At 57.6% G+C, this 57671-nt stretch carries 46 protein-coding genes and 3 pseudogenes (2 of these 49 cut by a window edge); 24 read left to right on the top strand and 25 right to left on the bottom strand.

The genetic code is table 11. The features are described from left to right. From cas8c to ACSQ8V_RS00480, 3 genes are all read left to right on the top strand, one after another. Nucleotides 1–486, top strand: the 3' end of a protein-coding gene (gene cas8c / locus ACSQ8V_RS00490) for a type I-C CRISPR-associated protein Cas8c/Csd1 (RefSeq protein ID WP_436204584.1). 1332 nt of this gene lie to the left of the window's left edge; the window shows 486 of its 1818 coding nt (coding positions 1333–1818); its start codon lies off the left edge, out of view; its stop codon occupies nt 484–486. Continuing rightward, complete coding sequence (cas7c, locus tag ACSQ8V_RS00485) at nt 483–1355, top strand: type I-C CRISPR-associated protein Cas7/Csd2 (RefSeq protein ID WP_436180551.1); 873 nt, start codon at nt 483–485, stop codon at nt 1353–1355. The genes cas8c and cas7c overlap by 4 nt, the downstream gene beginning before the upstream one ends. Nucleotides 1356–1961: 606 nt before the next feature. Next, entirely contained in the window at nt 1962–2717 is a 756-nt protein-coding gene (locus tag ACSQ8V_RS00480) for a glycosyltransferase family 2 protein (protein WP_436180550.1), read from the top strand. Between the two features lie 53 nt (nt 2718–2770). Here the strand turns inward: ACSQ8V_RS00480 and ACSQ8V_RS00475 are convergent, their stop codons facing one another. The 4 genes and pseudogenes from ACSQ8V_RS00475 to ACSQ8V_RS00460 all read right to left on the bottom strand — a co-directional run bounded on the left by ACSQ8V_RS00475 (nt 2771) and on the right by ACSQ8V_RS00460 (nt 6112). Next, nucleotides 2771–3808 carry an XdhC family protein gene (locus tag ACSQ8V_RS00475; protein ID WP_436204583.1) on the bottom strand — a complete coding sequence of 346 codons (1038 nt, stop codon included), beginning with the start codon at nt 3806–3808 and terminating at the stop codon, nt 2771–2773. Further along, a pseudogene (locus ACSQ8V_RS00470) lies at nt 3781–4324 on the bottom strand (CoxG family protein). Before ACSQ8V_RS00470 ends, ACSQ8V_RS00475 begins: the two are co-directional and overlap by 28 nt. Continuing rightward, nucleotides 4315–5504 (bottom strand): annotated as a pseudogene (locus ACSQ8V_RS00465) (vWA domain-containing protein). Before ACSQ8V_RS00465 ends, ACSQ8V_RS00470 begins: the two co-directional pseudogenes overlap by 10 nt. A gap of 6 nt (nt 5505–5510) precedes the next feature. Continuing rightward, nucleotides 5511–6112 (bottom strand): annotated as a pseudogene (locus ACSQ8V_RS00460) (AAA family ATPase). A gap of 314 nt (nt 6113–6426) precedes the next feature. Between ACSQ8V_RS00460 and ACSQ8V_RS00455 the strand changes: the two are divergent. Both ACSQ8V_RS00455 and ACSQ8V_RS00450 read left to right on the top strand, forming a co-directional pair. Continuing rightward, a protein-coding gene (locus ACSQ8V_RS00455) for an IS3 family transposase (protein WP_436204582.1) occupies nt 6427–7607 on the top strand; the annotation gives its coding sequence in 2 pieces (ribosomal slippage) (nt 6427–6679 and nt 6679–7607; 1182 coding nt in all). 301 nt (nt 7608–7908) lie between these two features. Continuing rightward, complete coding sequence (locus tag ACSQ8V_RS00450; protein WP_436204581.1) at nt 7909–9111, top strand: glycosyltransferase family 4 protein; 1203 nt, start codon at nt 7909–7911, stop codon at nt 9109–9111. 41 nt (nt 9112–9152) lie between these two features. Here ACSQ8V_RS00450 and ACSQ8V_RS00445 read toward each other — a convergent pair whose 3' ends face one another. The 10 genes from ACSQ8V_RS00445 to mgrA all read right to left on the bottom strand — a co-directional run bounded on the left by ACSQ8V_RS00445 (nt 9153) and on the right by mgrA (nt 24298). Next, entirely contained in the window at nt 9153–11996 is a 2844-nt protein-coding gene (locus ACSQ8V_RS00445; RefSeq protein ID WP_436204580.1) for a DUF4838 domain-containing protein, read from the bottom strand. 7 nt (nt 11997–12003) lie between these two features. Further along, nucleotides 12004–12834, bottom strand: a complete 831-nt coding sequence (locus ACSQ8V_RS00440) for a glycosyltransferase family 2 protein (RefSeq protein ID WP_436204579.1) — start codon at nt 12832–12834, stop codon at nt 12004–12006. A gap of 48 nt (nt 12835–12882) precedes the next feature. Continuing rightward, nucleotides 12883–13935, bottom strand: a complete 1053-nt coding sequence (locus ACSQ8V_RS00435; protein ID WP_436204578.1) for a glycosyltransferase family 4 protein — start codon at nt 13933–13935, stop codon at nt 12883–12885. Between the two features lie 122 nt (nt 13936–14057). Next, complete coding sequence (locus ACSQ8V_RS00430; protein ID WP_436204577.1) at nt 14058–15284, bottom strand: hypothetical protein; 1227 nt, start codon at nt 15282–15284, stop codon at nt 14058–14060. A 35-nt stretch (nt 15285–15319) separates the two neighbouring features. Next, the gene (locus tag ACSQ8V_RS00425; RefSeq protein ID WP_436204576.1) at nt 15320–17515 is read right to left on the bottom strand and encodes a polysaccharide biosynthesis tyrosine autokinase; all 2196 of its coding nucleotides are present in this window, start codon (nt 17513–17515) and stop codon (nt 15320–15322) included. A gap of 246 nt (nt 17516–17761) precedes the next feature. Beyond that, nucleotides 17762–19039: a flippase gene (locus ACSQ8V_RS00420; protein ID WP_436204575.1), complete on the bottom strand. Its 1278-nt coding sequence runs from the start codon at nt 19037–19039 to the stop codon at nt 17762–17764. Between the two features lie 352 nt (nt 19040–19391). Next, nucleotides 19392–19883, bottom strand: coding sequence for a (2Fe-2S)-binding protein (locus tag ACSQ8V_RS00415; RefSeq protein WP_436204574.1), 492 nt, complete (start codon nt 19881–19883; stop codon nt 19392–19394). 231 nt (nt 19884–20114) lie between these two features. Next, on the bottom strand, nt 20115–21512 hold the full coding sequence (locus ACSQ8V_RS00410; protein WP_436204573.1) for an amino acid permease: 1398 nt from the start codon (nt 21510–21512) through the stop codon (nt 20115–20117). Nucleotides 21513–21861: 349 nt separating this feature from the next. Continuing rightward, the gene (locus ACSQ8V_RS00405; protein ID WP_213768937.1) at nt 21862–22632 is read right to left on the bottom strand and encodes a ferredoxin--NADP reductase; all 771 of its coding nucleotides are present in this window, start codon (nt 22630–22632) and stop codon (nt 21862–21864) included. Between the two features lie 622 nt (nt 22633–23254). After that, nucleotides 23255–24298, bottom strand: coding sequence for an L-glyceraldehyde 3-phosphate reductase (gene mgrA, locus ACSQ8V_RS00400; RefSeq protein WP_436204572.1), 1044 nt, complete (start codon nt 24296–24298; stop codon nt 23255–23257). Between the two features lie 248 nt (nt 24299–24546). Between mgrA and ACSQ8V_RS00395 the strand changes: the two genes are divergently transcribed. Together ACSQ8V_RS00395 and ACSQ8V_RS00390 are read left to right on the top strand one after the other, a co-directional pair. Beyond that, the gene (locus ACSQ8V_RS00395) at nt 24547–25377 is read left to right on the top strand and encodes a mechanosensitive ion channel family protein (protein WP_436204571.1); all 831 of its coding nucleotides are present in this window, start codon (nt 24547–24549) and stop codon (nt 25375–25377) included. 33 nt (nt 25378–25410) lie between these two features. Beyond that, nucleotides 25411–25614, top strand: a complete 204-nt coding sequence (locus ACSQ8V_RS00390; protein WP_213768934.1) for a DUF3185 family protein — start codon at nt 25411–25413, stop codon at nt 25612–25614. Between the two features lie 19 nt (nt 25615–25633). Here the strand turns inward: ACSQ8V_RS00390 and ACSQ8V_RS00385 are convergent, their stop codons facing one another. Next, nucleotides 25634–26398 carry a phytanoyl-CoA dioxygenase family protein gene (locus ACSQ8V_RS00385; RefSeq protein ID WP_213768933.1) on the bottom strand — a complete coding sequence of 255 codons (765 nt, stop codon included), beginning with the start codon at nt 26396–26398 and terminating at the stop codon, nt 25634–25636. 926 nt (nt 26399–27324) lie between these two features. Continuing rightward, the gene (gene metK / locus ACSQ8V_RS00380) at nt 27325–28512 is read right to left on the bottom strand and encodes a methionine adenosyltransferase (protein WP_213768932.1); all 1188 of its coding nucleotides are present in this window, start codon (nt 28510–28512) and stop codon (nt 27325–27327) included. A gap of 293 nt (nt 28513–28805) precedes the next feature. Here metK and ACSQ8V_RS00375 point away from each other — a divergent pair, with 293 nt between their 5' ends. From ACSQ8V_RS00375 to hslU, 9 genes are all read left to right on the top strand, one after another. After that, nucleotides 28806–29690 carry a lipid A biosynthesis lauroyl acyltransferase gene (locus ACSQ8V_RS00375; protein ID WP_436180540.1) on the top strand — a complete coding sequence of 295 codons (885 nt, stop codon included), beginning with the start codon at nt 28806–28808 and terminating at the stop codon, nt 29688–29690. Nucleotides 29691–29800: 110 nt separating this feature from the next. Next, a complete protein-coding gene (gene dapF / locus ACSQ8V_RS00370) occupies nt 29801–30685 on the top strand; it encodes a diaminopimelate epimerase (protein ID WP_436204570.1) in 885 nt (294 codons plus the stop codon). A 29-nt stretch (nt 30686–30714) separates the two neighbouring features. After that, nucleotides 30715–31434: a DUF484 family protein gene (locus tag ACSQ8V_RS00365; RefSeq protein WP_436206565.1), complete on the top strand. Its 720-nt coding sequence runs from the start codon at nt 30715–30717 to the stop codon at nt 31432–31434. 1 nt (nt 31435) lies between these two features. Further along, on the top strand, nt 31436–32356 hold the full coding sequence (gene xerC, locus ACSQ8V_RS00360) for a tyrosine recombinase XerC (protein ID WP_213768929.1): 921 nt from the start codon (nt 31436–31438) through the stop codon (nt 32354–32356). Nucleotides 32357–32555: 199 nt separating this feature from the next. Beyond that, a complete protein-coding gene (locus ACSQ8V_RS00355; RefSeq protein ID WP_436204569.1) occupies nt 32556–33758 on the top strand; it encodes a class I SAM-dependent rRNA methyltransferase in 1203 nt (400 codons plus the stop codon). 185 nt (nt 33759–33943) lie between these two features. Then, complete coding sequence (locus ACSQ8V_RS00350; protein ID WP_436180536.1) at nt 33944–35023, top strand: CobW family GTP-binding protein; 1080 nt, start codon at nt 33944–33946, stop codon at nt 35021–35023. Nucleotides 35024–35791: 768 nt separating this feature from the next. After that, nucleotides 35792–36211 carry an RNA polymerase-binding protein DksA gene (gene dksA, locus ACSQ8V_RS00345; protein WP_089166517.1) on the top strand — a complete coding sequence of 140 codons (420 nt, stop codon included), beginning with the start codon at nt 35792–35794 and terminating at the stop codon, nt 36209–36211. Between the two features lie 407 nt (nt 36212–36618). After that, the gene (gene hslV, locus ACSQ8V_RS00340; protein WP_089166516.1) at nt 36619–37155 is read left to right on the top strand and encodes an ATP-dependent protease subunit HslV; all 537 of its coding nucleotides are present in this window, start codon (nt 36619–36621) and stop codon (nt 37153–37155) included. A 42-nt stretch (nt 37156–37197) separates the two neighbouring features. Beyond that, nucleotides 37198–38541, top strand: a complete 1344-nt coding sequence (gene hslU, locus ACSQ8V_RS00335) for an ATP-dependent protease ATPase subunit HslU (protein WP_436180535.1) — start codon at nt 37198–37200, stop codon at nt 38539–38541. Between the two features lie 95 nt (nt 38542–38636). On the opposite strand, the gene ACSQ8V_RS00330 is transcribed toward hslU, so the two are convergent. Together ACSQ8V_RS00330 and ACSQ8V_RS00325 are read right to left on the bottom strand one after the other, a co-directional pair. After that, on the bottom strand, nt 38637–39179 hold the full coding sequence (locus ACSQ8V_RS00330; protein ID WP_089166514.1) for a response regulator transcription factor: 543 nt from the start codon (nt 39177–39179) through the stop codon (nt 38637–38639). Further along, nucleotides 39176–40522 (bottom strand): ATP-binding protein, encoded by a 1347-nt coding sequence (locus ACSQ8V_RS00325; RefSeq protein WP_436204568.1) that lies wholly within the window; start codon nt 40520–40522, stop codon nt 39176–39178. Before ACSQ8V_RS00325 ends, ACSQ8V_RS00330 begins: the two co-directional genes overlap by 4 nt. Nucleotides 40523–40630: 108 nt before the next feature. Here ACSQ8V_RS00325 and ACSQ8V_RS00320 point away from each other — a divergent pair, with 108 nt between their 5' ends. Then, nucleotides 40631–42340, top strand: a complete 1710-nt coding sequence (locus ACSQ8V_RS00320; protein ID WP_436204567.1) for a tetratricopeptide repeat protein — start codon at nt 40631–40633, stop codon at nt 42338–42340. Nucleotides 42341–42443: 103 nt separating this feature from the next. Here ACSQ8V_RS00320 and ACSQ8V_RS00315 read toward each other — a convergent pair whose 3' ends face one another. After that, nucleotides 42444–42638 carry a cysteine-rich CWC family protein gene (locus ACSQ8V_RS00315; protein WP_436204566.1) on the bottom strand — a complete coding sequence of 65 codons (195 nt, stop codon included), beginning with the start codon at nt 42636–42638 and terminating at the stop codon, nt 42444–42446. A gap of 257 nt (nt 42639–42895) precedes the next feature. Between ACSQ8V_RS00315 and argB the strand changes: the two genes are divergently transcribed. The 6 genes from argB (at nt 42896) to ACSQ8V_RS00285 (ending at nt 48890) form a co-directional block, all read left to right on the top strand. Then, the gene (argB, locus tag ACSQ8V_RS00310) at nt 42896–43795 is read left to right on the top strand and encodes an acetylglutamate kinase (RefSeq protein WP_213768922.1); all 900 of its coding nucleotides are present in this window, start codon (nt 42896–42898) and stop codon (nt 43793–43795) included. 67 nt (nt 43796–43862) lie between these two features. After that, a complete protein-coding gene (locus tag ACSQ8V_RS00305; RefSeq protein ID WP_213768921.1) occupies nt 43863–44567 on the top strand; it encodes a pyrimidine 5'-nucleotidase in 705 nt (234 codons plus the stop codon). Nucleotides 44568–44860: 293 nt separating this feature from the next. Then, a complete protein-coding gene (gene metX, locus ACSQ8V_RS00300; RefSeq protein ID WP_436180532.1) occupies nt 44861–46006 on the top strand; it encodes a homoserine O-succinyltransferase MetX in 1146 nt (381 codons plus the stop codon). After that, complete coding sequence (gene metW / locus ACSQ8V_RS00295; protein WP_213768919.1) at nt 46003–46611, top strand: methionine biosynthesis protein MetW; 609 nt, start codon at nt 46003–46005, stop codon at nt 46609–46611. Before metX ends, metW begins: the two co-directional genes overlap by 4 nt. 54 nt (nt 46612–46665) lie before the next feature. Continuing rightward, on the top strand, nt 46666–47952 hold the full coding sequence (locus ACSQ8V_RS00290) for an AmpG family muropeptide MFS transporter (RefSeq protein ID WP_213768918.1): 1287 nt from the start codon (nt 46666–46668) through the stop codon (nt 47950–47952). Then, nucleotides 47949–48890, top strand: a complete 942-nt coding sequence (locus tag ACSQ8V_RS00285) for a M48 family metallopeptidase (RefSeq protein WP_213768917.1) — start codon at nt 47949–47951, stop codon at nt 48888–48890. The genes ACSQ8V_RS00290 and ACSQ8V_RS00285 overlap by 4 nt, the downstream gene beginning before the upstream one ends. A gap of 223 nt (nt 48891–49113) precedes the next feature. On the opposite strand, the gene ACSQ8V_RS00280 is transcribed toward ACSQ8V_RS00285, so the two are convergent. The 6 genes from ACSQ8V_RS00280 to gatC all read right to left on the bottom strand — a co-directional run bounded on the left by ACSQ8V_RS00280 (nt 49114) and on the right by gatC (nt 56463). Further along, nucleotides 49114–50364 (bottom strand): IS256 family transposase, encoded by a 1251-nt coding sequence (locus ACSQ8V_RS00280; protein WP_436204565.1) that lies wholly within the window; start codon nt 50362–50364, stop codon nt 49114–49116. Nucleotides 50365–51347: 983 nt separating this feature from the next. After that, complete coding sequence (locus ACSQ8V_RS00275; RefSeq protein ID WP_213765125.1) at nt 51348–52121, bottom strand: exodeoxyribonuclease III; 774 nt, start codon at nt 52119–52121, stop codon at nt 51348–51350. Nucleotides 52122–52145: 24 nt separating this feature from the next. Continuing rightward, a complete protein-coding gene (locus ACSQ8V_RS00270) occupies nt 52146–52982 on the bottom strand; it encodes a polyphosphate kinase 2 family protein (RefSeq protein WP_436204564.1) in 837 nt (278 codons plus the stop codon). Between the two features lie 92 nt (nt 52983–53074). Then, nucleotides 53075–54553: an Asp-tRNA(Asn)/Glu-tRNA(Gln) amidotransferase subunit GatB gene (gene gatB / locus ACSQ8V_RS00265; RefSeq protein WP_436180528.1), complete on the bottom strand. Its 1479-nt coding sequence runs from the start codon at nt 54551–54553 to the stop codon at nt 53075–53077. Nucleotides 54554–54555: 2 nt separating this feature from the next. After that, nucleotides 54556–56049, bottom strand: coding sequence for an Asp-tRNA(Asn)/Glu-tRNA(Gln) amidotransferase subunit GatA (gene gatA, locus ACSQ8V_RS00260; protein ID WP_436204563.1), 1494 nt, complete (start codon nt 56047–56049; stop codon nt 54556–54558). Nucleotides 56050–56163: 114 nt separating this feature from the next. Then, nucleotides 56164–56463, bottom strand: a complete 300-nt coding sequence (gatC, locus tag ACSQ8V_RS00255) for an Asp-tRNA(Asn)/Glu-tRNA(Gln) amidotransferase subunit GatC (protein ID WP_213765121.1) — start codon at nt 56461–56463, stop codon at nt 56164–56166. Between the two features lie 378 nt (nt 56464–56841). On the opposite strand from gatC, the gene ACSQ8V_RS00250 reads away from it, so the two are divergent. Beyond that, nucleotides 56842–57671, top strand: the 5' portion of a protein-coding gene (locus ACSQ8V_RS00250; RefSeq protein ID WP_017772379.1) for a rod shape-determining protein. 214 nt of this gene lie beyond the right edge of the window; the window shows 830 of its 1044 coding nt (coding positions 1–830); the start codon lies at nt 56842–56844; the stop codon falls past the right edge of the window.

Here is a 57671-nt window from a genome sequence, read left to right as displayed (position 1 = left end):
TGCAAAGCCGTTCTGGCGCGCGACCGGCGTCTCGGCAATGGCGATATTCAAGAGGAGGTACCTGTGAGTCTCGATAGAAGCAATACCATGCCGGGTTATTTACTCGGGCGGTTGTTCTCCGTGCTGGAAGGCATTCAGGAAGCCGCGCTGCACTCTGCCAGCGCGAGCATCAAGGATCGTTATTACGGGTCCGCTTCTGCCATGCCCGCAGCCGTATTTCCGATCCTCATGCGTGGCGCGCAAAACCACTTATCCAAGGCGATGAAAGATCCGAAGGGAAAAGGACTCGCGATATCGCTAGAAAAAGAAGTGCAACAAATTATCGATGGTCTTGGCTGTGAATTTCCAAAGACGCTTCGACTAGAAGACCAGGGCCGCTTTGCTATCGGCTACTACCACCAGCGCAACGAACGTTTCCGTTCGAAGGCTGGCAAAGGCGACGCTGCAGAAATCATCACCGACGATATCCTGGAGACAAGCGTATGACCATCCTCGCCAACCGCTACGAATTCGTTTATCTGTTCGATGTCACCAACGGCAATCCGAATGGCGACCCCGATGCGGGAAACCTGCCGCGTCTCGATCCCGAAACCAATCTCGGCCTTGTCACCGATGTCTGCCTGAAACGGAAGATTCGCAATTACGTGACGCTGGAGAAGGATAACGAGGCCGGTCACGCCATCTATATGCAGGAAAAGGCCGTGCTCAATCTTCAGCACAAACTAGGTTATGCGGCGCTCAATCTCGTCCCGGTGGACAAGAAACTGCCCAAGGATGTCAAGGACGCGGAAGCGCTCACCAAATGGATGTGCACGAACTTCTTCGATATCAGGGCTTTCGGCGCAGTCATGAGCACGGGCGTCAACTGCGGGCAAGTGCGCGGCCCCATTCAACTGGCGTTCGCCAAGTCGATCGAACCCATTGTGCCGATGGAAGTCTCCATCACCCGCATGGCCGTCACAACCGAAAAGGACGCGGAGAACGCTGACCGCACGATGGGTCGCAAGCACATCGTGCCCTACGGTTTATATCGGGTACATGGCTTCATATCGGCGAAGCTCGCGGAACGCACCGGGTTCACTGAAGACGATCTCGAACTGGTATGGCGCTCGCTGATCAACATGTTCGAACACGATCGCTCCGCAGCCCGTGGCGAAATGGCTGCGCGCAAGCTGATCGTGTTCAAACACGAAAATTCGGTGGGCAACGCGCCGGCGCATACCCTTTTCGATGCGGTAAAGGTCGAGCGCATAAAAGAAGGCGCTGATCTGCCGGCCCGGTATTTTTCCGATTATGTCGTGTCGATTGACAAAGCGAAGATTGCGAGCGGTGTTGAAGTCATCGAGCGAATCTGAGTCGATGACTCGCATGCTCGAGTACGTCGGGACCAAGGAGTCGACTTTAATGCGCCGATGCAAACGGCGAATTTATACTGCGAAAACGGCAGGTTATAAGCGATAGCGTCGCGCTCTTCACGGGCGCGTGGGTTGAAACGACTTGGGATTGTGTCCGGCGAGATGTTGTGCCACCGGTCACGCTCTTCACGAGCGCGCGGGTTGAAACATGGTTGCCTCTCAAGTCGATCGGTATGCAACAAGTCGCGCTCTTCATGGGCGTGTGGGTTGAAACGCTCCATGAGATCGTATCAACGAAGCGGGACCGGAGGTCGCGCGCTCCACGGTCGCATAATTTGAAACATCCGAAGGGTTTGCTCCAGTCGATCAGCCGCGTCCCACCCGCGCATAGCTTGAACAACTAACCAGCTACAAATCACGGCGAGTGATTCCCGCAACCTCGCCGCGAGTATAAAGTCTAAAAATTCACCACCCTCCTCCCGCCCTGTAACATCACGACATTCAATCCACATAGATCTCTCAGATCGAAAATTTGTTTTAACATTCCTAACGATATCGCTCCCTCAGCCTTGAGCGCGAACTCAATCATCCTCATACGGACACCCCATGCCCTCTCACCATGTACTGATCTGCCTGCCTACCTACAGCGAAGAGGTCCATGTCAATTTCGCCTTCTCGCTGCTCGATCTGACGCGCGCATTAACGGATTCCGGTTCGAGCTACGAAACGTTGCACGTTGCGTCCTCGCAGATCATTCGAGCGCGTAACTTCTTCGCCAATTATTTCCTGAATCATCCTGAATTCACGCATCTCCTTTTCCTCGATACCGACATGAAGTTCCCAGCCACCGCAGTCATGAGACTTCTGGCCGCGAACAAAATCGTTTCAGGCGTCGCGTATCCGTTCAGGAGAATGGGGCTGGACGGCGCTATATCAGCTGCTGACGTGGGCTTGACCGTACGTCAGTATCTAGAGAAATACGCCGACTACACCGTCAGCCCACTGACGAAGGCAGATGGAAGTGTGAGTTTCACGAATGGATTCATTGAAGCCGAGCACGTTGGAACGGGCGTTTTTCTAGCGCAACGTGAAGCGTTTGAGGCAACAAAACCATTCACGGAATGCTACGCACCGCCGCAACAATATGCGTCGATGGTAACCAACGGTGAGTTCTACGGATTTTTTGAAACGGTCGAAGAGAACGGGGTCTATCAGGGAGAAGACATCTCGTTTTGCCGACGAGTCCGTCAGGCCGGCTTATCGGTCTGGGCGCTCATCGACGAGACAGTCGTGCATTACGGAATGTCGGAAGTATCGGGACAATGGCTCCAGGCCATGAAGTTTCGCGGCAATATACTCTGATCGTTTCGAACGCCGCGCTTCAATGCCTTGAGCTGTTTCAAGCGCGGCGTCGTCTACGAGTATTCAATCCCGGAAATGCCGCAAATCTCACCCGTCCCTTCAAGTTCCCGCGCCGCCTTCGCGCCCTCCACCTGCAAAATAGTCGGCAACGAAACGCCGTTTTTCGCCGCCGTCACCTCGGCAAGAATAGACACGGCAATCTCCGGCGGCGTCCGGCTGCCGATATAAATCCCCACCGGCCCATGCAGGCGCGACAACTCGACATCGGAGAGATCGAACTCCTTCAGCCGTTCCCTGCGCGCCGCGTTGTTCTTCCGCGATCCCAACGCGCCGACATAAAACGCCGGCGTCTTCAACGCTTCCATCAACGCCAGATCGTCCAGCTTCGGATCATGCGTGAGCGCAATCACCGCGCAACGCTCATCGAGTTTCATTTCCATCACGGTATCGTCGGGCATGGTCCGCACGATCTTCGTCCCCGGCACATCCCACTCGTCGGTGTACTCCTCGCGCGGATCGCAGACAGTCACGTGATAATCCAGCCCGACCGCGATACTGCACAAATACCGCGACAACTGTCCCGCGCCGATCACGAGCATCCGGTACCGCGGCCCGTGAATGGTCGCGAGCGTAGTTTCATCGAACGTGAGCCCGTCCGTTGTGTGCGATGGCTCCAATTTCACCGCGCCATTTGTCATGTCGAGCGTGCGCGTCACCAGCCGCCCGGCGAGAACGGCCTCGCACAATTCAGCAATACCACTCGCCATCGACAACGGTTCAAGCACCAGTTGAATCGTCCCGCCGCAAGGCAGTCCGAACCGATGCGCTTCTTCCGCCGAAATTCCGTATTTCACGCTCTCGGGCTTCGTCTGCTCAATGCCGCGCTGCCTGACGCGATCGATCAAATCGTCTTCAATGCACCCGCCCGACACCGATCCCATCACCGCGCCGTCATCGCGCACGGCGAGCATCGCGCCTTCGGGCCGGGGCGACGAGCCCCACGTTTTAACCACCGTCACCAGCAACACGCGATGCCCACGTTCGAGCCATCGCGCGCTGTTTCTCAGGACTTCGAGATCCACGCTGTCCATGATCTTTTCCCCTCCTTCCCTTCACCTGCGCCGTCGGCCGCCGCCGCATGGACTCCCCCTCAGGCTCGTCACTCTGCGTCAACTGCGCGCTGAAGCGCTTGAAAAATTCCCCGGCGATCTTTCTGGCCGCGCCATCCATCAGCCGCGAGCCGATCTGCGCGAGCTTGGCGCCCACTTGCGCATGCGCCGTGTAAGACAACATCGTTGAATCGACATTGTCACCCAGTTCCGGATCGACGTTCGCCCGTCCCTTGCCGAAACCGGCCGTTCCGCCTTGCCTCTCGAACACGATGGTGTACGTGTACGGCGCGTCGATGTCCACCAAATTCACGCGCCCTTTGAATTTCGCTTTCACGGGTCCGGCCGACGCCGTCATTGCGACCGCAAACGTGTTTTCGCCATCGGCTTCCATGCGTTCGCCACCGGAATGCACGCGCGCAAGATTTCGGTATCGTTCAGCGCTTTCCACGAAACATTGTGCGCCACAGGCAGATTATGCGTTTCGGTCAGTTCCATGATATGTCTCCGGTCGATTTCCGGTCCGCACGACGCGTCGTCGTCGCCAGCTCCCGGCCGACAGCGTTCAGGCTGTCGAGGTTGTGAGCCGCAAGCGTCGCATCGACATGCGGCAGGATCGCCCGCACGCCCCGCGCGCGTGGGGTGAAACCCGTGGATTGAGCCACACCAGCCGGTGCGCAAAACGCTGCAGACGTTGCATTTCGGTTTCGAGGACATCGATTGCTTCGTGATCGAGCCCGTCCGTGACGAACAACACCGTCGCGCGACCGTTGAGCACTCGCCGCGCCCAGCGCCGGTTGAATTCGGCCAGCGCCGCGCCGATCCGCGTGCCGCCCGGCCAGTCGACCACCTGATCGGAGATCGCGACGATCGCGACGTCGGGATCGCATTAGCGTAACGTCCGCGTGGCGTTGGTCAGACGCGTGCCGAACAGGAAAGCCTGCGCGCGCTCGCGCGATTGCAGCAAGGCATGACAGAAGTAAAGCACAGCCCGGGAATACGCGCTCATCGATCCGGAAATGTCGAGCAGCAGGACAAGCGGCGGGCGGCACTCGAGCGCTTTTTTGTATTTCCACGTGGTCCAGTCGCCGCCCGAGCGCACAGCGCTTCGGGCGCTGGCGTGCAGATCTGCATGTGTGCCGTGCAATGCCGTTTTTAAGCGCAGGGGCGGCTCCATGGCAAGCGGCATTCTATGCGAACGAATTTGATGTCGGAGCGCGCGCCATTCATCGGGCGTAAGGGTGTCGAAATCACGATGGCTCAGGCGCTCCTGTGCGCTGAACGTAGAACGTGCGTGGAAATGTTCAACGTTTTCGGACCGTCTATTGGCCGAGGTCAATGCAGCCGCGCGTGCCGCGAGGGCATCGGCGAGGAGACTGTTGCGCTTGGGCGGCGGCACGCCGTTCGTTACCTTCGGTAGCAATAACACCCGCAGTTTCCCTTCCCAATCGGGATCGCGCCAGAAAAGATCGAAGGCCTGATGGAAAAGTTCGCGTTCGTCGGGCGCATGAACAAGCAGTGCGGCGAAGGCGGTGCGGACATCGTTGCGACGGGTGATATCGATCCAGCGCAACGCTTCGGGCGCATCGTCGCTGTGCGCCGGCGACATCGCGAGGCTCGCGCTGCGCAGCAATCGCACGAAATGCGCAACGTTATGGGCGAGCGTTGGCGTCGACATGATGGCTCAGGCCGGTGCTGCGAGGCACTGCGCGATCTCGGCGGCGTCCAGGCGTGCGAGATCGTCCTGGTACTTCAGCAGCATGCCGAGCGTGTCCTGCACCGATTGTGGATCGAGTTCACTGACAGAAAGTGCCGCCTGAAATCCGATAGCAACTCGAGCAGGAAAGCTTCGAACGGTTCATCGGCGCGATCGATTTCATCGATGAGCAAAACGCGTTGAGCGGCCGGATTCAACGGGTCTGGCATAAGTGCTTGCAGCAGCGGGCGCTTGAGGGGGAATTCGCTTTTATAGAGCGAATCGTTCGATGGTTGTTCGCCTGCCGCCTCGGCAAGCCGCAGCGCCATGATCTGGCGCGGGTAGTCCCATTCGTAGAGCGCGCTGGCGGTGTCGAGGCCTTCATAGCACTGCAAACGCAACATTTGCGTGCCGAGCATGCCCGCGGCCGCTTTTGCCAGTTCGGTCTTGCCGACGCCGGGTTCCCCTTCCGGGAATAGCGGGCGCTGCATTTTCAACGCGAGAAAAAGCCCCGTCGCGAGTTCGCGGCTGGCGAAGTATTGCTGCCCACTCAGGCCGGCGAGGGTTTCGTCGATCGAGGCTGGGGTCATGGATTTGCTCGCGCCGGTGGATGGGTTTTGGGGTGCTTTGGTTAGTCCGGGGTTTGGGTCAATGCTCGGTTGGTGCTTTCGGCCGTGGTGGTCTGCGAGAGTCGGATTTTCTCTTTATCACTGTTAGCCACTGTGCGTGGCGGGACGTCATTTCCTGGTCCTTAGCGACCAAGAAACGAAGCAAAGAAAGCGCTTTCCAACCGCGCTACCCTAAAGTGTCCACAGCGTGCGGTTTCTATTCATAGGTGAGCTTCCCCCGAAATTTAGCCTTCCACAGGTGACGTAAAATTGACGTTACTTTGGAAAGACTAGAAATGAAGAAGATACCGAAAAAGGCGTACACGGCAGAGTTCAAGGAACTTGCTGTCAAACGCGTGAGCGATGGACAGACGATCACGGAAGCGGCGAAGGAGCTCGGCTTGAGCAGCCAGAGTCTGCGCAACTGGATTAAGGCCGCTGTGGCGGGCAAGCTGACGGGGGCTGGCAGCAAGGTCGTCACGCCGGAAGCAATGGAGCTGTCCCACCTGCGCTCCGAGGTCGCTCGCTTGAAGCGGGAGAACGAGATCATAAAAAAAGCAGCGGCGTACTTCGCGCGGGATGTTCTGTGAAGTACGCCTGGATTGGCACGCATATCAAGGCGTTCGCGCTGCTTGAAATGTGCGTGGTGCTCGACGTTAGCATCAGTGGCTACAGAGCGTGGAAGCGCGGCGGCACGCCTGATCGCAAGCGGTTGACCGATGATCAAATGCTGGCCTTGATTGGCGCCATTCATGCCGAACTCAAGGGCGCTTACGGCAGTCCGCGCATGATGCGTGAATTGCGCCTGCGAGGCTTCAGCGCCGGCAAGCAGCGAGTCGAAAGGCTCATGCGTGAGAATGGCATCCACGCTCGTCACAAGCGGCGCTACAAGGTCACCACGGACTCAAAGCACGGCTTGCCGGTGGCTGAGAACCTGCTCGATCGCAACTTCACTCCGGCAGCGCCGAACCAGGTCTGGACATCGGACATCACGTACCTTTGGACCGACGAGGGCTGGCTGTATTTGGCTGTCGTTTTGGACCTGTTCAACCGCGAGGTAATTGGCTGGTCGCTCAAGCCGCGCATGACGGCAGACATTGCGACGGACGCGTTGGCGATGGCCTGGTTTCGCCGCCGGCCGGCCGCGGGCGTCATGCATCACTCGGATCGGGGCAGCCAATATGCCAGCCACGCGTTCCAAGACAAGCTCAAAGAATATGGCATGACCTGCTCGATGAGTCGCAAGGGCAACTGCTGGGACAACGCCCCCACTGAAAGCTGGTTTAACAGCTTTAAAAACGAGCGGTATCATGGCGTGCGTTACGCCACACACGCCGAAATGAAGGCGGCGAGCTTCGACTATATTGAAGTCTTTTATAACCGCAAACGGCAGCATTCAACGCTCGGCTACAGGTCACCAATCCAGTATCTCGACCGCTGGATCAGTGAACAAAATCAGGGCGAGCAAGCTGCATAAGTTCCACCTACTGGAAGACGAAATATCGAGGGAACCTCATTTTGCCGATTTATGTCGTTTTATTATCCTAATTGCGTTTTTTCAGTTAAAGGTTGTCGACGCGCTTACGGGTTATCTGCGCGAACGTCTGGAAAGGAATGTCCAGAGCGTTGGATCAAATTCGTCGGACGTAATAGCTTCGGGACCACCAAATAATCCGGTTCTGCGAAAGTAAGCATAGATCCGCGCGTCTCGTAACAACAAGCCTAAGTTCGTATCTATAAATTGCTGCGCCCGTGCCTAGTCGAGAGCTCCAAAAATTATGAAAATACTAATTGCAAACACCTTATATTATCCGGATATGGTTGGCGGAGCAGAGGTGTCGACGCAGATCCTGGCAGAAAAGCTTGTCAAGTACGGCGTTGATGTAACTGTAGTCTGCGCGACCGGCACGGGGTCAGATAGGGTGTCTGAGGTCAATGGCGTCAAGGTGTACTATTTGCGACTGGCGAATCTGTATTGGCCATACCAGCGGAAAAAGCACTCGCGAGTCGCGCGTTTGATATGGCACTCGATCGACACGCGTAACTTTCTGATGGCGATCAAATTAAAACGGATTTTGGCCGACGAAAAACCAGAGGTTGTTAGCACGAGCAACCTGACTTGTCTATCAGTTGATCTCTGGCGAATTGCGAAGCAGGCTAGCATACCCACGGTTCATACGCTGCGCGACTATTACTTGATTTGTCCCACATCGAAAATGGTGAAGGAGGATCGTTCATGTGCTCGACAGTGTGGCTTGTGCGCAAGATACTCGAATCCGAAAAAAAAAGTTTCTGAAAGCGTCGATGTAGTCGTTGGTGTGAGCCAGTTCATCCTTGCAGCGCATCTGGACAATGGGTTCTTTGCCAAACGGTCTGCTTCTACAGTGATCGGAGATTGCTATCTTCCGCTTAGTCAACAGGATTTACCGGTCCGGGCAACGCGCGAGGCGCCGATGGCGGCGACGCTTGGAATACTTGGACGTGTTGCGCCGGAGAAAGGAATTGAGTCACTGATCGAGACGCTTCTAACTGATCAAACGCTCGCTTGGAGGCTTGTAATTGGTGGGAGTGGTGATATCTCTTACATGGCAAGTCTCAAGGCTTCTTTCCCGGATCCAAGAATTGAATTTTTAGGACATGTCGATCCTTGCGTTTTCTTGCAAAGTATCGACGTCCTGATCGTGCCATCGAAATGGAATGAACCGTTCGGTCGGGTTACCGTCGAGGCATATTCTTATGGCGTGCCGGTCGTAGGAGCGAACACTGGGGGTATTCCGGAGGTCATTGATCCGGCTACCGGATTGATCTTCGACGTCGATCGGCCGGAGACAGTGATCGAGAAGGTACGAGCGGCGATTGACTTGAGTAGCGGCAAGGGTACTGCTTCCCATCTGCGCGAATATGCGCAGAAGTTCTCGCCGGAAAAAATGGTTACGTCTTATATCGAATTGTATGAACACCTGCTTGGAAAAGAAGAGTAATCCCGGAGGACGCATTCCAATCTGACTGTCTGAGGGCGATGCTATTTTCGACGGACGGCAATGAAGCGATCTATCAAGATGAACTGATTGGATGACATGCCGGTAGCCTGGACATAAACTCCCTTGCTGTGGTCAAAGGAGTACCCGAACGGGCCGCCGGGTACTTGCAGTCGCTGGAAGCGACTGCCCTCCAGCGCGGCCGCGTTGTAGTCCTCGAAACGATTCATCGGCGGATACGATCCGATCCTGATGTCTCCGGCACTACCGCCGGTCACTTTGGCGTCGACGTAGAGGTCCCATTGTCCGTCTCGCGGGAGCTTGTCGAATTTCAACTGAACCGCCCATACCGGGGAATCACCACGCATACTGATTGCGGCACCATCCGAGCTACTGCTGTCGCCGACAATATGCGCCGTGCTATACATGTTCAAACTTAAGTCTTGAATTGCGTAGATATCTGATCCAGATGCCGAATGCTGGACTCCTGACTTGTTTGGCACACGGTTAATGGCGAGTAGTTCAAACAGTTGTACTAAATCTCCGTCCTGCCGGTAGGTCGTCAAGTGTGTGGCGTTAACTGTTTCTTTAAATCGCTGCAAGCGCTGCTTGTAGTCGAGATTCCAGCGGGGGGCGGTGCCTTGTGCGTTTTCGTAGTCCGAGCGACGTACTAATATGACAAAGTCAAGTGGCATGCGTGCTTCCCGCACGCGAGCGAGCAAAACGGCGTTACCCGAGACCGCCTTTTCGGCGGCGTCGAGAATCATATCCGCGTGCGATACAAAGCCCGGAGTAAACATCGCCATGTCGACCGGCGTCTTCTCAGACAACACGTCACCGCTGGATGCGAGAGCTTTATGCATCAAGTCGATATATGCAAAAACGAACTGTCCGGCGACGCCAAAATAGTCCCGGCAATATTCGTGTACGAGCGTGCGAGGATCCTGCGACGGCTGCCATAGCAAGCGGGAAATCACCCATGTCCTGAGTGATGCGAACTCAGCGCCGGGTGTCATCCAGCTTCCTTCAGCCAAGTACCCTGAAACGTTCGGTAGTTTCGCAAGCCATTGAATGGTTGCAGCAATTGGATAGATGTTTGGTGTCGGCTGAATCAGACCGGCGAAATTAGTGATGTGATCCCAGATATAAATATGCTTTGCGAGGTCATTCCAACGGAGTATGTCTTTGCTTAACCCTATGTTTCGTCCGGAGAAAAGCGGTGTGCTGTAGTCGAGGTGGATCGTCATCGGATAGACGAGCAGGTAGTCCGGAACCGTCATCCCATCAGGTGGAGTAAATCCCCAGTGATACGCGTTGAACGCAAAACGAGCCCCGGGAAGTACCACCCGCACTCTTGCAGCCAAGTCGCTAATCAAATCAAGCAGCGGTGCTGACGCCTTGCCGCCGTGGCTTGATGCAAATCGCACACTACTGGGATCCATGTCCCAACCCCAGTCCATGATGTGAATGCCAAACCACACATTCCGATAATCGGGAAGGGCGCGCAGCCGCGTGATCAACTGTGCGGCCATAGTGCGACGAACATCTGGATTCATCATGGCGAGCTGACCACCGTAATACCAGTTCGGATGGGCAGACCCGTACCGGTCTCGCGGCAACAGATCCCAGAGAGACACGTCTCCGTCTTTAGCGAGCCAACTCCGATCCCAATCATCCACGGTCGGAGGCGAAGCGAAATAGGACGGTCCGTGCGACTCGCCGTTCAACAAGTTGTGAGCGCGGTAAAACGGATCCTCGCCTTCTTCATTCAAGATCTCCCGATAGCGAAAACGAGGGACTTGACGCTCGCTGAGAGGATCGATAACAAGAGATTCGCGATTTGGAATGTACGTCGCGTTAGGCGCAAGCCACTTCACACCGACGATGTGATCAAGAAACCAGTTGACGCCATACATGGTTCCACGCGGAGTGGCACCAGCTATCACAATGTTCTTCCCCGATGTGCAAATATTGAACCCGTCGTCGTGAAGCAATTCGAACGACATAGAAGGACACAGCGGGTGGGCGAGTCGATTTTGTCGGCCTACGACGATGAGTGGGCCACGCTGCGGATTAACATCGGTTGACAGAATTCGAAAATCTGCGTCCGTTACCTTTGCGAGATAGTCGGCGAGTTCCTTTGCGGCGCCAAGCGATATGACATCTTCTGAGTCGCTGACATGGACGTGATAGCTGGTTATGCGATTTTCCGCGAGCGTTAGCCTTGCTGGGAAGAAGCCACCGGACTTGATGTCTTGAAGGAGAATCGCGTCTCGCTCGGTGGCCGGTACTGTTTCGACAGGGAGTGTCATGCGCAGGTTCGCGGCCGTGATGCTCGCAACACTGGTCAGCGGATCTCGGGTGACCTCAACCGCGACGTTTGCAAACTCCGCTGCCGTACCTTGATTTTCCCGCCTGCGAAGGTAGAGAGAGAGATACGTAGCGCCGCTAGGCGGCTGTATCACCACCTTGACCTTTTGCCATGCTCCGCTCGTACTCCGATCCACTGCAAGAGCGGCTTCGCTGCCCCAAGGCTGCTGGATTGTTTGTAATCCCTGCCATTGCGGTGCGGCGTTATCGGAGCTATACATCATCTGCACGAAAGCAGACGGTTGCCCGATTGAGCGCATTGAGAGCGTTACGCTGTATCGGCTGTGTCCATCGACGGCAATCTTGTCTTGAAGCGCAAAACCAGAGATTACGCGGAGCTTTGCACCGAAGGTGTTATCAGGGACCACATTGAAATGGTCGCCTTGCCAACCGATCTTGCCTTGAGAAAAATCGCCGTTAGTGAGTGCGACTGCGGTTGAGACAAATAATGACCACGTGCTCAGGATCAGTGAAAAAATGCATAGCGCGCGAATAAGCCGGAATGCGTTCTTGGGCACCGGTCGCCTACCGATGCACGCCATCAATTCCGGGCGGCAATGCTAGAGGAATGCGGAACTTATTCCGGAAGCGAAGGAAGCTTTGCAAGTGGTAACGCCCAGCGCGTGAGAGCGGCCCACTCTTCGCCGAATTCCGTTGGTAATCGTGCATCAATCTTGCGCCGGGTACACAGACGATCCGATGGCCCGTTGCCCAGATGCGAGCGCATAAATCCACGTCTTCCATATAGAGAAAATAGCCTTCATCCATTCCCCCAAGCTCTTCATAGATTGTTCTTTTTACTATAAAGCCCGTGCCCATCACCCAGTCAGCATCGAAAACGATACCGGGCGTCCAAGCCTCAACCATCATGTGTCGCTCCATCCGTCCATGCAAGGACCTGAGGCTGCCTAAGCGTGTACGCCGGCCAACGATGTCAAGGACGCTGTAGAACCGGCGCGCGGAATATTGCCGGCGACCATCGGGGAAGGTCAAGTCAAGGCCCACCATTCCTACCTCGGGCGACTCTTCAAAAACAGTCATTGCCATTCCGATACTCTGATCGACAAAGTACGTATCAGGATTCAAGACCAGTACATGATCACGTTTGCCAGCCACCATGCCCATATTCACCCCGGCACCAAAGCCGCGGTTCATTGAGGCGCGCACGAGACGAACTCCTTCTGGTAGTTCGTTTCTCAATCGAGAATATGAATCGTCCGGCGATGCATTCTCAACGACCACCATATCGGCGGATGCTGCAAGATTGAGCGCCAGCAATGATTCGATGCACCGGACCGTCAAATCAGGTGTGCGAAAATTTACGACAATTACATTAAACAGACCTTTGGTATTCATTATTTCCTCGTACGGTATCAGACCGGGATCGGAACTTGATTACTAAAGTCAGGCGCGTCTTCTATCATTTGTCGACGCTTGATCGATGATCGCCCACAAGGCGCTCGCAGCGATATTCCATCTGAAGTGAGTTGCTCGCTCGACCCCTCGCCCGATTAACTCCTCACGCAAAACGCTATCTTGCGCGAGGCGATCAAGCGCGGTGGTGATTTCGGCAACGGAAAATGGATCAACTATCAGCGCCGCGCCGCCGGCGACTTCGGGCATGGCTGTAACATTCGATGTCATAACGGGCGTACGCGATGCCATTGCCTCAACAATTGGCATCCCAAAGCCTTCATACAAAGAGACGAAAGCGACGAGCATGGCCCCACGGTAAAGCTTGGGCATCTCGTCGTCAGACACCCTTCCGGAGAAGCGTAGACGCCATGAAATACCCAGCGAATGGGCGCGCTCTTTGATCGCCGGGTCGGGGTCTCCTGTCAACATGAGGAAGATGCCCTTTGCCGGTAGTGATGAGCGAGCATACGCGGTCATCAACCGATCGAGGTTCTTATACTTGCGCCTATTTCCAGGGTAGAGGATGTAGGGTGCATCGGCCACAAAAGGGATATTATTTTCGGCGAAAGCTTCGTCGATACCGTGCGGAATTACGTGGACGCGGTCCCGCGCCATGCCTGACCATTCGAGGAATTCTGTACGCGAAAAGTCAGACCCGCAAATGATCGAAGTGCAGTTTCGGTACATTCGCCGAAACACAAGATCATAGTAAGTGCGATGCACCGGCGAGTAATAGTGCCGATGCGTCAAATCGTGAACGGTAACGACTGAAGAGTACTTGGAAGACGACGGAGGCACAAATCCAGCACTCCAGAACACGCCGTCCTCAGTTTGATTTTTTAGGGATCTTGCTACGGAAAAAGGCGACCAAACACTGCCGATTCCCGATCCGATCTTCAACGCCACAAGGTTGACGTTTGCCGGAGCGCGCTCGATGCATGCCGCCATCACGTTGCCGATGCCGGTTTTTGCGGGCCAACGGAGATCCGCGTAAACGTTGTAGCGTCGCGACGAAGTCGCCGACGGTAGCGGCTTCTTCATGCTCAATCCGGACGCCGATGAGCCCGGAGCACTTGTGCCTTGGTGATCAAGTGAAATACGCCTGCCACCGACTGTGTCTAGTTCAAGGTCGTGGGAAGTGGCATTGTCGATCTGCGAGTCCATCATGACGAAATACCGGTTGTCAGCAATCGATTTTGACGGCGCGTCGTGGAATTTCCCATTCTTTCAACAGGCGCAGATGCATCCAGACCTGTTCCGCGGCTGTAAGAGATGAGATAGCCCAACAGCAGATAGGTTAGCTCGCTCTGATGCATCGGATTCGTAAAGGACCACGCGGCAATAGGAATGACGCTGGCCGTCGCGACCCATCCAAACCCGAAGCCACAAAAAAAGATTAGCCATACCAGAATGCCCGGTATCCCTGCGATCAAGAAAAAATCGAGCGGCGTCAGGAATATAGAGTTCACTCCTTTGCCGAGTCCCATCACATAAATGCCGGTTCCCGAGAAATACGCCTCGACAAAACCAAATCCATGACCTAGCCAATCGCGGGCGGCTATTCCTGTGCTAATTACGAAGGCGAGGCCGCGTTCATCCTTGATACGCTCGTCAAGCATGTGTCCGGACAACTCCGGCGCAAAGCGCCAAACATAAAAAGCGCTGCCTGCTGCAACAAGCAGCATCTTGATTCCGGTATGCCCCCTTACTTGGAGCAGAACCACGATGCCGCAGGGAATGAGTACGGACTTAGACTCGCTCACCAGAGCGTTAGCAACGTTTATCGCAAGAAACAGGACAGCATCAACTGGCTTGCGTTTGGATTGCAGGAATACCATGTAACTCACGGCAAAGAAAAATAGTGCAAACCAATTTCGCTCCAGGAACGAGCCGTGTATTGCGTCTATCGAGAAGTAAACGTATTTGTAGATTACGGGTGCTTCAAACTTTTGCACCGCGATTTCGAAGACAAAGAAAAGCACGATCATCGGGTAGCCGATGGGTAGCTTGTGCTTCAGATAATAACGCCCGAGATGTCGGCCGACTAAAAAAAACGCCGGATACACAACGGCGAATTTCATAACCTGCTGAGGAGCTTTTACGTGCGCGTACCCGCTGTACAGGGTTAGCCATACTGCAGTCGAAAGAAACAAGCCGTAGACAAGGATCTCCCGGCCAAGAACAGGAATGGAATTCTTCGCGAAAAACAATGTAAGCGCGGCCAGTGCCCATAACTGCCCAGGTTGAGCCCCTCCAATGCTGACAAATTGGAGAGACAGGCAAAGCAGCCCGACGAGAAAGAACAGATTAGCGAAGGGGCTATCGCCATTTTCGGATCGGATGCTTTCTCGTACGGTTGTCCCGAACGGCAACTCGTCCTCTCTACGCATGGGTCCAACAGGTCGTTGGAAGAGTTGCATCGTCATTACCCCGAGTAATAGGCACTATATTTGATGCTGCGCTGGGGCACATCGTTGACCAGGACGCCGCTTACCGTCACGTTCGCATTTGACAACCTGCGTTCAGCCTCGGCGATTTCCGCAGACGTATGGCGTCCATAACGAACAGCAAAAAGTGTGATGCCCGCGTACCTGGCAATAATGGCCGCGTCAGTGACAGCAAGCAGCGGGGGAGCGTCAACGAGAATGACGTCATATTTCCGCGAGAGCACATCTAACAAGGTCTTGAACTGGTTGCTCATCAGGGCGCCGGCAGGGGCCGATGAACCTGAGCCGTTTGCCAGAAAATCGAGATTTCCTCCAGCGACGCCCTTATGAATAAGTCCCGCTATCGCGTGGCCGGCGATCGCGTCGGAGAGGCCCGGTGAAGCCGCTCTATTGAAGTACTGGTTGATATCACCGCCACGCATGTCGGCGTCTATCAAAAGTACTCGCTTCCCACCACTCGCAAGGACAGTCGCCAGGTTCGCCGCCAAAAATGATTTGCCAACGTCGGGCCGCGGCCCCGTCAGAAGAATGATGTTATTTGTCGTAGCAAACGATCCAAAATGGAGTGCCGTTTGCAAACTTCGGATTGCCTCAACTGCAATGTCGTCAGGCGCCTTGATCGCTAACAAGTGCTGCCCCTTTACGCCACGACGAATGAGCCCTTCGATTTTTGCCTGCTGCGCGCTATGAGGGACGATCGAATAAATCGGCGCGCTAAGCACATCTTCGAAGTGATCGGAACATTCAATACCCGGCTTAATCCACCGCCGTACAAACGGCATACCCAGACCAACCGCCAGTCCTATAATTAATGCAAGGCCGCTAACCACCATCTTCTTCGGTTTTACAGGCTTACCGGACGCCATCGCCCAGTCCACAACCCGAACATTTCCCATCTGCCCGGCCCTGACAATATCCATCTGCTGGGCACTATTGAGCATGTTTGTGTAGAGCTCGGTATCGACTCTTACGTCTCTTAGCAGGCGAAGCGCATTTTGCTCGGTGTTCGGTAAACCCGAGACGCGTCCTGCGAATTGCAGTTGTTGTTCTTTCAATTCCTCAATGCTTTGCGTCAACGCTGCGACTGCTGGAAATTGCAGAGAAAATCGATGAGAAAGGTCGTTGCGTTGCTGCTCAAGATCGCGTTGGCGCGCCTGCGAGTCGACCATTTGACCAAGCAGAAGACGGCTTTCCTCTGACAGATCCACCGTACCGTGTTGATTTCGGAAGACGTTATACGCGTTCTCAGAGTCTTCGAGCTGCGTCTTCATGCGAGGAAGTTGCGCGTCCAGGAATGCGAGCGTGGTCTGCGCTTCTTCACGCTTGTGTTCGATATTCTGCTGAACATATTTGCGCGCTATTTCGTTCACGGCCGCTGATATCCGCTGGTCGTCGGTCCCTTGCAGCGCAATCGAAAGAATACCCGCGTCTTTGCCTTTTTCCTGAATATCCAAAGATTCTTGAAGACGTCGAATTGCGTCGAATTCGGTTCGCTTGGTGACGTTGAATCGAGTTCCGGGAAACGCCACCAACTTATCAACCAAAATCGAAACAGGCCGCCCTTCGTCGCTGCCCGTGGTTAAGGCGCCAACTGTTCCTTGCGCTACCGGTATTCCATGCTTGTTGTTCAATATATAAGTATTATTATCACCGGATCTAAGCGAATAATCCGCGTCATACTGCGCATCAAAATTACTGATTGAGATCTTTTCTCCGCCCCAAGCAAACGAGGACAGCCCATAGATTGGACTTTGCAACTGTCCATCCTCTCTATATCTCGCGACAATTTTTCCGATTATCGGGAAATATTCTGGCTCCGTGACAATATCGAGATGCAGGGTACGTACGGCCTGTTGAATCACTAGGCGTGACCTGACCAGCTCGACTTCTGCTGCAGTCGTTGATCCCGCATCGAATGGAACCGTTGCCTCGCGTGTCCGCCACGGCGTAGGCGTGCTAATTGTGTTGTTGTTGGGGTCTTCGATTTGGATTAACGCATCCGCTTGGAAAATCGGAGGTGCAATAAGCACATACGCAACGCCTATGGCGAAGAAGACCGTCGCGGTACCGACGGCCAACTTCCAATTCTCAAAAATCAAATCGATATTCTCAACGAGGGATAGCTCCGCTCTCTGAGGAATATCGCCATAACGTGTAGCAACGCGTTTTATCATATCAAAGGATGAGAATATTTCGCTGTTGGAAGCGAACCTGCAATGAGAATACAGGAACAGTAATATTACGGGGTGTCTAAAATATTTAAACCATCGACGAACTCGAACGTGTCTGTACTTTCCTTAACCTTGGCTGAAAAATACTAGACTTTCAATCTACATACGTATGACCCACTGTATTGTTGGCTACCAGCTTAAGATCGCTGGACAGACAATCGGGGTCGATGGGTTCATGGAAATGTAAAATTAATGTGAGCTCCGCTCTGTTTTTTGGCTTATTTCAGGAGCTTGATGCCGGTAAACCATGGCGCTGGAAATACATATGAGAAATCCGATCATCAGTAGCTCAGTGGCAATTGCTGAACACGCGGCGCCAACCCCTCCCCAGTAGTAAATTAAAAAGGGGGCCTGTAGAAAATGAAAAATGGCGCCGGTCATATACACTTTTTTTAGTTCTGATTGATTACCAGAAGCAATTACCCGCAGTTGGACAAAGGCTGCGGCGGCCGCGCTAATCACTGGAGCGAGAATCAGTATCTGCAAGATTTGGTAGGTCGGGAAAAATTCTTTCCCGAACAGATTCAACACAAACCATTTCCCGATAAAAGAAAACCCTATAAATAAAATTAAACCGCAGAAAATGAAGACGTAAATCATTTTATTTACTAATTTAACTACTGCTTCACTTTCGCCATCAGCGTACATCCTACAAATCTTCGGGAAAAATGCTTGCAGCGGTGGCTGAGCGAGTTGGCGTAGTGGCATAATCAATTTGTCGGCTGCGACGTAGAAACCGAGAGAGATATTTCCATTTATTGACTTTACCAATAGTACGTTCGCGTACATATATATGATAGTGAACGCGTTTCCAACAAACACGTGATAGGATTCCTTTCCTTCGTTCACAATGTCTTTAAACGACACATCGAATCGCCATTGAATCAAGCCTTGCTGGAACGCCAGAGCAGTCAAAATTATTGCTGCGATAAGCAAAGGAGAAAATTGCAATGCGGCGGCGAGGGCAACGTGGTTAGCGTTTTTGACCAAGAGAAAAAGAGGAATCAGCAAAAAAACCCGGGTAATCACGATCAGGGTGGCGAACACCGTCATGCGCTGAAGGCCTTGATAGACGCAAGTTGGCGTGAGGGCGCCACCCCAGAGATAAAGATTTGCCAGGAGAATTGATTGCTGGTCCAGGGGGGCGGTCAACACTGTCTCTGCCAAGACGACAAGGATCCCGGAGCCGATCATTGCAAGGATCACCTTTGCGCTCAACATCGTCCAGTAGATCTTGTTGACAAGATATTTATCTGCTTTATTGACTGCGATTCGTCGAGTGCTCGTTAGATCAAATCCGAACTCCACAAAGATCAGCAAGATAGTGGCGACCGTCTGGGCGTAGCCAATAGCACCAATGCCAATTGGCCCAAGTGCATGTGCCAGATATGGAATAGTCACAAGCGGCAGGGCATAGCTCACAAGTTGCACTGCATAGAGGGAAACGACATTCTTCTTCGTTGACATCCCTCGTTTTCCTTTTCTCGGGTGGATCTCATTGCGCCAGACACACAACGCGGCGCTATAGACCATAAGTGTTGTCGTTTGCTGAACGGGTGCCGGCAACATGCGCCTGACGGCAAATACATTTCAGTGAGCGGACCGTCGCGACTTGGCCGAGTCCGTGCTGTCAGTCGATTCGGTGATTACTGAGAACGTATGCGACGGGATGCCCATTCTTGACCGGGAGAAGTACATCATAGTTATGTTCGTAATTAATTGATGCTGTCGGTACTTGCTTGAGCTTGTCCGATTGCGGCTATACGCATCGCGTTATACACAACTGTCGTAGCCGTCGTCGCGTAACAAGCGCAATGTTTTAGCTGCGATATGAACTTCTCTGGTTTTGATAATCATATAGCCGGCCTCGCCTCCGTTCGGGTCGAACGGCTGGCGTAGAGTCTGAGGTGAGATCGGTTTTGTGCGTGGCGAGTGCGGTCGCACTCATTACCATGCCGAGCGTGCAGAAACCACATTGCAGACCGTGGCAATCCTTGAACGCAGCCTGCATGGGATGGAGTTCGCCGTCCCTCGCCATCCCTTCGACAGTCGTCACCGACGACTCGTCTGCCTGCACAGCCAGGATGTTGCACGACTTGATCGCGCTGCCATCCAGGTGAACTGTGCACGCGCCGCGCTGGGCAGCATCGCAGGCGATGTGCGTGCCCGTGAGACTCAACTCCTCACGGAGAAACTGGACCAGGAGGATGTGGGGTTCGACGGTGTCGGTGACAGCTTTGCCGTTGACCGTCAGACTGATGCTGAGCGCCGTGCTTCTGTCTCCTTCGGGGGATAAACAACCGAAGCTCACTCACTGCTTTTGTTTCACTGGCCTTGCCGACTTCACAAGTGTGAGTGTCTGGCTGGGTTCGTGTTTACTTGTCGTAACAACGAGCAAAGCACAAAATGAAGGCGGTCGCTATTGGGCTAAATGCAGATGGGGTGTCGCTACGCCGGTGTTTTATATCGCGGAAAGACGGTCGTAAAAACGCCGCCTCGATGGGCGGCGTAAGGCTAAGCGACTGGGTTCACCCCCGGTGCGTCACTCCACTCCGCGCCCCAGTTTCGAATGCGAGCGCGAATAGCCGAAATAGATTGCCAGCCCGATTGCCAGCCACACCACGAAAGCAATCCACGTCACGGCCTTCAGGTTCAGCATCAGGAACAGGCAAGCCGCGACCGCCAGCACCGGCACGACCGGCACGCCCGGGCAACGGAACGCACGCGGCAGATCAGGATGCGTGCGACGCAGGATCAGCACCGCGATAGACACCATCGAAAACGCCGCCAGCGTACCGATATTGATCAGTTCCGCCAGCACGTTGAGCGGCACGAGCGCACCGATCAGCCCGAAGAACAGACCCACGAGCCACGTCGTAAAGAACGGCGTGCCGAATTTCGGATGCACCGTCGACAGACGCGCGGGCAGCAAGCCATCGCGGGACATCGCGTAGATGATGCGTGTCTGGCCGTAGCTCATCACCAGAATAACGGTCAGCATGCCGAGCACCGCGCCCAGATCGATGAAACCCGCCACCCACGTCTGCCCCACGACCTGCAGCGCGTACGACACCGGATGCGAGACATTGGCGAACTGCGCCGCCGGGACGATGCCGGTCACCACGGCCGCCACCGCCACATAAAGCACGGCACACACGGCCAGCGACGAAATAATGCCGATCGGCAAATCGCGTTTCGGATTCTTCACCTCTTCTGCCGCCGACGACACCGAGTCGAAGCCGATAAACGCAAAGAACATCACGGCCGCTGCGCCGAACACGCCGTTCCAGCCGTTGGGCATGAACGGATGCCAGTTCGCCGGCGTGACGTGGAACACGCCAACGCCAATCACCATCACCACGACCGCGACCTTGATCGCGACCATCACGTTGTTCACGCGCGCCGACTCCTTGATACCGATCGACAGCAACGCCGTGATCACCATCATGACGAGAAACGCGGGCAAGTTGAACAGGGTGAGATGCCCGGGCACGGCGCCCGGCGCGGCTGTGAGCACGGTCGGCAACCCAATGCCGAAGCCCGACAGCAGCGACTGCAGATAACCCGACCAGCCGACCGACACGGCGGAGGTCGCCAGCCCGTATTCCAGCATCAGGTCCCAGCCGATGACCCACGCGGCCAATTCGCCGAGCGTGGCATACGAATAGGTATAGATGGACCCGGCAACGGGAATTGTCGATGCAAACTCCGCGTACGCGAGCGCCGCGAGAGCGCACGCAATGGCCGCGAGAATAAACGACACCATCAGCGCCGGACCGGCTTGCACCGCGCCGGTCCCGGTGAGCACGAAAATCCCCGTGCCAATAATTGCGCCGACACCCAGAAACGTCAGATCGAGCGCCCCCAGCGTTTTTTTGAGTCCGGCGCGTTGCGCGCCGGCGAGCATGTGCTCGATGCTTTTCTTACGGAACAGGGACATGAACGATGACTCCTCAAACCTCGAGCGCGGCGCGCCAAATCGATTGGAAAACCCGCGATTTTATCGGATTGAGGAAGTTAAGCGTCGCAAAACGTTGCACACAAGTGAATTTTGACTTCCCAGCATCAGCGCAGTTTTTCTAAAAACGTTTGAAAATTGCGTATCAGTGCCGATTTGAGCTGAAGTTAGCTTTTGTAAGCTGAATCAATAGTAAAAGCCACTTTTTAGGACATCTTGTCGCAACGCGGAATTGCATACCGCGATTGGTTGATCGACCGCCCAAATGAAAAAACCGAAGCACAAGGAAGGGCTTCGGTTTTTGTTTTCCAGCACGCCAGCAACGCCGGGTTCAGCCGACGAAGGCCTTCTCCACGACGTAATGTCCCGGATGATTGTTGCTGCCTTCCTGGAAGCCCATTTCATCGAGAATCTGACGCGTGTCGCGCAGCATGTGCGGGCTGCCGCAAAGCATGACGCGATCGTTTTCCACGGAGAAGGGCGCCACGTCCAGATCGGCGAACAGCTTCTTCGTTTCGATCAGGTCAGTGATCCGGCCGCGATTGGCAAACTCTTCGCGAGTCACCGTCGGGTAATACACCAGCTTTTCCTGGATCAGCTCGCCCAGATGCTCGTGCGCCGGAAGGTGATCGGTGATGAAATCCTTGTACGCGAGTTCATCGACGAAACGGCAGGTGTGCGTGAGCACGATCTTGTCGAAACGATCGTAGACGTCCGGGTCCTTGATGATCGACATGAACGGCGCCAGGCCCGTGCCCGTCGACAACAGCCACAGCGTCTTGCCGGGCAGCAGATTGTCGGCGATGAGCGTACCCACCGGCTTCTTGCCGATCAACACCGGATCGCCGACCTTCAAATGCTGAAGACGCGATGTCAGCGGACCGTCCTGCACCTTGATGCTGAGAAATTCGAGGTGCTCTTCGTAATTCGCGCTCGCCAGGCTATAAGCGCGGAGCAGCGGCTTGCCATCGACTTCCAGGCCGACCATGGTGAACTGGCCGTTTTCGAAACGGAACGCGGAATCGCGCGTGCAAGTGAAGCTGAACAGCGTGTCGGTCCAGTGATGGACGCTTAGAACGGTTTGAGGATTAAGGTTGCTCATGGCTTCATGGATAGTGCGGAATCAGGGCGGCGCAGCAGTGCGTTCCGGCGGCCGTTGTTGGCTAACTCGGGCTCGATTCCGGCGACAACACCTCGAAGGCGCGACGAAAGCAATGCGTGATGCTAAAGCGGAATTTCCGGCGACATGCGAGAACCAGGCCGATAACGGCGAAGACCCGCGCGTTCGGAGCGAATGTTCCGCATTCCCGCTTGCCTCATGCGTAATCGGTTATTTTACCGCACACGCGATTTCTGGGTTTGAAGCGCGCTCTTTCGACACGCGGCGCAGGAATGACCAGCCGCCGCCGGCTCGTCCGGACGCCACGCTTAGGGCATAAAAGTCGGACAACGAACTTGATCGCAAACGAAGACGAAGCAAGCGTTCCGGAGTCCGCATGATAACAACCCGTGCGGGCAGCAAGGCAAAGGCCCTGCTGCCGTCAAGCTGGTTTTTTGCGCGGCGAAAAGACAGTCGGCGCCGGCACCGGCATTGCCAGCCGGTGTTCGCCTTGACGTTGCAGACAACGCCGCGCCGGCCGTCGATATCGAAGGAACGTTGCGGCTTCGATCAAGCGTCAGGGAACGCAGCGATAACCGCGCCCCTTATGCTCATCGGTGCGGATTCAGACCCGCTGATCCGTCGATGGCTTTTCCCACAGGTTGATCCCGCCTTCGGTCGCGTGCTGATCGATTTCGGCGAGTTCTTCCGTCGAAAACTCCAGGTTCTTCAATGCGCCGACGTTCTCCGTCACTTGTTCCGGACGGCTCGCGCCGATCAGCACCGACGTCACGCGCCCGCCGCGCAACGCCCACGCCAGCGCCATTTGCGCGAGGCTTTGACCGCGCCGCTGGGCGAGTTCGTTGAGCTTGCGCACGTGCTCGATATTCTTCCCGCTCAAATGCTCCTGCTTCAGCGACCCGCCGCCCGGCTTGTTGACGCGCGCATCGGCGGGAATGCCGTTCAGGTATTTGCCCGTCAGCAGCCCTTGCGCCAGCGGTGTGAACGCGATACTGCCCGCCCCCACGTCGTCGAGCGTATCGAGCAGATCTTCCTCGATCCAGCGGTTCAGCATGTTGTACGACGGCTGATGAATCAGCAGCGGCACTTTATGCTCGGCCAGCAGCTTCGCCATCTCGCGCGTTTTAGCCGACGAATACGACGAAATGCCCACGTACAGCGCCTTGCCCGAATGCACGGCGGTCGCGAGCGCACCGGCGGTTTCTTCGAGCGGCGTGTCGGCATCGAAACGATGCGAGTAGAAGATATCGACGTAATCCAGGCCCATGCGCTGCAAGCTCTGATCAAGCGACGCCAGCACGTATTTCCGCGATCCGCCGCCCTGGCCGTACGGCCCCGGCCACATGTCCCACCCCGCCTTCGACGAAATCAGCAATTCGTCGCGGTAGGGCTTGAAATCATCTTTGAACAGACGTCCGAAATTCGTCTCTGCGCTGCCATACGGCGGGCCGTAGTTGTTCGCGAGATCGAAGTGCGTAATGCCGAGATCGAACGCGGTGCGCAGGATCTCGCGCTGCGTGGAGATCGGCGTGGTGTCGCCGAAGTTGTGCCAAAGACCCAGCGACAACGCCGGCAACTTCAGGCCGCTCTTGCCACAGGTGCGGTAAGCCATCTGCGAATAGCGTTCGGAAGCTGCTTCGTAAGCCATGACGGAATCCTCGAAATTGGTGAAGGGACAATGGGGGTAAGCACAGGGCAAGCAACAATCGCGCGGGACATGTCGTCTGACGTGCACTGAGTCCGTCATGTTAGCGAATCGCGCGGATTCGCGTCAGGCTTGACCTGAAAGACTTCAAGGCTATCCCGATATTCGGGACCTGACCAAATGGCCAGCATGGGGAACGATTAGGGGGCGGACCCAGCCCAACCCTGTTCATTCGAATGAGGAGAAGTTTCATGGACCCGCTGGACAAACTACGCCCTGCCTACGATTTCTTATTGACGGCAGGCGTAACGTACGGATTCAACGTACTGATGGCTGTACTGATTTTGCTGGTTGGCTGGTGGGTATCGAACCGTGTGGCGAGTGCGGTGAAACGTGCGCTCGGCCGCACGAACGCGGACGCCACGTTCACGCCCGTCATGGCAAGCCTGGTGCAATGGGCGATCCGGGTGGTCGCCATTGTTGCGGCGCTGGGCAAATTCGGCGTCGCGGCGGCCAGCATCCTGACGGTGCTTGGCGCGGCCGGACTGGCTATCGGCCTCGCATTGCAAGGCACGTTGCAGAACATTGCAGCCGGTTTGATGCTGTTGCTACTACGGCCGTTCAAGGTCGGCGACTACATTGAAGGCGCCGGCACGACCGCCGGGACCGTGAACGAAATCGGCCTGTTCACCACCCGTCTGACCAAAAGCGACGGCATCATCATGTTCGTGCCGAACAGCTCGATCTGGGCGAACCCGGTCACCAATTTCACCGCGAACGACCGCCGCCGAGTGGTGCTGAACGTGATCATTCCGGAAGATCAAAATATCGAGGAATCGCTGGCGTCGATACATAGGATTGTGGAAACCGATCCGCGCATCATCAACGACGACACGACCAAACCGTGGATCGCCGTCTCCGACTACACCGATACCGGCGTGAAACTGAACGTCGCCGTCTGGACGAACCGGACCGATTACGCGAACGTGCAGGCCGACTTGCTGCGTCAGATCAAGCCGGGCATCAAGCCGCCTGAGCCTCAACAAGCTGCCGCGGCGCTGGACGATCCGGCCAAGGCCTAATAAGCTTGCCGCCCGCACATTGAAGAGATTTTCATGACCAAGGCGATTTCCATTGCACTGATCGTAGGCGGCGTCGTGCTGCTGTATTTCGGCGGCCAGTCGTTCCATTCGCTAAGCAACGACGTCTCGCGCTTCTTCACCGGCTCGCCGACAAACAAGACGATCTGGTTGATCGCGGGCGGCGCGGTTGCCATGCTGGCCGGGTTGATCGGCCTGGCAATCCCGTCCAGGCGCTGACGCGTTCAGGCGTCAAGCGTCAAATAAGCGGCACGTCTTCCATCGACGCCGACCGTGTTCCCGGCAACGGCAAGTTGCTGGCGCCACGATAGGTGTAGACCAGCGAGAATTTCACCTGATCGGTGAGATTCTTGCCGGCCGAATGCAGCGTGTTGCAGTGGAAGAACACGACGTCGCCAGCATTCAGTTTCGGCGATACCGCGCTGCGAATCAGCACTTCGTTCTCAGGCAGGTCGGAACGGAAGAACTTGGCTTGATCGAAACGTTCGGACGTGAACGGCAACTTGTGCGACATCGGCACGAACCACAACCCGCCGTTTTCGACCGTCTCGTTACCCAGCGCAACCCACGCGGACACCAGGTCATCACGCTCGAAATTCCAGTAACGCACGTCGCGATGCCAGCCGGTCAGGCTGCCGTAAGCCGGATGTTTCGTCATCACGCAGTTGTGATGCGCGCGGGAAAGCGTCGGCGTCTCGCCAAAATACACCTCCATCCAGCCGCGCACGTCGGGCGACGTGGCCCAGGCGGCGAATCGTGGATCGCGACCGTATGCGTCGAGCAAGCGTCGCACGGTATGGCCGCCGGGCGCGTCTTTCGAATTCGGCGCGCCGGGATATTGCAGGTCGGCTTCGAACTCCACCGGCGCCGCCGCTTCCACCAACTGCTGCCGCGCTACGTTACGCATGGCCTCGCAGCGCTCCGGCGTGACAAGGCCGGGCACCACCACGTAGCCGTTCTCACGCAACGCGCGGACTTGTTCCAACTTTGATTGATTCGGCATATCGACTCACAGGGAAAGCATCTGGCCGGCTGGCTTCATCAGACTGTAAGAAAACCGGCTAATTAGGGCGAATACATCGATTGTAAATCGCCGGGGCCGTCCAGCGTTCCATCCTGCGGCTTTCCGACCGTCGAACACCCGTGCGGGAAAATGCCGACTTCCGGCAGTAACATTTCTTCTATAACCTGCCGACGTGCATTGAGAGAGCCCATCGAAAATCCCTTTCGATGAAAATCTATTAAATAAGTGCGCGCTTCAAGCTCGCAACTTTTATTGTGTTCAATCGTTCAAACTGTTGAACGCTTTTTTTGATCCGACTAATGTCGGGTTGCAGCCATTGCGAACCCGAGCCTGTGAAATCCATGAATATCCGTTTCACGAATCGTCTTACCCGTGCCGCCGTCCGCGCTGCACGTCCTGCCGGACGCAGCGTTGTCCGGGCCTTACGCCATCATTCCGCGCGCACTCAATTGCTCGCAGGACAATTCAGGAATACCCATCCTGTCGATGGCATTCGCTCCTGGTTTCACGGATTTTTTTCGAATCTGCGATTAAGGGCAGCATCGCGGCAGGCTGCATTTAAAGCGCTATTGCGAAAACCAGCGCAATTACGCCCGCCCGTGGCGAAATTGAAATTGGCGCCCGGTGTAATTAATACGACAAGCCGCCGTCCGCGCAGGCTTTCGACCAGCGATGAATGGTTTGCGTTTGTTGCTCGCTAATTATTCCTGACAACGCGAAGCCGAAATCCAGACCCGGCTTTCTTCACGCGTGTGCCGTTTTGCCGCTGTGGGCCTCGGACGAAGCAGACCGTTGCGCCTGCGGCTGAAATCGCCGGGATAGGGTCGCGACGGCAGCGCCATCACAAAAAAGCCCGCTTAAGCGTAATGCTCAGCGGGCTTTTTTTACACACTCAAACCAGGAACTCAGGCCGTTTCAGCAACCGGTTCGATACCGGCGGCTTCCGCCAGCAGGAGCGCCTTGTCCGTGGCTTCCCACGAGAATTCCGGCTCTTCACGGCCGAAGTGGCCATACGCTGCCGACTTCTCATAGATAGGACGCAGCAGGTCGAGCATCTGGATGATGCCCTTCGGACGCAGGTCAAAATGCTCGAGCACGAGTTCCTGGATCCTTGCATCCGACACGCGGCCCGTGCCGAACGTGTTGACCATGACCGACGTCGGGCGCGCCACGCCGATTGCGTAGGACACCTGGATCAGGCAACGCGAAGCCAGCCCTGCCGCGACAATGTTCTTCGCGACATAACGGCCCGCATACGCTGCCGAGCGATCGACCTTCGACGGGTCCTTGCCCGAGAACGCGCCGCCGCCATGAGGTGCCGCGCCGCCGTATGTGTCGACGATGATCTTGCGACCCGTCAATCCGCAATCGCCTTGCGGACCACCGATCACGAAACGTCCGGTCGGATTGACCAGGAACTTGATGTCGCCCTTGATCAGCTCGGCCGGCAGGACCGGCTTGATGATCTCTTCGATCACGGCTTCACGCAGCGCCTTCAGTTCGATGTCCGGCGCATGTTGCGTGGACAGCACGACGGTGTCGATGCTGTGCGCCTTGCCATCGACATAACGCACGGTCACCTGGGACTTCGCGTCCGGACGCAGCCAGTTCAGACGGCCGTCGCGACGCAGATTCGCCTGACGCTCGACCAGGCGGTGCGCCAGGTGAATAGGCAGCGGCATCAGTTCGGGGGTTTCGTCGCATGCGTAGCCGAACATCAGGCCTTGGTCGCCGGCGCCTTGATCGAGGTTGTCGTCATGGGCGGCATCCACGCCTTGCGCAATGTCCCGCGACTGCTTGTCATACGCGACGAGCACTGCGCAACCGCGATAGTCGATGCCGTATTCCGTATTGTCGTAGCCGATACGCTTGATGGTGTCACGCGCGACCTGAATGTAGTCGACGTTCGCCTGCGTGGTGATTTCGCCCGCCAGAACGACGAGACCCGTGTTGCAGAGGGTTTCTGCCGCGACGCGCGAATACTTGTCCTGCGCCAGGATGGCGTCGAGGATGGCGTCGGAGATCTGGTCGGCTACCTTGTCCGGGTGGCCTTCGGAGACGGATTCAGAGGTAAAGAAGTAATTGTTTGACACGCTTCAGACTCCATTTGAGTACGGGTAAGTTGTTCACGTAGCCGACTTCGTTTGGAGTCTGAAGCGGCGACGCTTTAGCGGAAAACATGGTCCGGAAAGCGCCGTTAAGCGCTATCCAGCTTCGCCCCGCAAGTTGTCCATTAACTCGGCGAAGGTTTTATTATAGCGGCTTCTCACTTTTGTCACAGAGCCGAACGTTTGCTGCCATCCCAGAAATACCCTCACCCGCGTCATGCCCGGAACGCTCCCCGGCAAAGTCGAAACCCCACCTTCCGGACCCATGGGAGCGTCACATGTTAGGTCGAATTGGCGTCGCGCTCGCGGTGGGCTTCCTGAAGCTGCTCGCCCTCATTCCCTACGGCATCACCGCACGTTTCGGCGACGGTCTCGGCTGGCTGCTTTATCAAGTCCCGAGCCACAGGAAACGGATTGTGCATATCAATCTCAGCCTGTGTTTCCCCGAGTGGCCACCCGAGCGCCGGGAAGAGGTCGCTCAGAAGCATTTCCGGCACGCGATCCGCAGTTACGTGGAGCGCAGCGTGCAGTGGTTCGGCTCGGCGGAAAAGCTCGCCAAGCTCATCCAGGTGGACAGCGAAGTCGATCTCCTCGATCCCGACATGCCGCCCACGTTGTTGCTCGGCTTTCACTTCGTCGCGATCGAGGCGGCTTCGGTGTGGATCAACTACTCGTTGCACAGGACCTGCGGATCGCTGTATCAGCCGATGTCGAACAAAGCGCTCGACGAGATAGCCAAGAAGCAGCGCGGCCGTTTCGACGCCGAGATGGCGAGTCGCGCCGACAGCGCGCGGATCGTGCTGCGCTGGTTGCGGGATCGCAAACCCGTCATGCTTGGAGCCGACATGGACTACGGCATGCGCAACTCCACTTTCGTGCCGTTCTTCGGTGTCCAGGCGTGCACGCTGACAGCGGTCGGCCGCCTGGCCAAGACCGGACATGCGCAAATCATGCCGTTCGTGGGCGAAGTGCTGCCGAACTACAAGGGATACCGGCTGCGGGTGTTCAAGCCCTGGGACAACTACCCGACCGGCGACGACGCAGCCGACGCCCGCCGCATGAACGCATTCCTCGAAGAACAGGTCCGGCTGATGCCCGAGCAGTATTACTGGGTGCACAAGCGCTTCAAGACGCGACCGCCAGGCGAGCCGGGCTTTTATTGACCGGCGAGTACCAGTCTCCTGGAAACAATGCGGGATTGCCACACCTGATCGGGCTCATCCCCCATTCGGTCTAGTGCATGCCCTTGCTGCGCGTCACTTACAATAGCGTCATGAAACTCGAATTCACCAAAATGCACGGCGCGGGCAACGACTTTGTCGTGCTCGACGGCTACTCCAAACCGCTCTCGCTGAACGGAGCCCAGGTGCGCGCGCTCGCGGACCGGCATTTCGGCGTCGGCGCAGATCAGTTGCTGCTGGTCGAAAAACCGGACATTGAAGGCGTTGATTTCAAATACCGCATCTTCAATTGCGACGGCGGCGAAGTGGAGCATTGCGGCAACGGCGCGCGCTGCTTTGTAAAGTTTGTGCGCGACCGGGGCCTTACCAGCAAGACGAGCGTTCGGGTACAAGTACATCACGGCGTGATCGTGCTGACCATGCAGGAGAACGGCGACGTGGTGGTGGACATGGGCCGTCCGGAGTTCGAACCTGCTTTGGTGCCGTTCGACGCGAAAGGCTTGCAAGGCCGCACCGAAGGCGCCGACACGCTCTGGCCGCTCGACGTACACGGTGAAACACGCTGGGTCTCCGTGGTGTCGATGGGTAATCCGCACGCCGTACAGATCGTGGCCGACGTTGAAAATGCACCGGTGCTGACCGAGGGACCGGTGATCGAACATCACGCGCGCTTTCCGAACCGTGTGAACGCGGGATTCATGCAGATTGTGAATCGTAGCGCGGTGAAGCTGCGCGTTTTCGAACGTGGCGCGGGCGAAACGCTGGCGTGCGGCACGGGCGCATGCGCGGCAGTCGCAGCGGGTATCCGGCGCGGTCTGCTCGACTCGCCGGTGCAGGTCCAGACTCACGGCGGCGTGCTGACCATCGCCTGGGAGGGCGCGCACAATGCCGCGGCCCCGCTCTTCATGGCCGGCCCCGCCACCACCGTATTCGAAGGCGAGATCGAGCTTGATGCCAAACTCGCTAACGCCGACTGACCGTCAGGAACCCGATGCTGCCCGATACCATGAATGAACGTGAAGTCGCCGACTACCTGATCGCCAATCCGGATTTCTTTGCCGAGCATGCCGAGTTGCTGGGCTCGATCCGGCTGTCCAATCCGCATGGCAAGTCCGCGGTGTCGCTGCAAGAGCGTCAGATGCAGATGCTGCGCGACAAGAACAAGCAGATCGAACGCCGGTTGGCCGAATTGCTTCGTTACGGACATGAGAACGACAGCATCGCCGCGAAGTTTCATCGATGGACAATTCGGGTCATGTCCGAGCGCGATCCGCACGCGCTGCCGAAAACCATCCCCGCCGGCCTGTGCGAAATCTTTGAGGTGCCGCAAGCCGCGCTGCGCGTGTGGGATGTCGCAGAGCCCTACGCGCAAGCCGAATTCGCGCGGACTACCAGCGAAGAAGTCCGCTCCTTCACGAGCAGTCTGGCCGCGCCGTATTGCGGGCCGAATACCGGCTTTGAGGCCGCCCAGTGGCTGACGTCGGCGAGTTCGGTCTCGGTGGCATCGGCTACAACGGATGGTGTCGTCGATACCGCCAACACCACCGAATCCATCGCGCTGCTCACGCTGCGTGATCCGGTCGCCGGTCCTGAAGCCCCCGTATTCGGCTTGCTGGTCATGGGTTCGCCCGATCCACGCCGGTTCCACGAAGGCATGGCCACCGACTTTCTTACGCAAATCGGCACGCTTGCCAGCGCCGCGCTCAGCCGCTTGCTGCCCCACTGACATGACCGACGATCCGGTAACCGCCTATCTGTCGATGCTCGAGCACGAGCGGCGATTATCGGACCACACGTTGCGCGGTTATACGCACGAACTCGACGAACTGAAGAAGCTGGCCAACGGCCGGGCGCTGGAATCGCTGAGCGCCACCGACATGCGTGGCGCTGTAGCGCGCGCTCATGGCGGCGGGTTGTCGGCGCGCTCAATTGCGCATCGGTTATCGGCCTGGCGGGCGTTTTATCGATGGCTTGCCGAGCAGGTTGAAATGCAAGCCAATCCGGTCGCGACCGTGCGCGCGCCGAAACGCGCGAAGTCCCTGCCCAAGGCGCTTTCTGTCGACGACGCCAACGCGCTGATGGAAGCCCCCCAGGCCGACACGCCGGAAGCGCTGCGGGACCACGCCATACTCGAACTGTTCTATTCGTCGGGCTTGCGGCTCGCCGAACTGGTCGGACTGGACGTGCATTTCGTGCAATCCGAAGGATATTTGTCTGCCGGCTGGCTCGACCTCGCCAGCACCGAAGTCAATGTGCTCGGCAAGGGAAACCGGCGGCGGTCGGTGCCCGTGGGCAGCAAGGCGATCACCGCGCTGCGCGCGTGGATTGAAGTGCGCGGGCAATTTGTGAAAGACGATCCGCACGCGCTGTTTCTGTCGGTGCGCGGCAACCGGATGTCGCCGAACGTGGTGCGTGATCGGGTAAAACGCATGGCGTTGCTGGCCGGCGTGCCATCGAATGTGCATCCGCACGTGTTGCGGCATTCGTTCGCCACGCACGTGTTGCAATCCAGCGGCGATCTTCGGGCCGTGCAGGAACTGCTCGGCCACGCGAGTATCGCGGCCACGCAGGTTTATACGTCGCTCGATTTCCAGCATCTGGCTCGCGTCTATGACCAGACGCATCCGCGCGCAAAAAAACGCGACTAAGCCGGCATGGCCGCAAGTGCAAGCAACAAGATACGGACGCGCCGCTGCGCCCGGAAACGTGGCCAACTCCCCGTGTAACGAGCGTAACCACCAGATTCTCTCGCTGCCAATAGAAACAGAAACAGCAACAAAAACGCGGCCCGAAACCTCCCCAGCGTTCACTTCCCCTGTCCAGTCAGCGCTTTCACCGAAGACCCGAATGAACACCATTACGCTGAAACCGGCGAAAGACAAGTCGCTTGCGCGCCGCCATCCATGGATCTACGAAAGCGCGATCGAACATGTGGAAGGCAAGCCCGCGCCCGGTGCGACCGTGCTGATCCGCGCCCACGATGGCCGGTTTCTGGCACGCGCGTCATACAGCCCGGTCTCGCAGATTCGCGCCCGTGTCTGGAGTTTCGACGAAAGCGAGCCCATCGATCACGCGTTTTTCAAGCGGCGTGTACAACGGGCGATCGCCCACCGGCAGTCGATGGTGCGCGATACCGGCGCCACGCGGCTGATTTTCGGGGAGGCGGACGGGCTGCCGGGCTTGATCGTCGATTACTACATCGCGGACGATGAAAGCCAGCGCGGCCAGTTGGTCTGCCAGTTCATGGCGACGGGCGTGGAACACTGGAAAGAGGCGATCGTGCAGGCGCTGATCGGCGCGACCGGCTGCCCGAACGTGTATGAACGCTCGGACGTGTCGATCCGGCAGAAGGAAGGGCTCGAACAGATCACCGGCGTGCTGGCCGGCGATCCGCCTCCGGCCACCCTGATAGCAAACGAAGGCGGCGTGCGGTATCACATCGACGTCGAACGGGGTCATAAAACGGGCTTCTATATCGACCAACGCGACAATCGCGCGCTCGTGCGTCAATACGCCGGCGACCGCGATGTTCTCAACTGCTTCTGCTATACCGGCGGTTTTTCGCTGGCGGCGTTGAAAGGCGAGGCAAAACGCGTGGTGTCGATCGATTCCTCCGGCGACGCGCTGGCCCTCGCCCGGCAAAACGTCATCGCGAATGGTTTCGATCCGCAACGCGCCGAATGGCTCGACGCCGATGCCTTCAAGACCTTGCGCCGCTTGCATGAGGAAGGTGAGCGCTTCGACCTGATCGTGCTTGATCCGCCCAAGTTCGCGCCTTCGCGGGAACACGTGGACCGCGCCGCGCGGGCATACAAGGACATCAACCTGACCGGATTCAAGCTGTTGCGCCCGGGCGGCCTGCTGTTTACCTACTCGTGCTCGGGCGCCATTGACGCCGATCTGTTCCAAAAGATCGTGGCAGGCGCCGCGGCCGACGCAAAAGTAGACGCGCGTATCCTGAAGCGCCTGGGCGCAGGGGTCGATCACCCGCTTTTAACCGCGTTTCCCGAAGGGGAATACCTGAAAGGCCTATTGTTGCAAATCGCGTGATCGCCCATAGTTGAGCGCTTCGGACAGCGCGCATTCAGGGCAGCACAGAGCGTCCGCTTGACAAATATGTTTCAATAATCGACCGACCGCATGTTTTTGGGTGTAGCGCAGGCGTTTCAGACCGCGCTTCGTAGCTCGAAAACATGCCGCACGATCCTTCGACTTTAAAGAACAGGGCGACCATCATGATTCCCGTTACCATCCTGACCGGCTTTCTAGGCAGCGGCAAAACCACGTTGCTTAAGCGCATCCTGAACGACAAGCACGGCATGAAGATCGCCGTGATCGAGAACGAGTTCGGCGAAGAAAATATCGACAATGAGATCCTCGTTCAGGAAACGAACGAGCAGATCATTCAGATGAGCAATGGCTGCATTTGCTGCACGATTCGCGGTGACCTCGCGCGGGCGCTTGAAGATCTCGCCGAGCGCAAGAAGGCCGGCACGCTGAACTTCGATCGCGTGGTGATCGAGACAACCGGGCTCGCGAATCCCGGCCCGGTCGCTCAGACGTTCTTCATGGACAACACCATCGCCGACGAATTCCTGCTCGACGCAATCATCACGCTGGTCGATGCAAAGCACGCCAACCATCAGCTCGACGAGCACGAAGTGGTACAGCGCCAGGTAGGTTTCGCGGACCGCCTGTTCATCACGAAGTCCGATCTGGTCGACGCCGCCACGCTCGACGCACTCAAGCACCGTCTGGTTCACATGAACCCGCGCGCTGCGATCAAAGTCGTGAACTTCGGCGATGCTGACATCAAGGAAATCTTCGACCTGCGCGGCTTCAACCTGAACTCGAAGCTCGAAATCGATCCGGATTTCCTGGCGGAAGACGATCACGATCACGACCACGCCGGGCACGACCATGCGCACGACGACGATCACGACCACGCCACCTGCGGCCACGATCACAGCCACGACCACGAGCATGGCCACGCAAATCACCACCACGCGCATCACGACGACAAGATCAAGTCGTTTGTATTCCGCAGCGACCGCGCCTTCGATCCCAACCGGCTCGAAGATTTCCTCGGCGGTATCCTGCAGATCTACGGCGAACGCCTGCTGCGCTACAAGGGCGTGCTGTATATGAAAGGCGTCGATCGCAAGGTCGTGTTCCAGGGCGTGCATCAGATGATGGGCAGCGATCTTGCCGCGAAATGGCAACCGATCGAAAAGAAGAACAGCAAGATGGTGTTCATTGGGATTGAATTGCCGCAGGATTTGATCATCGACGGGCTGACCGCCTGCCTGGTCTGATCCAAGAGATTAAAGAAACCGAAGAAACCGGCGAAACGCGAGGCCCTCACACGGCGACTTCGCGCCGCCGCTCAATCCAAAACCTCCGTTTTTGGCACAGTTCTCGCTATTTCTCTCCCGAAGCGCAACCATTGCGGCCGTTAAGCGAGGCTAAAATCGCTGCGCCTTCGTGAGGCGGCGCTTTTTCGCGATGAACGTAGTTGCAATATGTGTTCACGCCCACCAAGAAGCATCGCTTTTTAAACGTCAGCGCGTTATATTTTTGAGATAACGAACGAATCGCGCCAGTGTTTTGCTTGGGTGTAGTGCGCATTTGCGATTCAGTTACAATACAGCCCCACTGGAGAAGCCGGTACACCGCCGAGCCTTTACTACAAAGCCCGGCGCAAGTGCGGCTGAAAAGAGTCTGAAAAGCGCTCCCGCCAGCGCCGCGAGCAACATTTCACCGTTGTATTGCAAACCGGGTGAAAGCGTGGAAGTGAAAGGTAAGGTGTTGTTCCGAACATCGGGCACCGGTCGAATTGCTTGAAAATCAGCCCAGACGAAACAGACGAATCTGTCTAGATGCAGCGGTCTAGATAAAATCGGCCCCGCGTGGCGCCGTCCAGCGCCGCGAGAGTCGCAGCCCGTTTAGCGTAGTAAGTGCATGCAGTAATTGTTGGCGAGTATCGCCGAAGTGCGGGTAATCCGGACGACGGCGGCGGCGAGCGCGGCGAGCGACCGCGAAGATGGCGAACGACATCGCCCCACATTGAAGAAGCAAGCCAGATGACGACGAAACGATTGTTGACTGAAGACGAAATCCAGAAGATGGCCGACAAGGACTACATGAACGAGGATCAACTCGCGTTCTTCAGGGTCCGACTGGAACAGTTGCAGGCCGACATTCTCAAGAATGCGGGCCAGACGACGGAAAACCTGCGGGAAACCGTCATCGTTCCGGACCCGGCTGATCGCGCGACGATCGAGGAAGAACACGCGCTCGAACTGCGTACGCGCGATCGCGAACGCAAGCTGCTGAAGAAAGTTCAGCAGTCGCTTGCGCGTATCGAGTCCGGCGACTACGGCTGGTGCGAGGAAACGGGCGAGCCTATCGGCATTCCGCGCCTGATCGCGCGCCCGACGGCGACGCTCTCGCTCGAAGCGCAGGAACGACGCGAACTGCGCCAGAAGCTGTTCGGCGACTGATCTGCCGCGGCAGCGTACGCTGCGGCCTTGGCTGCGGCGGGAAACCTGCCGGCCGGGATTTGGTTCGAAGAAATTAGAAGGCGCTTGAAAACACAAAAGGCACACGAAAAATCGTGTGCCTTTTGTGTTTTTGCGCGCCGTTTTCGCAACGGGCGGCGCTTGCTCCAACGAACGGGCAAGTCCACAACGCCATCGCGCACAAGATGCCGCAAGAAGCGCCTTGATAAATTCCGCCGCGCCCTAAAATAAACTGGACGCGCTTTCGCGGCGTGGGCATTACAAGAGTCCGTTCGAACGCAATGCTGCAGCGTGTCCGGGCTCTTCATGCTCCCAAAGGATTCCCCGGCGGCGCGGCGGCACACCGGTCAACTGGCTGCCGCGCCCACTCCGCTTTCAAAGGAATGCACATGGAACAGTTTCACGGCACGACCATCGTCTCCGTACGACGCGGCGACAAGGTCGCCCTCGGTGGCGACGGCCAGGTCACCCTCGGCAATATCGTGATGAAAGGCGGTGCGAAGAAAGTGCGCCGCATCTATGGCGGCAAGGTCCTGGTCGGTTTCGCGGGCGGCACGGCCGACGCGTTTTCGCTCCTCGACCGCTTCGAAGCCAAGCTGGAAAAACACCAGGGCAACCTGACACGCGCCGCCGTCGAACTCGCGAAAGACTGGCGCACGGACCGCATGCTGCGTCGGCTGGAAGCCATGCTGATTGCCGCCGACGCGCAAACCACGCTCGTCATCACGGGTAACGGCGACGTGCTCGATCCGGAAAACGGCATTTGCGCGATCGGTTCGGGCGGTGCGTATGCGCAGGCCGCAGCGCAGGCACTCACCGAAAACACCGAACTCTCGCCGCGCGATATCGTCGAAAAGGCACTGACAATCGCGGGCGATATGTGCATTTACACGAACCACAATCGCGTCATCGAGACGATCGAGTAACACCGCTTTCGCGTGTTCGCGAGCACAGGACAAGGACCAACGATGACCACCATGACTCCCGCCGAGATCGTCTCGGAACTCGATAAACACATCATTGGCCAGGGCCGCGCGAAAAAAGCGGTCGCCGTGGCGCTGCGCAACCGGTGGCGCCGCCAGCAAGTCGCCGAACCGCTGCGCCAGGAAATCACCCCGAAGAACATCCTGATGATCGGACCGACCGGCGTCGGCAAGACGGAAATCGCGCGGCGTCTCGCGAAACTCGCCGACGCACCGTTCATCAAGATCGAAGCAACGAAGTTCACCGAGGTCGGCTACGTGGGTCGCGATGTGGACAGCATCGTGCGTGACCTGATCGAAATTTCGGTCAAGCAGACGCGTGAAAGCGAGATGCGCAAGGTACGTTCGCGAGCGATCGATCGCGCCGAGGACCGGATCCTGGACATCCTGCTGCCAAGCGCCCGGCCGGCGGCTGGTTTCGGCAGCACGCCCGAGTTGCACGACGACAGCGCGAACAGCACGCGTCAAACGTTCCGCAAGCGTCTGCGAGAAGGTCTGCTCGACGACAAGGAAGTGGAGATCGACATCGAAGCGCCGCAAGCGACCATGGATATCATGGGGCCGCCGGGCATGGAGGAAATGACCGACCAGATCCGTTCCATGTTTGCGAATATCGGCGGCGGCAAGAAGACGCAACGCAAGGTGAAGGTCAAGGACGCGCTGAAGCTGCTCACCGACGAAGAAGCCGGCAAGCTGCTGAACGATGACGAGGTCAAGACCAAGGCCATTCAGAACGTCGAGCAGAACGGCATTGTGTTCCTGGACGAGATCGACAAGATCGCTTCGCGCAGCGAGACGGGTGGCGCGGAAGTATCGCGGGCTGGCGTGCAGCGCGACCTCCTGCCGCTCGTGGAAGGCACTACCATCAATACGAAATACGGGATGATCAAGACCGATCACATCCTGTTTATCGCCAGCGGTGCGTTCCATCTGGCCAAGCCGAGCGATCTGATCCCCGAACTGCAAGGGCGTTTTCCGATTCGCGTCGAGCTGGATTCGCTGTCCGTGGAGGATTTCGAATCCATTCTGAATACCACCGACGCCAGTCTCGTGAAGCAGTACACGGCACTTCTGGCAACGGAAGACGTCGAGCTGGATTTCAGCGCGGACGGTATTCGCCGGATGGCTGAGATTGCGTTTTCAGTGAACGAGAAGACCGAGAATATCGGTGCGCGTCGGCTCTATACCGTGATCGAAAAGTTGCTTGAAGAAGTGTCGTTCGCGGCGGGCAATCACACGGGTCATCCGGTGAAAATCGATGCGGCTTACGTCGATAAAGCGTTAAACGACGTAGCCGAAGACGAAGATTTGTCGCGCTACGTGCTGTAACGCAATCCAGCAGGCGATCTAGCAAAAAAAGGGCGGCTCCGTATTTCAGCGAATGACTGAAATCGGGAGCCGCCCTTTTACGTTCTACATAACGTTTATTGCCGCACGGGTTTCTTCGCCAGCTTGCGCTGCAGTGTCCGCCGATGCATGTTCAACGCTCGCGCCGTGGCTGAAATATTGCCGCTGTTCTCGGCCAGCACGCGCTGGATATGCTCCCACTCCAGCCGCGCGACCGACAGCAGCGCCGGATGCTCGATAGCCTCTTCGGCCGTCTGCTCGCTGGCCTCCTCCTGCAGCGCGGACAGGATTGTCTCGACGTTCGCCGGCTTGGCCAGATAGTTATCGGCGCCATCTTTCACGGCCTGAACCGCCGTCGCGATGCTCGCGTAACCCGTCAGCACGAGAATCCGTGCATCGGGCTGAAGATCGCGCAAGGGCGCGACAAGCGTCAACCCGGAATCGTTGCCGAGGTGCAGATCGACGGTGATCTGGCTGAACTTCTGCGTGTTTGCCAATCTCAACGCCGTGGCGGCGTCGTGCGCCTGATGCGGCGTATAGCCGCGCCGCGTCAAACCGCGCGCGAGGATGCCCGAGAAAACCTCATCGTCGTCGATGACTAAAAAATTTGTATCGCTCATGCTCTTTTCTCCGTAGTGACGGAAGCGGCGACGCCGCCGCGGCCCGTCCTTGCTGCTTTTTCCCGCGATTCGGGGACGCTTGTGTCGGCGAGACGCAGGATGGCGTGCGTACCGCGCGGGCTGGCTGGCGTGAGCTCGATCGACCCGCCAAGCCGCGTAGCCGCTGAGAATGCCAGATACAAGCCGACACCGTGGCCGCCTTGCGTACTGTCGACGGGCATCGCGCCGAGCGAACCCCGCAATGCCACCGGAATGCCGGGCCCCTGATCGCGGACATCGAATTGAATCACGGGTTCGCCAAGGTGCCGGCTCGCCGACGTCGCGAGCGTCACCGAATCGCGGCTGGCCCGCGCCGCATTATCCAGCAGAATGGTCAGTATTTGCCCTACTGCGACGGGATCGCTGAGAAACAGCCCCGCGCGTTTGTGTTCCCCGGCGTCATCTTCCAACTCAATCAACTCGAAACGCACGTGCGGATGCCGCAACCGCCATTGTTCGACAAACCCATGCAGCCAGTCATCCAGCGGTTGCCGCGGCGTGGGTCCGGTCGCGCGGCTGCGCAGGCGCGCGAGCGCGGACGTGCACAACGTCATTTGCTGCTCGAGGAGTTCGATATCGGCGCTATAGGGGGCGAGATGCGGGTCGTGACGGGCGGAATCGCGCAACTCCTCGCTCAGCATCGCGATGGTCGACAGCGGCGTGCCGATTTCATGGGCGACCGTAGCCGCCTGGACCCCCAGCGCCACGGCGCGCTCGTCGCGCAGAAGCCGCTCCTGGGCATCGGCCAGTGCAAAATCCCGCGCCCGCAGCGCCCGCGACATCCGCGCCACGAACCAGCCGATCAACCCCACGCTGACCATGAAGTTCACCCACAGCCCGATGCGGAAATATTCGAACAAATTCAGCGGATCTTCCATATTCAGCGGCACATAGCTGACCGTCAGCAGCGAATAACAGACGACCGCGAACAACGCGAGCCAGATGGTCAAACGCCACGGCAGCACAGCAGCGGCGATCGCGAGCGACGGCAAGTACAGCGTGACAAACGGATTCGTGGCGCCGCCGCTCAGGAACAGCAGCGCGGACAGCGCGCCGAGATCGACCCAGAGCTGCCCGAACAGTTCGAGATTCGTTTCAGGCTGCGCGCGCGCAACGCGTACCCATGTCAGCGCGTTGAACAATACCTCAAGCGCGACAATGGTCAGAATGGCTGCTAACGGGAGATGCGCACCGTAAAACGCCTGTACGACGGCGATGGTAACAAGTTGACCGATGATCGCAAGACTGCGAAGCCAAAACAGGTGACCGAGATTGACGCGGCCTGTGTTCGTTATTCGATGCATCGCGGTGAATTTCACCTCAAATTTCAGATTAGTCTAATGGTTGGACAAAGGGGATTGCCGCATCATCCAATGTTGTCTCGTACAGGGCGGCCAGGCCGCATACACAAAATGACTAACAGCCCATCCTCCCGCCCCAGTCAGCTTCTCAGCGAAGCGCCGCAAACCGGCGCCGCTCAAGACAGCATTATCCCGCGTGCGCTGACCGCGTTCATTGACAACGCTCGCAGCGCGAACACGCAAGGCAATCAGGCCGAGCGCGCTGTGTGGCTGCAAGCAGCCATGATGTTGCAATCCGACCGGCCCGAGATCTGCCTCGACCTGATCGACGCAATGCTGAAGCAAAGCCGTATCGGCGAAGGCATTCAGCTCGCGGCTCAACTCGTCGATCAGCATCCGCAGCACGCGCTAGCGCTCTGGCATCTCGGTTATGCGCTCCAGCTCGCCAACCGTCACGCCGATGCAATTCCTTTCTACGAACGCGCCCACGCGATCAATTCGGCCATCTTCACGCTGCGCAACAATCTGGCGGTCGCCTACGAAATCACGGGCAGCGCAGATAAAGCACTGGCCATGCTGGAAGAAGCCGTCGCCGCGAATGCCGACGATATCGAAGCGTGGACGAATCTCTCACGCATCTATCCGCGCCGCTGGGAGCTCGATCGTGCGCTTTCGGCCGGGAAGCGCGCGATCGAGATCAATCCGTCGAATGCGCTCGCGTTGTCGAACTACAGTCTCGGGTTGAAAGAAGCGCAGCGCTGGTCGGAGGCCACCGAGGCCGCAGAAACGGCGCTCCATATCGCGCCCGCAATGCAGCGCCTTCCGTTCAATCTCTCCATTCTCGATCTCGTGCAGGGCAATTACGCGCGCGGCTGGGCCAATTTCGAGTCGCGCTGGAACGGTTCAAGCGAACTACGCAACGCGCACCCCGACTTCCCGATGCCACGATGGAACGGCGAAGCGCTACGCGGCAAGACCTTGTTGCTGTGGGGCGAGCAGGGTTTCGGCGACGCGCTGCAGTTCTGCCGTTTCGTTCCAATGCTGGCGAAAAAGGTTCACGCGCAGGGCGGCACGCTGGTGTGGGCTGCGTTCAAGGCATTGCATCCGCTGATGGCACGCATGGCGCCGAAAGGCGTCGAATGTCTGCCGCACGACGGGCCGTTGCCCGCGTCTGACTTCCATTTCCCGCTGCTGAGCCTGCCGCTGCATTTCGGCATCGACGCGGACACCATTCCGGCGAAGCGCGCGTATCTTTCCGCCGACGCCGACCTCTCCGCCGACTGGCGTGCCGAATTCGCCGCCGACAAACGCCTGCGCGTGGGCCTTGTATGGAGCGGCAGCGAAGGCCATCAGCGCAACATGTTCCGCAGCGTGGGGATTGAACGGTATGCGAAAGCGTTCAGCGGGATCGAGAATGTCGCGTTCTTCTCGCTGCAGAAGGATGCGTCGGGCGCGGTATCCACGGCTCGGGACGGTGGTTTTGAGATCGCGGATCGCACCGGCAAGTTTGAATCATTCGACGACACGGCTGCGTTCATCGATTCACTCGATCTCGTGATTACAGTTTGCACGAGCGTGGCGCATCTGGCGGCGGCGCTCGGCAAGCCGACCTGGATTCTCCTCGACACCAATCCGCATTGGGTCTGGCAACTGGAGCGCACCGACAGCCCGTGGTATCCGACGGCGACGCTGTATCGGCAGAAGGAATTCTCGAAGTGGGAGCCGGTGATGGACGACGTCACGCGTGATCTGGCCGCGCTCGCGGCCACGCATACAGGCGCGGCGCCGCGTAAGCGGGCGGCGAAGAAAGCGGCCGTGTAAGCATTACGAGAGGTTTAAGTCTGCAAAAAGCGGCGATCCGGCAACGGACCGCCGCTTTTTTATGCGCACGCACATTCCGCCAACGCAGCCACGAACGCGACATTCACACGTTTATGCTACGTTGCGTCTCTTCGCGCAAACAATCCGGGCAAAGACATGTCATGCGCGGATTCAAGCGCTCGGCCGACAAAGCCGGAAGCGCTGCGCACCAGCATTGAGCGTCGCCGGTTTGCTGAGCACAACGGAAAAACGCTCCGCACAGGGCGCAGCATTGAGGAGCGGGGTCGGTGGAACGCATGATGGAGCCAAGCCTTTCGAAAACAAAACACGCGGTCACGAGCCGCATTGCGCGCGATGCGGCCGTTGCCGAAGCGCCACGTTTTGACCCGCCCACGCCTGCCCGATCGCATCATTATTTCACGCGCCAACCCCATACTGGCGCGACCAGAGGCTAACTTTCACCCGTCGTCGGAATGCTATCGGAAACGCGCTGATGCAGCGCGTCAGTCCTGTACAATTCCGCCTGTTTAAACTGCTCTTCGCCTTATCGCCGCCATGTCCGAGCTTCCCGACCTTACGCAGATCGCGCCGACCCTGAAAGCCGAAATCCTGGCCGAGGCGTTGCCCTATATCAAGCAGTATCACGGCAAGACGATCGTGATCAAGTACGGCGGCAACGCGATGACCGAGGAGCGCCTGAAACAGGGCTTCGCGCGCGACGTGATCTTGCTGAAACTGGTCGGAATGAACCCGGTGATCGTTCACGGCGGCGGTCCGCAGATCGATCAGGCGCTCAAGAAGATCGGCAAGCAGGGAACGTTTATCCAGGGCATGCGCGTCACCGACGAAGAGACCATGGAAGTGGTCGAATGGGTGCTCGGCGGCGAAGTGCAGCAGGACATCGTCACGTTGATCAATCATTTCGGCGGCCATGCGGTCGGCCTCACCGGCAAGGACGGTGGCCTGATCCACGCGCGCAAGTTAATGATGCCGGATCGCGACAATCCGGGCGAATTCATCGATATCGGTCAGGTGGGTGAAGTCGAAGCCATCAATCCGGCCGTCGTGAAGGCGCTGCAGGACGACGCGTTCATCCCGGTCATCTCGCCAATCGGCTTCGGTGAAGACGGTTTGTCTTACAACATCAACGCCGATCTGGTCGCGGGCAAGCTCGCCGTGGTGCTGAACGCCGAGAAGCTCGTGATGATGACGAACATCCCCGGCGTGATGGACAAGGAAGGCAATCTGCTGACCGATCTGTCGGCACGCGAGATTGACGCGCTGTTCGCCGACGGCACCATTTCCGGTGGCATGCTGCCGAAGATTTCATCGGCGCTCGACGCGGCGAAGAGCGGCGTGCGCTCGGTGCATATCATCGATGGTCGAATCGAGCATTCGGTGCTGCTTGAGATCCTGACCGAGCAGCCGTTCGGGACCATGATTCGTTCGCATTGAACGTGGCTCATTGAACGTGGAACCTGCCGGCGCTCGAGTTGAGCTTTTGCGTTCTTCCCGACGCCGGATGAACACGCACGGGCGCCCTGTCTGGTTATTCGATCTCGACAACACGCTGCATCACGCATCGCATGAGATTTTCCCCGCGATCAATCGCGGGATGACGCAGTACATCATCGACCGGTTGGGCGTGGATGTTGACGAAGCCAACCGGTTGCGCACCGGTTATACGCAGCGATACGGCGCCACCCTGCTCGGCCTGGTGCGCCATCATCCCATCGACGCCGCCGACTTCCTGCACGTCGTCCATACCTTCGCCGATCTCGGGTCCATGGTTCGTGCCGAACGCGGCCTCGCGCGGATGATCCGAGGGCTTCCGGGGCGGAAGATCGTGTTGACCAACGGGCCTTCAATTTATGCTCACGCGGTGCTCAACGAACTGGGTATCGCCAAGCTGTTTGAACGCGTGATTGCCATCGAGGATATGCAGGACCGAACCGGTTATTGGCGCGCGAAGCCTGATGCAGGAATGCTTCGGCGCGCAATGCGGCGGGCTCATGTGCCGCTCTCCGACGCGGTTCTTGTAGAAGATACGCGTGGGCATTTGAAACGCTATAAGCGTTTGGGGATTCGCACGGTCTGGATCACGGGGCATCTGCCGTCGGTTTTAAATGCCAGCGGCGGGAAGTCTCTTCGGTCCCCGACCAGCGGCCGGCCGCATTATGTCGATCTCAAGATCAGGTCTTTGAAGGGCTTGCGCGGTCTCAGATAGACCAGGCGTATCCCGAGTCGCCTGAAATCACAAAAGTAGTACGGACTTCAAACTTCATCGCTTGGGCTCGCTGCTCTAGCCGTACCCGTAGCTCCCCTTTCCCGTTTTTCCGATATACTTCACCGCTATCTTGATTTGTTTCAACGCGCCGATTTGCTGACTCGATTGCGGGCGCGCGAACCCTGACCCGGTTCACTATAAATGCGGCTAAAGAGGTTGTCAGCCGCGCCGCTTGGTCTCCTCCGCGCATCGCCGACGCCGTTTAGCCGCCCTGTTTTCTTTAGGCGGAATGAATGGAATCAATCGGCATCGTCACTCCCCAAACACTGCATTTCACTGAACCGCTGCGCATGCAAAATGGCAGCCTGCTCGGTGACTATGATCTCGTCGTCGAAACCTACGGCACGCTCAATGCCGCCCGCTCGAACGCGGTGCTCGTCTGCCACGCGCTGAACGCCTCGCATCATGTGGCGGGCGTCTATGTCGACGACCCCAAGAACGTCGGCTGGTGGGACAACATGGTGGGTCCAGGCAAGCCGCTCGATACCAACCGGTTTTTTGTCATCGGCATCAATAACCTGGGCTCATGTTTCGGTTCGACCGGTCCCATGAGCGTGAACGCCGTCACCGGCAAACCGTACGGCGCGAGCTTTCCTGTGGTCACGGTTGAAGACTGGGTCCACGCGCAGGCTCGCGTAGCGGATCAATACGGTATCGAGCGCTTCGCCGCGGTCATGGGCGGCAGCCTCGGCGGCATGCAGGCTTTGGCCTGGAGCATGATGTATCCGGATCGCGTGGCGCACTGCATTGTGGTGGCATCGACGCCGAAACTCTCCGCGCAGAATATTGCGTTCAACGAGGTCGCGCGTTCCGCCATCCTGTCCGATCCCGATTTCCATGGCGGCGATTATTATGCGCACGGCGTCAAGCCGCGTCGCGGATTGCGGGTCGCGCGCATGATCGGCCACATCACGTATCTCTCGGACGACGACATGGCCGCCAAGTTCGGCCGCGCATTGCGTCGGGCGGAAGGCGCTCTGGATGCGTACAACTTCAACTTCGACGTCGAGTTCGAAGTTGAATCGTACCTAAGATACCAAGGCGATAAATTCGCCGAATACTTCGATGCCAATACGTATCTGCTCATCACGCGCGCGCTGGATTATTTTGATCCCGCCAAGGCGTTCGACGGCGACCTGACCAAGTCGCTCGCGCACACCACGGCGAAATATCTGATTGCTAGCTTTTCGACCGATTGGCGCTTTGCGCCAGCACGCTCGCGCGAACTGGTGAAATCGCTGCTCGATCACAAACGCACGGTGAGCTACGCCGAAATCGATGCGCCGCACGGCCACGACGCCTTCCTGCTCGACGACGCGCGTTATCACAACCTGATGCGCGCCTATTACGAACGCATTGCCGCCGAGGTGGGCGCATGAACCAAATCACGCTGGACTCTCTTTCGCTGCGCTCGGACTTTCGGGCCATTGCGCGCTGGGTTGAACCGAACTCGTCCGTGCTGGATCTGGGTTGCGGCGATGGGTCGCTGCTCTCGCTGCTCGCCGAAGAACTCGATGTAAAGGGTTACGGTATTGAAATCAACGACGCCGGCGTGCTCGCGTGCGCCCAGAAAGGCGTGAACGTCATTCAGCAGAATCTGGAAGACGGTTTGCGCCTGTTCGAAGACGATAGTTTCGACTTCGCGATCCTGTCGCAGACGCTGCAAACGATCCATCAAACCGCCGCGATCCTGCGTGAAACCGTGCGCGTGGGACGCGAATGCATTGTCTCGTTTCCTAATTTCGGGTACTGGCGGCATCGGCTAACCGTTTTGCAGGGGCGCATGCCGGTGTCGAAAACGCTTCCGTATCAATGGCATAACACGCCGAACGTACGGGTTCTCACCATCCGGGATTTTGAGGCGCTGGCGCCGGAAGTGGGGATCGAAATCCTCGATCGCGCGGTGCTGCACGGTGGGCAGTCCATCCGTTGGGGGGCGAACTGGCGTGGTAGCCTTGCGGTCTATCGCGTAAAGCGAAGCTGAACTGAGCTTGCCGGTTCGTCGCTCGCGCACCGCTTACTGCTTCGAATCGATCCTATGTCCAACTCGCCACACGAGGCGCCCGCTCTTACCGCTCACGAAGACCACCCCGGCTGGCGCGCGTTTCTCAACAAACGCATGTTGATTTGCGTGTTTATCGGCTTCACGTCGGGGCTGCCGCTCTTCACGCTCGTCTATCTCGTCCAGGCGTGGTTACGCACTGAAGGCGTGAACCTCAAAGAGATCGGGCTGTTCGCGCTGATCCAGTTTCCTTACACCTGGAAGTTTATCTGGGCGCCGCTGATGGACCGCTACGTGCCGCGCCTGCCGGGCTGGCGGCCGGGACGGCGGCGCGGCTGGATGCTCGTCACGCAGTTGCTGGTGGCCGTGGCCATTGGCGCGCTTGGGTTTATATCGCCGAAAGACCAGATCTGGACCGTCGCCGCGCTGACCGCGCTCGTCGCGTTTTTCGGGGCGAGCCAGGATATTGCGATCGATGCGTACCGTCGTGAACTCCTGGCGGACACCGAGCAGGGACTCGGCAACGCCGTCTTCGTGAACGCGTACAAGATTGCGGCGCTCGTGCCCGGCTCGCTCGGGCTGATTCTCGCCGATCACCTGCCGTGGTCCACCGTCTTCCTCGTCACGGCGGCGTTCATGCTGCCCGGCATGGTGTTGACGCTCGTGGTCAACGAACCCGAAGTGCATGGCACGCCGCCCAAGAATCTACGCGATGCCATCATCCAGCCGTTTCGCGAATTTATCGCCCGGGACGGCTGGCGCACGGCGCTGCTGATTCTTGGCTTTATCTTCCTGTACAAGCTCGGCGACACGATGGCGACCACGCTCTCCACGTCGTTTTTCCTCGATATCGGCTTCAACAAGACGCAGATTGGCGTCATTGCGAAGACCGTCGCGTTCTGGGCGAGCCTGGCGGGCGGGATTGTCGGCGGCGTGTGGCTGGTGAAGATCGGCATTGCACGCGGGCTCTGGATCTTTGGCGTGTTGCAGATCGTTTCCACGCTCGGCTTTGCGTGGCTGGCGAAAATCGGGCCGTCGCCCGTGGCGCTGGCCGCGCTCTACGGGTTCGAAACCTTCGCCACCGGCCTGACGATGGCCGCGTTCGTGGCTTACATCGCGAGCACGACCGATCCGCGTTATACCGCCACGCAATTCGCGCTATTTACGAGTCTTGCGTCGGTGCCGCGGACGTTGGCGTCGGCATCGAGCGGCTTTGTGGTCGCGCAAACAGGCTGGTTCGAGTACTTCATGATCTGCGCTGCGCTGTCTATTCCAGGCATGTTACTGTTGCCGAAAATCGCGCCCTGGAGACCTGTCCAATGAAGGTGCACGCCCTGATCCGCGTCGCCGCTTGCGTTGTGTCGCTACATGCTGGCTTGAGCTTCGCGGTGTCCGCGGCGTCGGGGACTTCCGATGCAGCGCCGGCGGCACCGGCTAATGTACAACCGCCCTATTCCGCCGCCACCGACCAGATCCGTTTTGGCAATGCGGCGTTGTTCCGCAACCTGATTCCATCGGCGACATTGGAACAGCAGTCCGCCGACGAATACGCTCAAATCCTGCGCGAGGCCCGGCGCACCAAGCATCTTCTGGGCGACGACAATCCGCTCGTGAAGCGTGCACGCGAAATTGCCAATCGTGAAATTCCGTTTGCGCTGAAGTGGAATGACCGCTCGAAGAACTGGAAGTGGGAAGTCAATGTAGTGCGTTCGGACGAGATTCGCATGTATTGCCTGCCGGGCGGCAAGATTGTGATTTATAGCGGGCTGATTGACCGGTTGCGTCTCAACGATAACGAACTCGGCATGATGATCGGCCATGAGATTGCGCATGCGTTGCGCGAACATGCGCGTGATCGGCTGGGGCGTCAGCAGGCGGCGCAATTGAGTACGGGAACGATTCCGCCGTTATTCGGTTTCGCCGATATCAGTTCCACTCCGCTGGGGATTGGCGAGCAGTTGCTGGCCATGCGATATACCGCCGCCGATGAAACCGAAGCCGATGTGATTGGCAGCGAGATTGCATCGCGGGCGGGTTACGATCCGCGCGCCGCCATCACGTTATGGAAGAAGATTGATGCGCGTACGCGGCGCACGCCGAACGGTTTTATCTGGATGCATCCGTATGGCGCTGCGCGCGTACACGATCTGATGAAGCGATTGCCGGATATGATGCCGCTTTATGCAAAAGCGATCGGGAAAACGGTGGACCAGTTGCCGGGTTATGCGGGAATGGGACGGTTTAAAAAGCCTCATATGTGAGGGGGGTTTCGTTCGCACTCGGGGTTCTGGTTGGGCAAGGGGTTAGCGGTTGGGGTTGATGCCGGGGTGGTGGGTTCTAGCGTCAGCGGTCGGGGTCTATGCCGGGTTGGTGCTTTCGGCGTTAGTGGTCTGCGAGAGTCGGATTTTCTCTTTATCACTATTAGCCACTGTGCGTGGCGGCACGTCAGGGGGTGTGCCGGATTTTGTGTAAACGGGTTTTCGTTTAAGCCGGCGACATCCGGTCTTCGAACTGGATGGCGAAGCGGTTTAGTGCTGCTTTCCAGTCTCTGATGGGCATCGACCATTTCTTGCTAATGTTGTTCAGCGCCAGGTAAAACAGCTTAAATACGGCGTCGTCAGTTGGAAATGAACTGCGCGTTTTGATGACTTTTCGCAGGCTCATGTTGATCGACTCGATCGCGTTGGTCGTATATATCACTTTTCGGATCTCCGGCGGGTAGTCGAAGAACGGTATCACCCGAGCCCAGTTGCGCCGCCAGCTCTGCCCGACCAAGGGGTAGTCCTTATCCCATTTGAGCTCGAAGGCGCTGAGCATCTGCCCGGCCACCTCGACGGTCGTCGACGTGTAAATCGTCCTTAGATCGGCGGCCACTTCGCGCTGCAGTTTCCATGATACGTAGTTCAGGCTGTTGCGCACCATATGCACGATGCACAACTGCACTGTAGCCTTGGGATAGACCGCTTCAATGGCTTCTGGAAAGCCCTTGAGCCCGTCCACGCAGGCAATGAAGATGTCCTGCACGCCGCGCGTCTTCAACTCCGTCACCACCTGTAGCCAGAACTTGGCACCCTCGGTCTGGGCGATCCACAAGCCCAGGACCTCCTTGTGGCCGTCCATGTTCACGCCAATCGCCAGATACACCGCCTTGGTCCGTACAGCCCCGCTGTCACGCACTTTGACGTGGATGCAGTCCAGATAAACGATCGGGTACAGCGCATTGAGCGCGCGTCCCTGCCAGAGCTTCACGTCCTCGCTGACTGCATCTGTCACGGCCGAGATCAGCGTGGGTGAAACCTCGGTGCCATACATTTCTTCCAGATGACCCTGGATCTCACGCACGCTCAAGCCACGCGCGTACAGCGAGATAATCTTGTCGTCAAATCCGGCCCAGCGTGTCTGGTGGCGCGCCACCAGCTTCGGCTCGAACGCGCCTTGACGGTCACGCGGGATAGCGAGCGGCAATTCGCCAAACTCGCCTTGCAACGTCTTGGCACTGTGGCCGTTGCGGGTATTGCCCGTGGCATTGGTCACCGCTGCGCTCTTGCCGTGGCCCAAATGCTCAGACATCTCAGCTTCCAGAGCCCGCTCGACCAACATCTTGGTGAGCTGCTTGAGCAGGCCATTCTCGCCAATCAAATCCTCAGGCTTCTGATAGTTCGCCAACAGGCTGTCCGCCAGTTTTACCAACTCAGGATCGGGCTTTACTCGTTTAATACGCTTCGCTACGGTCATCGCTGCTCCTAGATGCTGGCAGTCTCCTGCCAAATGACCGTTTACACAAAACTAATTACACCCCCGCACGTCATTTCTTTGTCCAAAGCGACAAAGAAACGAAGCAAAGAAAACGCTTTCAACCACGCTACCCTAAGTGTCCACAGCGTGCAGTTTCTATTCATAGGTGCCCCAAAAGCACGGTGCTCGCCAGAGCGAAGGATGTGTGAACCCCTCCTTCTCCGAACACCGATACCCACACGCTTCGCCACCAGTGATTGAACCTGCCCAAGGAGCACCCCGCGCTATCCGCGGACGACCACCACCAAATGTGTACGCGCCTCGAACCACGTCGCCAACCCTGCTGAAAACGAGGTCGCGAAGATGCGGGTGGCCGTAACCGACGAAGATAGCTGTACAGAACGCGCAGCCAATTCACAAAAACTGAAGCAGTAAACACAAACACGCATCAAGCTGTGGCGAATGAATACGGTCGCACAGACCAGGTAGCTAACCTGTCAAAAAACCGCAGCCATAAATACCTGTAGGGCCGTGCGGGTTCCTTAGCAATTGGGCTTGCCCGAGAGCGTACGGGGCGAAGCGTGTTCATGTCAGGATTCGCGAGAAGGAGGGGTTCAAACATCCTCCGTTCTGGCGAGCACCGTGCTTTTGGGGCACCCATGAATGAAAACTGCACGCTGTGGACACTTAGGGTAGCGTGGTTGAAAGCGCTTTCTTTGCTTCGTTTCTTTGTCGCTTTGGACAAAGAAATGACGTGCCGCCACGCACAGTGGCTAATAGTGATAAAGAGAAAATCCGACTCAGGCAGACCGCTAACACTGAAAGCAGCAACCCGGCATCAACCCGACCGCTGACCCCGAAACCACCAACCCAGCACTGACTCCGACCACTAACCCCAGAACCGACCACCCCGGCACTGACCCCTGCCCCCTGCCCCCGCCCACCAACCCCAAAACCGCCCCCCGTCCACCGGTGCGAACAAACTAAACCGTCCACTGATAGTCAACAATCAACGGCGCATGATCACTAAACTTGATATCGCGGAAAACGGAAGTCGCCGCGGCCGTATCCGCAACACCTTTCGTCGCGATCTGGTAATCAATCCGCCACCCTACGTTCTTCGCGTAAGCCTGGCCGCGATTGCTCCACCACGTATATTGCTCAGGCCGCTGATCCAGCGTTCTGAATACATCCACATACGCTTTTTCATCGAAGAGTTGCGTAAGCCACGCACGCTCCTCCGGCAGGCAACCCGAGTTCTTCTGATTGCTCTTCCAGTTCTTGATATCAATTTCCTTGTGCACGATGTTCACATCGCCACACAAGATCACTTCGCGTTCTTTCGCCAGTTCCTCAAGATGCGGCATGAACTCAGCCATGAACCGATATTTCGCCTGCTGCCGTTCTTCACCACTGGACCCCGAAGGCACATACACCGAGATCACCGATAAATCCCCAAAGCGCGCTTCCACATAACGCCCTTCCGGATCGAACTCCTCGCTCCCAAACCCGATGATCACTTCATCCGGTTCGTGCTTCGTATAAAGCCCCGCGCCGGAATAACCCTTTTTAACCGCGTGCTGGAAGTAACCCTGGAAACCGTGCGGTGCGAGAAATTCCGGCGTGAGATCGTCTTGCGAACACTTGATCTCCTGTACACAGACAACATCGGCATCCTGCTCGCCAAACCAGTCGAAGAAACCCTTCTTGGCGGCAGACCGAATGCCGTTCAAATTAGCGGTGATGACACGAAACATGAAGCATCCTTGTATGTTGGTGAACTACTCGACCTTGATCCCTTTCAGCGACTCTTTCGCCGGCGGATATTCGAGCTTCAAACCCTGCAGCGTGCGCACCATCAACTCCCCAATCATTACGTTGCGGTGCGTCTTCGAATCGGCGGGAATCACGTACCAAGGCGCAATGTCCGTCGATGTCGCCCCAAGGGCATCCTCATAAGCCTTGCAATACTCGTCCCATAGTTTGCGGGCATCCAGATCCGATGGATCAAACTTCCAGTGCTTCTCGGGATTATCGATACGCGCCTGCAACCGCACCTTCTGCTCATCCTTCGATATATGCAAAAAGCACTTCACGATTGTCGTGCCGTTTTCGGCAAGCATCGCTTCGAAGTCGCGAATCTGCCGATAACGGCGTTCCCACGCCTGGCTGTCGATCTGTTTCAGCACACGCGGCACCAATACGTCTTCATACTGGCTGCGATTAAAAATCGCGAACTCGCCCGCAGCCGGGACCTGCGAATGAATGCGCCAGAGAAAGTCGTGCGCGGCTTCAGTTTCGGAAGGCGCCTTGAACGGCACGACGCGCAAACCGAGCGGATCGACATCGTGAAAAACACCGCGAACCGTGCCGTCCTTGCCGCTCGTATCCATGCCTTGAAGGATCAGCAGAATGCGATGCGAGCGTTGTGCATGCAGCTTTTCCTGCAAGCCATCGAGCGCTGTACTCAACTCGCTTAAACGCTCCCGATCCGCGTCTTTGGCGCCGGACGAAAACGGCTTCGACGCGGTATCGATGGAAGCCAGATCAAACGGCTTGATCTTCTTGCCGTCGAAATACGGCACGCGATAATCGTCCAGCTCAGGTTTTTTAGCCACGCGTGCGATTCTCGGTTGATCCCGGTTGATAAAAGAAAGGGTTGCTGCCAGACGAGACCCGGCAACAACCCGCGAATAGTCCAGCCGTCAACTCAAGAGGATAGTTTCTTCTTCAAAAGCTCGTTGACCTGCTGCGGATTCGCCTTGCCCTTCGTCGCTTTCATCGCCTGGCCGATCAGCGCATTAAACGCCTTCTCCTTGCCCGAACGATACTCATCGACGGATTTCTGATTAGCCGCCATCACCTCGTCGATGATCGCTTCCAGCGCGCCCGTATCAGAAATCTGCTTCAACCCCTTCGCTTCGATAATCCGATCGGCGGCGGCGTCGTCGGTGGCTTTCTCTTCCCAGATCGCCTGGAAAATATCCTTGGCAATCTTGTTGGAGATCGTGCCGTCGGCCACGCGCTGAATGACGAGCCCGAGCTGCGCGGGAGAAACCGGCGAGTTCGCAATATCCAGCGAATCGCGGTTCAATTGCGACGATACTTCGCCCATCAGCCAGTTGGCCGCGAGCTTCGCATGCGTCGGCCCGACTACGCCAACGACGCTTTCAAAATACGCCGACATCCCCTTCGACGACGTCAACCCCGCGGCGTCATACGGCGTCAAACCGTATTGCTCGACAAAACGGGTCTGCATGGCTTCGGGCAATTCGGGCAATTCGCTGCGAACCCGTGCAATCCACGCTTCATCGATGACTAAAGGCATCAGGTCGGGATCGGGGAAATAGCGGTAATCGTGCGCGTCTTCCTTGCTTCGCATGGAACGCGTTTCGCGCTTGTCGGGATCGTAGAGACGCGTTTCCTGCACCACCGTCCCGCCGTCTTCGATCAACTCGATCTGCCGGCGCACTTCGTACTGAATGGCTTCTTCGAGGAAACGAAACGAGTTCAGGTTCTTGATCTCGGCGCGCGTGCCGAATTCGGCCTGTCCGACGGGGCGCACGGAGACATTCGCGTCGCAACGGAACGAGCCTTCCTGCATGTTGCCATCGCAGATGCCGAGCCATTGCACGAGACTGTGCAGACTCTTGGCGTAGGCGACCGCTTCGGCGGCGCTGCGCATTTCAGGTTCCGTCACAATCTCGAGCAGCGGCGTGCCGGCCCGATTCAAATCGATACCCGTCATGCCAGCGAAGTCTTCGTGCAGCGACTTGCCGGCATCTTCTTCCAGATGCGCGCGCGTCAGGTTGACGGTCTTTTCGTAAGCGGCCGTGCCGGTTTTCTCATTGGCCGGAACCTGAATCGTGACGGTACCGCCCTGCACGACCGGAATCTCGAACTGGCTGATCTGATAACCCTTCGGCAAATCGGGATAGAAATAATTCTTGCGCGCAAAAATGCTGCGCGGCGCAATGGTCGCGCCGATTGCCAGGCCGAGACGAATCGCGCGCTCCACAGCGCCACGGTTCATCACGGGCAACGAACCCGGCAACGCCAGATCGACGGGACAGGCCTGCGTGTTGGGTTCCGCGCCGAACTGCGTGGGCGCGCCTGAAAAAATCTTGGAGACGGTGGATAACTGCGCGTGCGTCTCAAGACCGATAACAACTTCCCATTGCGTACTCATACTTACACTCCCGCCGGTGATTGCACGTGCCAGTCTGTCGCGCGCTGAAACGCGTCGGCGACCTGGAGCAACCGGGCTTCGTTGAAATAGTTGCCAATGATCTGCAAGCCAACCGGCCGCGTGGCATGCGCGCTGCCGGCAGCGCCGAAACCGCACGGCACGCTCATGCCGGGCAAGCCGGCGAGGCTGATCGACAACGTGTAGATATCGGCGAGATACATCTGGACGGGATCATCGGCTTTTTCGCCGAGATTCCATGCTACCGATGGCGCGACCGGTCCCATGATCACATCGCAGTGATTGAACGCTTCCTGGAAATCCTGCGCGATGATGCGGCGGATTTTCTGCGCCTGCAGGTAATACGCGTCGTAATAACCGTGCGACAACACGTACGCGCCCACCAGTATGCGGCGCTTCACTTCCGGGCCGAAACCTTCGGCACGCGACTTCTTGTACATATCGAGAAGATCGGTGTACTCAGCCGCGCGATGCCCGTAGCGCACGCCATCGAAACGCGACAGGTTCGACGAAGCTTCAGCCGGCGCGATGATGTAGTACACGGGAATCGACAATTCGGTCTTCGGCAGCGAGACTTCGACCAGCGTTGCGCCGAGCGCTTCGTATTGCTTCAGGGCGGTGTCGATAGCGCTGCGCACTTCGGCGCTCAACCCTTCGCCGAAAAACTCTTTCGGCAAGCCGATGCGCAAGCCGGCGAGCGGTTTGGCCGCGTCCGTGCCGGACCATTGCTGACCGAGATAGCGCGTGTAGTCTTCGTCCTCGCGCTGGAGGCTGGTCGAGTCGCGCGGATCGAACGACGCAATGGCATTGAGCAACAACGCGCAATCCGATGCGCTGCGGGCCATGGGTCCGCCCTGATCCAGCGACGACGCGAACGCGATCATGCCGTAACGCGAAACGCGGCCGTACGTTGGTTTGATTCCGGTAATGCCGGTGAACGACGCGGGTTGGCGAATCGAGCCGCCGGTGTCCGTGCCGGTGGCGGCGGGCGCGAGGCGTGCAGCCACTGCGGCAGCCGAGCCGCCCGACGATCCACCCGGCACGGCTTTGAGATCCCAAGGGTTCTTGACCGGGCCGAAGTACGAGTTCTCATTGGACGAACCCATCGCGAATTCATCCATATTGGTCTTGCCGAGCGTCACCACGCCCGCGTTCTTGAGACGTTCCACAACCGTGGCGTCGAACGGGCTCGCGTAGTTCGCGAGCATTTTCGAGCCGGCCGTGGAGGTCCAGCCGCGCGTGACAAACACGTCTTTATGCGCGATCGGCAGGCCGGTCAGCACGCCCGCCTGGCCCTTGGCGATCAGCGCATCCGCTGCTTTCGCCTGGTCAAGCGTGAGTTCATGGTCAACACTGATGAACGCGTTGAGATCCTTCGCTGCGTCGATGCGCTGCAAAAAGAGCTGCGCGAGTTCGACGGCGGAGAGGGTCTTTGCGTCGAGTGCCGCGCGCAGTTCGGTCAAGCTTTTTTGATGCATTGCGTTCTTCCTGAAGGGCGCCGGGTATCGAGTACCGTGCGCCTTTTGTTTTCGTGCGTGTATTGCATCGCCTCAATTACATTGCCTCGGAGGCGCTGTTTCAAAGCACGACGTTCATTCGATCACCTTGGGCACGAGATACAGCCCGTCGCGCACGGCAGGCGCGGACCTTTGGAACTCTTCGCGGTTTACGTGCTCTGTAACAACATCATTTCGCAAACGCAGCTCAGCTTTCTCAATCTGTTCAATCGGATGCGCAAGCGGTTCGATACCCGTGGTATCCACGGCCTGCATCTGCTCGACGAGACCGAAGAAGTCGTTCAGTCGCGCAAGCGTGGGTTCGGCCTCGTGCTCGGGCAATTCGAGCCGCGCGAGGTGCGCAATGCGTTTTACATCGGTCAGGGTCAGAGACATTCGATCACCGGGTTTTTTCGACTTACACGCTGAGAAACAGTGCGACAAACAGTGCGACTGCAATTCGAGATAAAGGAGCTTAAAAAGCAGGCTTGACGGTGGCAAAATGTACCGTCCTTTTCCTTCGAACACCCCAAAATTATAAGGTATCATTACGCGTTCGACCCAAATCCGGATCGACTTACCAGCGGCCTGTTCTTAGTTTCAGATTTTTAAGAAAAGTGCACGCCTGGTTCGCTTGCATCCTCCGGTAGATTTCTCCGCAGTCTTGCAATTTGCGTGGCCAAAAATGGGTCCCGCTGCAGGCTGTCATTTTTTTCCGCTGCCGTCCTTTGGCGCTCGAAGCGAGGCACGGCTCCCAGCGAGACAGGATTTTGAATGTTCGGTTTTTTGCGCAGCTACTTTTCAAACGATCTGGCGATTGATCTCGGCACCGCCAACACGCTGATCTACATGCGGGGCAAGGGCATCGTCCTTGACGAGCCATCGGTGGTTTCCATTCGCCAGGAAGGCGGTCCTAATGGGAAGAAAACCATTCAGGCCGTCGGCCGCGAAGCGAAGCAGATGCTCGGCAAGGTGCCCGGCAACATTGAAGCTATCCGGCCTATGAAGGACGGCGTTATCGCCGACTTCACCGTCACGGAACAGATGATCAAGCAGTTCATCAAGACTGCGCACGAATCGCGTATGTTCTCGCCTTCGCCGCGCATCATCATCTGCGTGCCGTGCGGTTCGACTCAGGTCGAACGGCGCGCGATCAAGGAAGCCGCACACGGCGCGGGTGCGTCGCAGGTGTATCTGATCGAAGAACCCATGGCTGCGGCCATCGGCGCCGGCTTGCCGGTGTCCGAGGCAACAGGCTCCATGGTCGTGGACATCGGCGGCGGCACGACCGAAGTGGGCGTGATTTCGCTCGGCGGTATCGTGTACAAGGGTTCCGTGCGCGTGGGCGGCGACAAGTTCGACGAAGCTATCGTCAATTACATCCGTCGCAATTACGGCATGTTGATTGGCGAGCAGACGGCTGAAGCCATCAAGAAGGAAATCGGTTCGGCTTTCCCGGGCTCCGAAGTCAAGGAGATGGAAGTCAAGGGCCGCAATCTTTCCGAAGGCATTCCGCGCAGCTTCACCATTTCGAGCAATGAAATTCTCGAAGCACTGACCGATCCGCTGAACCAGATCGTTTCGTCGGTGAAAATCGCGCTGGA

The sequence above is a fragment of the Caballeronia sp. LjRoot31 genome, from assembly GCF_964253885.1.
Lineage (GTDB): Bacteria > Pseudomonadota > Gammaproteobacteria > Burkholderiales > Burkholderiaceae > Caballeronia.
This window is presented reverse-complemented; position numbering and strand designations above follow the sequence as displayed.

What these genes read in the sequence shown, in the direction of transcription:
- cas7c (WP_436180551.1), top strand. Translation starts at nt 483, where the DNA reads ATGACCATCCTCGCCAACCGCTACGAATTCGTTTATCTGTTCGATGTC.
- ACSQ8V_RS00480 (WP_436180550.1), top strand. Translation starts at nt 1,962, where the DNA reads ATGCCCTCTCACCATGTACTGATCTGCCTGCCTACCTACAGCGAAGAG.
- ACSQ8V_RS00475 (WP_436204583.1), bottom strand. Translation starts at nt 3,808, where the DNA reads ATGGACAGCGTGGATCTCGAAGTCCTGAGAAACAGCGCGCGATGGCTC.
- ACSQ8V_RS00450 (WP_436204581.1), top strand. Translation starts at nt 7,909, where the DNA reads ATGAAAATACTAATTGCAAACACCTTATATTATCCGGATATGGTTGGC.
- ACSQ8V_RS00440 (WP_436204579.1), bottom strand. Translation starts at nt 12,834, where the DNA reads ATGAATACCAAAGGTCTGTTTAATGTAATTGTCGTAAATTTTCGCACA.
- ACSQ8V_RS00435 (WP_436204578.1), bottom strand. Translation starts at nt 13,935, where the DNA reads ATGAAGAAGCCGCTACCGTCGGCGACTTCGTCGCGACGCTACAACGTT.
- ACSQ8V_RS00430 (WP_436204577.1), bottom strand. Translation starts at nt 15,284, where the DNA reads ATGCGTAGAGAGGACGAGTTGCCGTTCGGGACAACCGTACGAGAAAGC.
- ACSQ8V_RS00425 (WP_436204576.1), bottom strand. Translation starts at nt 17,515, where the DNA reads ATGATAAAACGCGTTGCTACACGTTATGGCGATATTCCTCAGAGAGCG.
- ACSQ8V_RS00420 (WP_436204575.1), bottom strand. Translation starts at nt 19,039, where the DNA reads ATGTCAACGAAGAAGAATGTCGTTTCCCTCTATGCAGTGCAACTTGTG.
- ACSQ8V_RS00410 (WP_436204573.1), bottom strand. Translation starts at nt 21,512, where the DNA reads ATGTCCCTGTTCCGTAAGAAAAGCATCGAGCACATGCTCGCCGGCGCG.
- ACSQ8V_RS00405 (WP_213768937.1), bottom strand. Translation starts at nt 22,632, where the DNA reads ATGAGCAACCTTAATCCTCAAACCGTTCTAAGCGTCCATCACTGGACC.
- mgrA (WP_436204572.1), bottom strand. Translation starts at nt 24,298, where the DNA reads ATGGCTTACGAAGCAGCTTCCGAACGCTATTCGCAGATGGCTTACCGC.
- ACSQ8V_RS00395 (WP_436204571.1), top strand. Translation starts at nt 24,547, where the DNA reads ATGGACCCGCTGGACAAACTACGCCCTGCCTACGATTTCTTATTGACG.
- ACSQ8V_RS00390 (WP_213768934.1), top strand. Translation starts at nt 25,411, where the DNA reads ATGACCAAGGCGATTTCCATTGCACTGATCGTAGGCGGCGTCGTGCTG.
- ACSQ8V_RS00385 (WP_213768933.1), bottom strand. Translation starts at nt 26,398, where the DNA reads ATGCCGAATCAATCAAAGTTGGAACAAGTCCGCGCGTTGCGTGAGAAC.
- ACSQ8V_RS00375 (WP_436180540.1), top strand. Translation starts at nt 28,806, where the DNA reads ATGTTAGGTCGAATTGGCGTCGCGCTCGCGGTGGGCTTCCTGAAGCTG.
- dapF (WP_436204570.1), top strand. Translation starts at nt 29,801, where the DNA reads ATGAAACTCGAATTCACCAAAATGCACGGCGCGGGCAACGACTTTGTC.
- ACSQ8V_RS00365 (WP_436206565.1), top strand. Translation starts at nt 30,715, where the DNA reads ATGAATGAACGTGAAGTCGCCGACTACCTGATCGCCAATCCGGATTTC.
- xerC (WP_213768929.1), top strand. Translation starts at nt 31,436, where the DNA reads ATGACCGACGATCCGGTAACCGCCTATCTGTCGATGCTCGAGCACGAG.
- ACSQ8V_RS00355 (WP_436204569.1), top strand. Translation starts at nt 32,556, where the DNA reads ATGAACACCATTACGCTGAAACCGGCGAAAGACAAGTCGCTTGCGCGC.
- ACSQ8V_RS00350 (WP_436180536.1), top strand. Translation starts at nt 33,944, where the DNA reads ATGATTCCCGTTACCATCCTGACCGGCTTTCTAGGCAGCGGCAAAACC.
- dksA (WP_089166517.1), top strand. Translation starts at nt 35,792, where the DNA reads ATGACGACGAAACGATTGTTGACTGAAGACGAAATCCAGAAGATGGCC.
- hslV (WP_089166516.1), top strand. Translation starts at nt 36,619, where the DNA reads ATGGAACAGTTTCACGGCACGACCATCGTCTCCGTACGACGCGGCGAC.
- hslU (WP_436180535.1), top strand. Translation starts at nt 37,198, where the DNA reads ATGACCACCATGACTCCCGCCGAGATCGTCTCGGAACTCGATAAACAC.
- ACSQ8V_RS00330 (WP_089166514.1), bottom strand. Translation starts at nt 39,179, where the DNA reads ATGAGCGATACAAATTTTTTAGTCATCGACGACGATGAGGTTTTCTCG.
- ACSQ8V_RS00325 (WP_436204568.1), bottom strand. Translation starts at nt 40,522, where the DNA reads ATGCATCGAATAACGAACACAGGCCGCGTCAATCTCGGTCACCTGTTT.
- ACSQ8V_RS00320 (WP_436204567.1), top strand. Translation starts at nt 40,631, where the DNA reads ATGACTAACAGCCCATCCTCCCGCCCCAGTCAGCTTCTCAGCGAAGCG.
- ACSQ8V_RS00315 (WP_436204566.1), bottom strand. Translation starts at nt 42,638, where the DNA reads ATGCGTTCCACCGACCCCGCTCCTCAATGCTGCGCCCTGTGCGGAGCG.
- argB (WP_213768922.1), top strand. Translation starts at nt 42,896, where the DNA reads ATGTCCGAGCTTCCCGACCTTACGCAGATCGCGCCGACCCTGAAAGCC.
- ACSQ8V_RS00305 (WP_213768921.1), top strand. Translation starts at nt 43,863, where the DNA reads ATGAACACGCACGGGCGCCCTGTCTGGTTATTCGATCTCGACAACACG.
- metX (WP_436180532.1), top strand. Translation starts at nt 44,861, where the DNA reads ATGGAATCAATCGGCATCGTCACTCCCCAAACACTGCATTTCACTGAA.
- metW (WP_213768919.1), top strand. Translation starts at nt 46,003, where the DNA reads ATGAACCAAATCACGCTGGACTCTCTTTCGCTGCGCTCGGACTTTCGG.
- ACSQ8V_RS00290 (WP_213768918.1), top strand. Translation starts at nt 46,666, where the DNA reads ATGTCCAACTCGCCACACGAGGCGCCCGCTCTTACCGCTCACGAAGAC.
- ACSQ8V_RS00285 (WP_213768917.1), top strand. Translation starts at nt 47,949, where the DNA reads ATGAAGGTGCACGCCCTGATCCGCGTCGCCGCTTGCGTTGTGTCGCTA.
- ACSQ8V_RS00280 (WP_436204565.1), bottom strand. Translation starts at nt 50,364, where the DNA reads ATGACCGTAGCGAAGCGTATTAAACGAGTAAAGCCCGATCCTGAGTTG.
- ACSQ8V_RS00275 (WP_213765125.1), bottom strand. Translation starts at nt 52,121, where the DNA reads ATGTTTCGTGTCATCACCGCTAATTTGAACGGCATTCGGTCTGCCGCC.
- gatB (WP_436180528.1), bottom strand. Translation starts at nt 54,553, where the DNA reads ATGAGTACGCAATGGGAAGTTGTTATCGGTCTTGAGACGCACGCGCAG.
- gatA (WP_436204563.1), bottom strand. Translation starts at nt 56,049, where the DNA reads ATGCATCAAAAAAGCTTGACCGAACTGCGCGCGGCACTCGACGCAAAG.
- gatC (WP_213765121.1), bottom strand. Translation starts at nt 56,463, where the DNA reads ATGTCTCTGACCCTGACCGATGTAAAACGCATTGCGCACCTCGCGCGG.